The 57,671-nt window shown below is 42.1% G+C and carries 49 protein-coding genes and 2 pseudogenes (1 of these 51 running past the window's edge); 31 read left to right on the top strand and 20 right to left on the bottom strand.

All coding sequences use genetic code 11. The features are described 5' to 3' along the window. The 3 genes in view from hscA to iscX are tightly spaced (at most 30 nt apart) and all read left to right on the top strand, a layout consistent with a single transcriptional unit that may run on beyond the window. Window positions 1–818 carry the 3' end of a Fe-S protein assembly chaperone HscA gene (gene hscA / locus ACTG7Q_RS08845; RefSeq protein ID WP_439242961.1) on the top strand. Its footprint begins 1,030 nt before the window's first position, so the window shows 818 of its 1,848 coding nt (coding positions 1,031–1,848); its start codon lies beyond the left edge, outside the window; it ends in the stop codon at window positions 816–818. A 30-nt stretch (window positions 819–848) separates the two neighbouring features. After that, window positions 849–1,190 carry an ISC system 2Fe-2S type ferredoxin gene (fdx, locus tag ACTG7Q_RS08840; RefSeq protein WP_439242959.1) on the top strand — a complete coding sequence of 114 codons (342 nt, stop codon included), beginning with the start codon at window positions 849–851 and terminating at the stop codon, window positions 1,188–1,190. After that, window positions 1,190–1,384, top strand: a complete 195-nt coding sequence (iscX, locus tag ACTG7Q_RS08835) for a Fe-S cluster assembly protein IscX (protein ID WP_439242957.1) — start codon at window positions 1,190–1,192, stop codon at window positions 1,382–1,384. The genes fdx and iscX overlap by 1 nt, the downstream gene beginning before the upstream one ends. Window positions 1,385–1,428: 44 nt before the next feature. On the opposite strand, the gene ACTG7Q_RS08830 is transcribed toward iscX, so the two are convergent. The 3 genes from ACTG7Q_RS08830 to cysS all read right to left on the bottom strand — a co-directional run bounded on the left by ACTG7Q_RS08830 (window position 1,429) and on the right by cysS (window position 5,245). Next, a complete protein-coding gene (locus ACTG7Q_RS08830; RefSeq protein ID WP_439242955.1) occupies window positions 1,429–2,169 on the bottom strand; it encodes an HAD-IIB family hydrolase in 741 nt (246 codons plus the stop codon). Window positions 2,170–2,223: 54 nt separating this feature from the next. Next, entirely contained in the window at window positions 2,224–3,789 is a 1,566-nt protein-coding gene (locus ACTG7Q_RS08825; RefSeq protein ID WP_439242953.1) for a subtype B tannase, read from the bottom strand. 76 nt (window positions 3,790–3,865) lie between these two features. Next, complete coding sequence (cysS, locus tag ACTG7Q_RS08820) at window positions 3,866–5,245, bottom strand: cysteine--tRNA ligase (protein WP_439242951.1); 1,380 nt, start codon at window positions 5,243–5,245, stop codon at window positions 3,866–3,868. Window positions 5,246–5,365: 120 nt separating this feature from the next. On the opposite strand from cysS, the gene ACTG7Q_RS08815 reads away from it, so the two are divergent. Together ACTG7Q_RS08815 and ACTG7Q_RS08810 are read left to right on the top strand one after the other, a co-directional pair. Next, a complete protein-coding gene (locus ACTG7Q_RS08815; RefSeq protein WP_439242949.1) occupies window positions 5,366–5,875 on the top strand; it encodes a peptidylprolyl isomerase in 510 nt (169 codons plus the stop codon). A gap of 54 nt (window positions 5,876–5,929) precedes the next feature. Beyond that, complete coding sequence (locus ACTG7Q_RS08810) at window positions 5,930–6,721, top strand: TatD family hydrolase (protein ID WP_439242947.1); 792 nt, start codon at window positions 5,930–5,932, stop codon at window positions 6,719–6,721. Window positions 6,722–6,773: 52 nt separating this feature from the next. Here ACTG7Q_RS08810 and ACTG7Q_RS08805 read toward each other — a convergent pair whose 3' ends face one another. The 5 genes from ACTG7Q_RS08805 to rluD all read right to left on the bottom strand — a co-directional run bounded on the left by ACTG7Q_RS08805 (window position 6,774) and on the right by rluD (window position 11,195). Continuing rightward, the gene (locus tag ACTG7Q_RS08805; RefSeq protein WP_439242945.1) at window positions 6,774–7,376 is read right to left on the bottom strand and encodes a hypothetical protein; all 603 of its coding nucleotides are present in this window, start codon (window positions 7,374–7,376) and stop codon (window positions 6,774–6,776) included. A gap of 129 nt (window positions 7,377–7,505) precedes the next feature. Next, entirely contained in the window at window positions 7,506–8,450 is a 945-nt protein-coding gene (gene dusC, locus ACTG7Q_RS08800) for a tRNA dihydrouridine(16) synthase DusC (protein WP_439242943.1), read from the bottom strand. 11 nt (window positions 8,451–8,461) lie between these two features. Continuing rightward, on the bottom strand, window positions 8,462–9,349 hold the full coding sequence (gene djlA / locus ACTG7Q_RS08795; protein WP_439242941.1) for a co-chaperone DjlA: 888 nt from the start codon (window positions 9,347–9,349) through the stop codon (window positions 8,462–8,464). Window positions 9,350–9,447: 98 nt separating this feature from the next. Further along, a complete protein-coding gene (gene pgeF / locus ACTG7Q_RS08790) occupies window positions 9,448–10,206 on the bottom strand; it encodes a peptidoglycan editing factor PgeF (protein ID WP_439242939.1) in 759 nt (252 codons plus the stop codon). Window positions 10,207–10,208: 2 nt separating this feature from the next. After that, window positions 10,209–11,195 carry a 23S rRNA pseudouridine(1911/1915/1917) synthase RluD gene (rluD, locus tag ACTG7Q_RS08785; protein WP_439242937.1) on the bottom strand — a complete coding sequence of 329 codons (987 nt, stop codon included), beginning with the start codon at window positions 11,193–11,195 and terminating at the stop codon, window positions 10,209–10,211. Window positions 11,196–11,304: 109 nt separating this feature from the next. Between rluD and ACTG7Q_RS08780 the strand changes: the two genes are divergently transcribed. From ACTG7Q_RS08780 to ACTG7Q_RS08725, 12 genes are all read left to right on the top strand, one after another. Next, window positions 11,305–12,135, top strand: a complete 831-nt coding sequence (locus ACTG7Q_RS08780) for an outer membrane protein assembly factor BamD (RefSeq protein ID WP_439242935.1) — start codon at window positions 11,305–11,307, stop codon at window positions 12,133–12,135. Window positions 12,136–12,405: 270 nt separating this feature from the next. After that, complete coding sequence (locus ACTG7Q_RS08775; protein ID WP_439242933.1) at window positions 12,406–14,088, top strand: SrfA family protein; 1,683 nt, start codon at window positions 12,406–12,408, stop codon at window positions 14,086–14,088. A gap of 18 nt (window positions 14,089–14,106) precedes the next feature. Beyond that, window positions 14,107–17,172 (top strand): virulence factor SrfB, encoded by a 3,066-nt coding sequence (locus tag ACTG7Q_RS08770; protein ID WP_439242931.1) that lies wholly within the window; start codon window positions 14,107–14,109, stop codon window positions 17,170–17,172. A gap of 12 nt (window positions 17,173–17,184) precedes the next feature. After that, the gene (locus ACTG7Q_RS08765) at window positions 17,185–19,881 is read left to right on the top strand and encodes a putative virulence factor (RefSeq protein WP_439242929.1); all 2,697 of its coding nucleotides are present in this window, start codon (window positions 17,185–17,187) and stop codon (window positions 19,879–19,881) included. 9 nt (window positions 19,882–19,890) lie between these two features. Further along, entirely contained in the window at window positions 19,891–20,847 is a 957-nt protein-coding gene (locus tag ACTG7Q_RS08760) for a hypothetical protein (protein ID WP_439242927.1), read from the top strand. A gap of 81 nt (window positions 20,848–20,928) precedes the next feature. After that, entirely contained in the window at window positions 20,929–22,893 is a 1,965-nt protein-coding gene (locus ACTG7Q_RS08755; RefSeq protein WP_439243069.1) for a vWA domain-containing protein, read from the top strand. Window positions 22,894–22,902: 9 nt separating this feature from the next. Next, window positions 22,903–23,589: an ABC transporter ATP-binding protein gene (locus ACTG7Q_RS08750; RefSeq protein ID WP_439242925.1), complete on the top strand. Its 687-nt coding sequence runs from the start codon at window positions 22,903–22,905 to the stop codon at window positions 23,587–23,589. Continuing rightward, window positions 23,589–24,806, top strand: a complete 1,218-nt coding sequence (locus ACTG7Q_RS08745) for an ABC transporter permease (protein WP_439242923.1) — start codon at window positions 23,589–23,591, stop codon at window positions 24,804–24,806. The genes ACTG7Q_RS08750 and ACTG7Q_RS08745 overlap by 1 nt, the downstream gene beginning before the upstream one ends. Beyond that, window positions 24,796–26,355, top strand: coding sequence for a formylglycine-generating enzyme family protein (locus ACTG7Q_RS08740; RefSeq protein ID WP_439242921.1), 1,560 nt, complete (start codon window positions 24,796–24,798; stop codon window positions 26,353–26,355). Before ACTG7Q_RS08745 ends, ACTG7Q_RS08740 begins: the two co-directional genes overlap by 11 nt. 38 nt (window positions 26,356–26,393) lie before the next feature. Next, complete coding sequence (locus ACTG7Q_RS08735) at window positions 26,394–27,098, top strand: hypothetical protein (RefSeq protein WP_439242919.1); 705 nt, start codon at window positions 26,394–26,396, stop codon at window positions 27,096–27,098. A 9-nt stretch (window positions 27,099–27,107) separates the two neighbouring features. After that, the gene (locus ACTG7Q_RS08730) at window positions 27,108–27,596 is read left to right on the top strand and encodes a hypothetical protein (protein ID WP_439242917.1); all 489 of its coding nucleotides are present in this window, start codon (window positions 27,108–27,110) and stop codon (window positions 27,594–27,596) included. A gap of 60 nt (window positions 27,597–27,656) precedes the next feature. Further along, window positions 27,657–29,138, top strand: coding sequence for a VWA domain-containing protein (locus ACTG7Q_RS08725; RefSeq protein WP_439242915.1), 1,482 nt, complete (start codon window positions 27,657–27,659; stop codon window positions 29,136–29,138). A gap of 156 nt (window positions 29,139–29,294) precedes the next feature. Here ACTG7Q_RS08725 and ACTG7Q_RS08720 read toward each other — a convergent pair whose 3' ends face one another. From ACTG7Q_RS08720 to ACTG7Q_RS08705, 4 genes are read right to left on the bottom strand one after another with little or no spacing between them, the layout of a single operon-like run. Continuing rightward, complete coding sequence (locus ACTG7Q_RS08720) at window positions 29,295–30,674, bottom strand: efflux transporter outer membrane subunit (RefSeq protein WP_439242913.1); 1,380 nt, start codon at window positions 30,672–30,674, stop codon at window positions 29,295–29,297. 15 nt (window positions 30,675–30,689) lie between these two features. Next, window positions 30,690–31,808, bottom strand: coding sequence for an ABC transporter permease (locus tag ACTG7Q_RS08715; RefSeq protein ID WP_439242911.1), 1,119 nt, complete (start codon window positions 31,806–31,808; stop codon window positions 30,690–30,692). Then, window positions 31,808–34,525, bottom strand: a complete 2,718-nt coding sequence (gene rbbA / locus ACTG7Q_RS08710) for a ribosome-associated ATPase/putative transporter RbbA (RefSeq protein WP_439242909.1) — start codon at window positions 34,523–34,525, stop codon at window positions 31,808–31,810. The genes ACTG7Q_RS08715 and rbbA overlap by 1 nt, the downstream gene beginning before the upstream one ends. A gap of 3 nt (window positions 34,526–34,528) precedes the next feature. Further along, complete coding sequence (locus ACTG7Q_RS08705) at window positions 34,529–35,500, bottom strand: HlyD family secretion protein (protein ID WP_439242907.1); 972 nt, start codon at window positions 35,498–35,500, stop codon at window positions 34,529–34,531. Window positions 35,501–35,653: 153 nt separating this feature from the next. Between ACTG7Q_RS08705 and ACTG7Q_RS08700 the strand changes: the two genes are divergently transcribed. Further along, on the top strand, window positions 35,654–36,205 hold the full coding sequence (locus tag ACTG7Q_RS08700) for a TetR/AcrR family transcriptional regulator (RefSeq protein WP_439242905.1): 552 nt from the start codon (window positions 35,654–35,656) through the stop codon (window positions 36,203–36,205). Between the two features lie 70 nt (window positions 36,206–36,275). Here the strand turns inward: ACTG7Q_RS08700 and ACTG7Q_RS08695 are convergent, their stop codons facing one another. After that, a complete protein-coding gene (locus ACTG7Q_RS08695; RefSeq protein WP_439242903.1) occupies window positions 36,276–37,640 on the bottom strand; it encodes a patatin-like phospholipase family protein in 1,365 nt (454 codons plus the stop codon). 339 nt (window positions 37,641–37,979) lie between these two features. On the opposite strand from ACTG7Q_RS08695, the pseudogene ACTG7Q_RS08690 reads away from it, so the two are divergent. Continuing rightward, a pseudogene (locus ACTG7Q_RS08690) lies at window positions 37,980–38,290 on the top strand (sulfite reductase subunit alpha); the annotation flags it as partial. A 5-nt stretch (window positions 38,291–38,295) separates the two neighbouring features. Here ACTG7Q_RS08690 and ACTG7Q_RS08685 read toward each other — a convergent pair. From ACTG7Q_RS08685 to apbC, 7 genes are all read right to left on the bottom strand, one after another. Next, window positions 38,296–39,219 carry a DMT family transporter gene (locus ACTG7Q_RS08685; RefSeq protein ID WP_439242901.1) on the bottom strand — a complete coding sequence of 308 codons (924 nt, stop codon included), beginning with the start codon at window positions 39,217–39,219 and terminating at the stop codon, window positions 38,296–38,298. Window positions 39,220–39,333: 114 nt separating this feature from the next. Further along, complete coding sequence (locus ACTG7Q_RS08680; RefSeq protein WP_439242899.1) at window positions 39,334–40,329, bottom strand: amidohydrolase family protein; 996 nt, start codon at window positions 40,327–40,329, stop codon at window positions 39,334–39,336. Between the two features lie 281 nt (window positions 40,330–40,610). Beyond that, window positions 40,611–41,213 carry a 3-isopropylmalate dehydratase small subunit gene (leuD, locus tag ACTG7Q_RS08675; RefSeq protein WP_439242897.1) on the bottom strand — a complete coding sequence of 201 codons (603 nt, stop codon included), beginning with the start codon at window positions 41,211–41,213 and terminating at the stop codon, window positions 40,611–40,613. An 18-nt stretch (window positions 41,214–41,231) separates the two neighbouring features. After that, on the bottom strand, window positions 41,232–42,641 hold the full coding sequence (gene leuC, locus ACTG7Q_RS08670) for a 3-isopropylmalate dehydratase large subunit (RefSeq protein WP_439242895.1): 1,410 nt from the start codon (window positions 42,639–42,641) through the stop codon (window positions 41,232–41,234). Between the two features lie 45 nt (window positions 42,642–42,686). Then, the gene (gene leuB / locus ACTG7Q_RS08665) at window positions 42,687–43,763 is read right to left on the bottom strand and encodes a 3-isopropylmalate dehydrogenase (RefSeq protein ID WP_439242893.1); all 1,077 of its coding nucleotides are present in this window, start codon (window positions 43,761–43,763) and stop codon (window positions 42,687–42,689) included. Between the two features lie 65 nt (window positions 43,764–43,828). Next, window positions 43,829–45,382 (bottom strand): 2-isopropylmalate synthase, encoded by a 1,554-nt coding sequence (gene leuA / locus ACTG7Q_RS08660; RefSeq protein ID WP_439242891.1) that lies wholly within the window; start codon window positions 45,380–45,382, stop codon window positions 43,829–43,831. A 472-nt stretch (window positions 45,383–45,854) separates the two neighbouring features. Next, window positions 45,855–46,967 (bottom strand): iron-sulfur cluster carrier protein ApbC, encoded by a 1,113-nt coding sequence (gene apbC / locus ACTG7Q_RS08655; protein ID WP_439242889.1) that lies wholly within the window; start codon window positions 46,965–46,967, stop codon window positions 45,855–45,857. A gap of 176 nt (window positions 46,968–47,143) precedes the next feature. Between apbC and metG the strand changes: the two genes are divergently transcribed. From metG to ACTG7Q_RS08595, 12 genes and pseudogenes are all read left to right on the top strand, one after another. Next, a complete protein-coding gene (gene metG, locus ACTG7Q_RS08650; RefSeq protein WP_439242887.1) occupies window positions 47,144–49,204 on the top strand; it encodes a methionine--tRNA ligase in 2,061 nt (686 codons plus the stop codon). A 188-nt stretch (window positions 49,205–49,392) separates the two neighbouring features. After that, window positions 49,393–49,713 (top strand): ribosome-associated translation inhibitor RaiA, encoded by a 321-nt coding sequence (raiA, locus tag ACTG7Q_RS08645; protein WP_439242885.1) that lies wholly within the window; start codon window positions 49,393–49,395, stop codon window positions 49,711–49,713. 176 nt (window positions 49,714–49,889) lie between these two features. Beyond that, entirely contained in the window at window positions 49,890–50,534 is a 645-nt protein-coding gene (ccmA, locus tag ACTG7Q_RS08640; RefSeq protein ID WP_439242883.1) for a cytochrome c biogenesis heme-transporting ATPase CcmA, read from the top strand. Next, window positions 50,531–51,196 carry a heme exporter protein CcmB gene (gene ccmB, locus ACTG7Q_RS08635; RefSeq protein WP_439242881.1) on the top strand — a complete coding sequence of 222 codons (666 nt, stop codon included), beginning with the start codon at window positions 50,531–50,533 and terminating at the stop codon, window positions 51,194–51,196. Before ccmA ends, ccmB begins: the two co-directional genes overlap by 4 nt. Before the next feature lie 14 nt (window positions 51,197–51,210). Continuing rightward, a complete protein-coding gene (locus ACTG7Q_RS08630) occupies window positions 51,211–51,945 on the top strand; it encodes a heme ABC transporter permease (RefSeq protein WP_439242879.1) in 735 nt (244 codons plus the stop codon). 133 nt (window positions 51,946–52,078) lie between these two features. After that, window positions 52,079–52,282 (top strand): heme exporter protein CcmD, encoded by a 204-nt coding sequence (gene ccmD / locus ACTG7Q_RS08625; RefSeq protein WP_439242877.1) that lies wholly within the window; start codon window positions 52,079–52,081, stop codon window positions 52,280–52,282. After that, entirely contained in the window at window positions 52,279–52,809 is a 531-nt protein-coding gene (gene ccmE / locus ACTG7Q_RS08620) for a cytochrome c maturation protein CcmE (RefSeq protein WP_439242875.1), read from the top strand. The genes ccmD and ccmE overlap by 4 nt, the downstream gene beginning before the upstream one ends. Then, window positions 52,806–54,764 carry a heme lyase CcmF/NrfE family subunit gene (locus tag ACTG7Q_RS08615; RefSeq protein WP_439242873.1) on the top strand — a complete coding sequence of 653 codons (1,959 nt, stop codon included), beginning with the start codon at window positions 52,806–52,808 and terminating at the stop codon, window positions 54,762–54,764. Before ccmE ends, ACTG7Q_RS08615 begins: the two co-directional genes overlap by 4 nt. Continuing rightward, a complete protein-coding gene (locus tag ACTG7Q_RS08610) occupies window positions 54,757–55,320 on the top strand; it encodes a DsbE family thiol:disulfide interchange protein (RefSeq protein ID WP_439242871.1) in 564 nt (187 codons plus the stop codon). The genes ACTG7Q_RS08615 and ACTG7Q_RS08610 overlap by 8 nt, the downstream gene beginning before the upstream one ends. Then, window positions 55,317–55,712, top strand: a complete 396-nt coding sequence (locus ACTG7Q_RS08605; protein ID WP_439242869.1) for a cytochrome c-type biogenesis protein — start codon at window positions 55,317–55,319, stop codon at window positions 55,710–55,712. The genes ACTG7Q_RS08610 and ACTG7Q_RS08605 overlap by 4 nt, the downstream gene beginning before the upstream one ends. A gap of 71 nt (window positions 55,713–55,783) precedes the next feature. After that, window positions 55,784–56,389 (top strand): annotated as a pseudogene (locus tag ACTG7Q_RS08600) (tetratricopeptide repeat protein); the annotation flags it as partial. Window positions 56,390–56,832: 443 nt separating this feature from the next. Continuing rightward, window positions 56,833–57,480, top strand: a complete 648-nt coding sequence (locus tag ACTG7Q_RS08595; protein ID WP_439242867.1) for a TfoX/Sxy family DNA transformation protein — start codon at window positions 56,833–56,835, stop codon at window positions 57,478–57,480. Window positions 57,481–57,671: the final 191 nt, after the last annotated feature.

Raw genomic sequence — 57,671 nt, 5'->3', positions numbered from 1 at the left:
GTGAAGAAGTGGGCGTGTTCTTTGGGAAGATGCCGTTAACTTCTATCGATCCTGACAAAGTGGTGGCCTTGGGGGCAGCGATTCAAGCGGATATTTTGGTGGGCAATAAACCGGATGCCGATATGCTGTTGCTTGATGTGATTCCGCTTTCTTTGGGGATTGAAACCATGGGCGGTTTAGTGGAAAAAATTATTCCACGTAACACCACGATTCCTGTGGCTCGCGCTCAGGAATTTACCACGTTCAAAGACGGTCAAACCGCTATGTCAGTGCATATTGTGCAAGGCGAACGTGAAATGGTGGAAGATTGCCGTTCATTAGCTCGCTTTACGTTACGTGGCATTCCCGCCATGGCAGCCGGTGCGGCACATATTCGTGTGACTTATCAAGTGGATGCCGACGGCTTGTTAAGCGTGACCGCCATGGAAAAATCTACTGGCGTGCAGTCGTCTATCCAAGTGAAACCGTCCTATGGTTTAACCGATGATGAGATTACGAATATGCTCAAATCTTCCATGGAAAATGCGAAACAGGATATTGATGCACGCTTATTAGCCGAACAACGTGTCGAGGCACGTCGAGTGATGGAAGCCGTGTTGACCGCTTTAGAAGATGACCAAGATTTACTGAATGCAGAGGAACTCAGTGCGGTGAAAAATGCCTTAGTTTCGTTAGACAATTTACAGCAAGGCACTGACACCTTAGCCATTAAACAAGGGATTAAGGATTTAGATCAGGCGACGCAAGAATTTGCGGCACGCCGAATGGATAAATCCATCCAAAAAGCCTTAAAAGGGCAATCAGTCAATAATTTATAGTATTTACGAATTTACAATAGGAAAGAAAATATGCCAAAAGTTGTGTTTTTACCCCATGAAGAATTTTGCCCAGAGGGTATGGTGATTGACGCCAAAAAAGGGGATAACTTGTTAGATCTTGCACATGATCATGATGTGGAAATTCATCATGCTTGTGACGGTTCTTGTGCTTGTACCACCTGTCACGTGGTGATCCGTGAGGGGTATGACAGTTTAAACGAAAGTTCTGACCAAGAAGAAGATATGTTGGATAAAGCCTGGGGCTTAGAAATTGAAAGCCGTTTATCTTGTCAATGTATTGTGGGGGACGAAGATTTAGTGGTGGAAATTCCAAAATATAACCTGAACCACGCAAATGAGGCGGCGCACTAATGAAATGGACAGATGTACAAGCCATTGCTGAGGCATTATATGACCGTGATCCTGATCTAGATCCTAAGACTGTACGTTTTACCGATATGCACCAATGGATTTGTGAATTGGAAGATTTTGATGACAATCCCGAGGCCAGTAATGAAAAAATCCTAGAGGGGATTTTATTGGCTTGGTTGGATGAATACGAATAATTGGAAAAATAAAAAAGTCGCTTGAGGGCGACTTTTTATATGCTTTAAAGAAAATGTGTACGAATAAATTCAGCCACCAAATCCACATCATCAACATAATAGTCGGCTTGAAATTCGGATTTCTCCCCTAAATAAACAGAGGTTTTGGCGTGTTGTAGTATTAAAAAGTCATTGAAATCATTACCAAAGGCCATATAATCTTGTTCTCCAATTAAATGCTTTAGCGTATGATATTTATTATTACCTTTAGGGGTAATATCAAAGAAACATTCTTTTTTATGAATATGAAAGCTAATATTTTCAGTATTAAATTGATCATAAATTGCTTGTTGAGGGTGATCCAACAGCACCAAGATTTTACTCACACCCTCATTTATTAACGCTTGTTCGCTGACTTGCTCATTGCTTAATGACGCAATATATTGATGAAAATCATGAGGTTGTTCAGATAATGAAAACGCCCATTTGCCATCAAGAACATAGGCTAACTTTAATTGTTTTAATGTGGTTAAACAATTTTCCAAATAATCTTGTGCTAACAATTTGGTTAAAATAAAGGTGCCTTGCTGATACGCCATGCCACCATTGCACCCGACTAAAATCGTGTTTTTATGTGAGGTGAGGTCAGTCGGCAACATGGGCAACATATCCCGAATGGGTCTGGCGGAGGCAAAAATGACCGAGTGATTTTTGAGTAAGTCCGCAATAGCATCAGAGATGGCATCACTGACTTTTAAGCCATTTTTTGAAATGGTGCCGTCAATATCAAAAACAAAAGTTGTCATATTGTTCTCACAAAATAAATTCCCCTCAAAACTGAGTTGAGGGGAGTTTATCATCTATCTCGCAATTCCATCAATCCAATCAAACAATTCCGCTAAATCATAATCGCCCGCATGGCCCACGCCCCAAGGTAAAGCGTAGTCGACATTTTTGCCTGACATGCGCAATTTCACCGCAAGCATGGCGGAAATGGCATGGGAGGTGTCGTAGTCCTCGGAGCCAACACGAATACGCCAATGTGGCGCGGCCTTGCTGTTATCGGTGTAGTTCATGGCGTTGAGTAATTTGATGTTTTCGGCATCCGCCATGCCACCGTTGACGGTGCTGTGTTTTAAACTGTATGGCGTAAAGTGTAAGGCTTGCACGGTGGCAGTGCCAAATTCATCATTTTCGCCAGAACTTAAATCTAATGCGTCAAAGGCTGGCGGGGATTTCATGCGTTTTTTGTTGGTGACAAATTCGGCTAGATTCACTGCACTGACGTTTTCATTGGTATAGCTTAGGCCTTTATATTTGGTCATAAAGGCTTTTTTCTCTTCTTCGGTTAAGCCTGCTAACGCCTGATTAGCGGATTGTACTAAGGCATTTTCGACGTAATGGCGGAATGTGCCGTTGCCCGCTTTATCTAAGGTTAATGCTTGGCCGTCGCTGTCTTTTAGTTGCAAGCTGTTAAGATAATCGGGGAATTGCGCTTTTAATTGATCGGAAATGTTAATTTGATCTGCGGTTAATTCGCCCTCAACCACCGCTTGTTTCATGGAGCGGTCATTAAAACTTTTGGCGTCCAATTTGCTCATGTCCATACGGCTATACTGATGTAATCCGTTGAATTCCCATTCATAAGCGGCATCCGCATGTTCTAAATTGGTGATTGGGCAATAGGCGGATACCGCAAAGATGGCATCACTGGCATTGACGGCGCCCATGTCTTTTAATAAGCGGTTGTAATCTGCACTGTCGCCACTGGCCCCCAGTAATGCAGACATGGCACCACCGGCACTGGTGCCGTTTGAGATGATTTTATTGGCGTCACCCGGCATATTGGCGTCGTTGGCGTGTAAATAACGTACCGCCGATTTCAAATCTACAATCACGGTTGGCGCTTTGCCTGTATAGGTGTCGCCTTGTTTGAGTGTACGTCCACGAGCCCCGACGCTTGCTACCACATAACCACGTTCAAGGGCTTGTAAAATCGTGCTGGTTTTGCCACCGTGACCGGCTTGGCTTGCTACGGCTGCCATGGCCGGCATGTAACCACCAATAGCATTAGGTAAGAATATCGGGGCGGTTTTGGCGTTGTAGCCATTAATGTCTTTGCCTTGATAATATTCTTCTGGCACATAGAAATTTAAGGTTTGGTAGTCTGGTTCCACAGGATTGGCCACATACACAATTTTTTCGTAGGCACGGTAAATAATGTCTTTACCATTCACGGTGGCGGTTGCCGTGGTGTAATGGGTGCCGTCGAATTCAAGGTTGTAACCCTTGTCGGTTTCATTGGCATAAGGTAAATCGGCCAATGGATTTTTTTGTGCCGGTGGCGCCGCAAAAACTTGCGTGGCTAAACTGCCAGCGACTAAACTGCCGGCGAAAAGTGCGGTGCTAATTTTTGATAATTTCATGATGTTCTCCGAGTAGAAAAAAGACGTAAAATGTTGTCGTTTTCGACCGCACTTTACGCCTCGAGTTCAATTTAGTTTAGGCTTTTCGCCAAGTGGTACCATTTGCCCCATCTTCCAACACCACGCCCATGGCGGTTAAAGCATTGCGGGCGGCGTCTGCGGTAGGCCAATCTTTGGCGGCACGGGCATCATTGCGTTGTTTGATTAAGGCTTCAATTTTAGTTACCTCATCATACGCATTATCGCCTTGTAAAAAGAGGGCGGGATCCTGTTGTAATAATCCTAATACGCCGGCCAGTTGTTTTAATCGGCTCGCCAGTTGATTCGCTTGTGCCAGATTTTCGGTTTTTAATTTATTGATTTCACGGGCTAATTCAAATAAGACGGCCAATGCACCTGGGGTATTAAAGTCATCATTCATTGCCTCTTTAAACGCAACAACATACGGATCTTCGATTTCCAAGTTGAGATCGGTTTCACAGCCACGTAAGGCGGTATAAAGCCGCTCTAAGGCTTTGCGTGCCAAGCCAATATTTTCTTCGCTGTAATCTAAAAGACTACGATATTGCGCCGTTAAGAAGAAATAACGCACACTTTCGCTGTCGTATTTGCTTAAAATATCTCGAATGGTGAAGAAATTATTAAGGGATTTTGACATTTTTTCTTCATTAATTGTCAACATACCCGTATGTAGCCAATAATTTACATAGTCACCATCATGGGCGCAGCAAGATTGCGCAATTTCATTTTCATGGTGTGGGAACATTAAATCCGAACCGCCCCCGTGAATATCAAAATGATGACCCAATTCTTTGCTGTTCATGGCGGAGCATTCAATATGCCAACCGGGGCGACCTTTCCCCCATGGACTTTCCCAACTCGGTTCGTTGGGTTTCGACATTTTCCATAACACAAAATCCATGGGATTACGTTTCACCGATTTTATCTCCACTCTGGCACCGGCTTGTAATTGTTCCAAATTTTGGCGAGATAAACGCCCGTATTGCTGAAAACTTTCCACGTCAAACATCACATCACCATCTTCGGCAACATAAGCATGTTGGCGTTCAATCAGGCTTTGCACCATGGCAATAATTTCGCTGATATGTTGCGTGGCTCGAGGCTCAATATCAGGGCGTAAAATGTTTAACGCATCAAAATCTTGGTGCATTTCCTTGATCATCCGTGCGACCAATTCATCACAAGTTTCATTATTTTCTAAGGCACGTTTAATGATTTTGTCGTCGACATCAGTGATGTTGCGCACATAACGGACGTCATAGCCCAAATAGCGTAAATAACGCACAATCACATCAAAGGACACAAAGGTACGACCATGTCCAAAATGGCATAGATCGTAAACCGTCACGCCACATACATACATGCCGATTTTATTCGGATTGATGGGTTTAAATTGTTCTTTTTCTCGAGTGAGAGTGTTGAAAATTTTTAACATATTATTTCCTATATACTCTCCCAAGGGGAGAGGGGACTTATTTTTAGGTTAAGCATAGCACTAGACGGCATTTTATGGAATAATGCTCCAACAAAATATTTACTTAACAAGGAAAACACAATGATTACATTACATACTAATTTCGGCGACATTAAAATTGCGTTAAATTTTGAAAAAGCACCGATCACGGCCAAAAACTTTGAAGATTACTGCAAATCTGGTTTCTATAATAACACAATTTTCCACCGTGTGATTGATGGTTTTATGATTCAAGGCGGTGGCATGGAAAGCGGTTTACGTGAAAAATCCACCAATGCGCCGATTAAAAATGAAGCCAATAACCGTTTAAGCAATAAACGTGGCACCTTGGCCATGGCACGTACTAGCGATCCGCATTCCGCCAGTTCACAATTTTTTATTAACGTGGCGGATAATACGTTCTTAGATTACCGTTCAAAAGAAATGTTTGGCAAAGAAGTGGTGCAAGAATGGGGTTATGCGGTATTTGGTGAAGTGGTTGAGGGCATGGATGTGGTGGATAAAATCAAAGGCGTCAAAACGGGCAATGCGGGTTTTCACCAAGATGTACCAAAAGAAGATGTGGTGATTACGTCGGTGACCGTAGAATAAGGTAGATAGGGCGGAGCAATGTATCCGCCCGTTATTTTGGGGATTTTGTAAACGATGTTTTTTGACACCCACACTCACCTTGATTATTTGCAGCAAGACACAGGCGAAACATTGTCGCAGTTGGTGCAGAATGCGCAACAGGCGGGCGTGCAAAAAATGCTGATGGTGGCGGTATCGCAACAGAACTTCAAAATCCTTGAAAATATCACCGCACTTTTCCCCGATAACCTTTATTATGGTCTCGGACTACATCCCTTATATATTCAACAACATCAGCATGCCGATTTAGATTTACTAAATCAACACCTTAGTCAAGCAGCAAAAAACTTAACGTCCATGGCGGAAATCGGCTTAGAGCGAGCCGTGCCAGAATTAATTGAGGATCCCTTATGGCGTAAGCAATGTGATTTTTTAGAGGTACAATTACAGCTGGCTAAACAATATCAGTTACCGGTGAATTTACACAGTCGCAAAGCGCATGATCAACTTTTCCCTTTTTTGAAACGTATTCAACTGCCAAAGTGCGGGGTGATTCATGGCTTTGCGGGCAGTTATACGCAAGCTAAACGTTTTGTGGATCTCGGTTATAAAATCGGTGTGGGCGGTACGATTACCTATGCCCGAGCCAACAAAACTCGCCAAACGATTGCCAAATTGCCCCTTGATGCGTTGTTGTTAGAAACAGACAGCCCTGATATGCCTGTGTTTGGGTATCAAGGCCAACCGAATCGACCGGAGCGAGTGGTACAAGTGTTTGAGCAGTTATGTCAACTTCGCCCAGAATCGCCAAGGGTGATTCAACAACAGATTTGGCAAAATTCAGTGGCTTTGTTTGGTCAGCCTTAGAAAAACAAAAAGTCAGGCGATTGCCTGACTTTGTCATTGCATAAAACTGCGGTTATTTTTTAGCCGGTTCTTGAGCAGGTTGAGTTTGCGTTTGTTTTGGTGCAATCGCTTTGTAAAGTTGCTCACGAACTTGTTGTAGTTCTTGAGAAGATGCAGCTAAATGTTGATAAATGGTATTTAATTTTTGTTTTTCTTCTTCGCTTGGTTGTTTACCTTGAATTAAATAACTAAAAGATTCATTCACAAAATTGAGTGATAAGACTAGATTCTCTTTCGCTTTATCTTTTAATAAATTGACAGTCGCATCTTTAATATCCAATTTATCTGCATCGACTAACACTTTTTGTGCACGTTCGCTTAATTGTTTTAAGGCATCCTGAATTTTCGCCACATCTTTGGCCTCAGTCGCCACTTTTAACATATCTTGTGGTGCTTTTAAAAATTCCATTTGTTGGGCGTCCCAAGCTAAGAATTTTTTCACATCATCAATATTTTGATCGCTTACCGTTAAGGTCACCTGTTTATTTTGTGGTGCTGATTGTTGTGTCGTTTGTTGTGCTTGAGCAGCTTGTGGGGCTTTTTCTGCCGGTTTGTCACAAGCGGTTAAACATAAAGCAAATAATGATACTGCACTGATTTTGGTCAATTTGTTCATTCAATATAATCCTAATTAAAAAGTAAAAATAACCTCACACACTGAATCAGGGTAAGGCGTGTTATTCAGTCCTCACTAAGACAATGATTTAGATAATTGGTTCACATTGCTAACCTGATTGATTGTTTTTTATTCAATCTTAGCGATATTTTCCAATCGCAAGCGTAAATCTTCTGCGGTTTGACAGGTTTTAATCTGCTCAAATACGACACTTGCCTCGGCATACTCTTTATTTAAATAGCGTAGCCATTGTTTAATGCGGGCAACATGATAAAACCCCGAATCATGTTGATTTTCTATGTTGGCATATTTTTGTAACAGGGACAGAATGAAAGACCAATTTGATTTTGCTTGATTATATTTCAGCACATAGCTGAGATTCGGAAGTGTTAACGCACCACGCCCAATCATGACATCTTGACAACCCGTAATAGCAAGACAACGTTGAGCGTCTTGATAATGCCAAATTTCACCATTGGCAATCACAGGAATACGCAATTTTGCCCGCACTTCACCGATTTTTTGCCAATTAATCCGATCAGCACGATAGCCATCGGCTTTGGTACGGCCATGAATGGTGATTTCCGTGGCGCCCCCTTGTTGTACCGCATCGGCAATTTCTAGGGCTTGTGAAATATCGTCCCAACCTAACCGCACTTTTACGCTGACAGGCAAATGGCATGGTACAGCTTGGCGTAAGGCAAGCGTCGCTTGATAAATCAATTCCGGATTTTTCAGCAAACTGGCGCCACCATGGCTACCATTAACGGTTTTTGACGGGCAACCACAATTTAAATCAATGCCATGGGAGCCTAATTCTATGGCCCGATTGGCATTTTCGGCTAACCATTGCGGATGTTGACCGAGTAATTGTACCCGCACGGGTGTGCCTGATGGGGTATATCCCTGATGAGACAATTCGGGGGCAAGACGATAAAATACTTTGTTAGGTAATAATTGATCAACGACCCGCACAAATTCAGAAATGCACAGATCATACTCATTGATTTCGGTGAGTAATTGGCGTACAAAAGGATCCAGTACGCCTTGCATTGGGGCTAAAATAACACGCAAATGAAAAAGCCTTACTTCCAGCCTTTCGCTTTACAAATCAAATCATAAGCGGCTTGAATTTGTTGTGCTTTTTCTTTGGCCATTTCAAGCATTTCTTTTGGTAACCCTTTTGACACCAATTTATCGGGGTGATTTTCGTTCATCAAACGGCGATAGGCACGTTTAATGGTTTGTTGATCGTCAGAGGCGCTGACCCCGAGCACTTTATAGGCATCTTCCACTGTTGGGCCAGATTGATAGCCGTAATTTCCTCGTTGGTAACTGCCTTGTTGTTGATAGCCACCCTGATATTGTTGTTGCTGTTGTTGATATCGCTGATAGGCTTGTTGATAGAAACCACCGCTCGAAAATTGGCGTCGAGCCAATTCCATCATTATAATTTGCTCAAATTGCATGGAGGATAAGCCCAGTTCTTCCGCTACAATACGCAATACTTCTTTTTCATTTTGGTGTAATTCGTCGTCAGCGAAAGCGGTTTGCACTTGAATGCTGAGGAACATCCGCAGCAGATCCGCCCGTTGGCCACAACCTAAGCGAAATTCACGGATCACCTGACGTAATGGAAAATCAGTTTCTTTACCTCGATTAAAGGCTTGTTGAGCCAGTTTGCGGTTGGACTCATCAAGTTGTAATTGCCCCATCACGTTGGTGGCTAACTGAATATCTTCTTGCGTGACTTGGCCTTTGGATTTGCTTAAATGGCCCATCACTGCAAAGGTGGTTTGCATAAATAAAGCTTGGCGAGTGATTTTCTTACCAAAAAAGGATGAACTCACGGTGCCTAATTCATATAATTTTTTCTCTGCCCAATGGCCTACCACGGCACCGGCAATCCCGCCGAACACGCCAGCTAATCTATAACCAATCAAAAAACCTAACAGTTTACCGATAAAATTCATTGTGATATGTTTTCCTTAATAAAGCGTACCAAAAGTGCGGTGATTTTTTGATTAGATGGTGATTTCTGGCAAAAATTCAACCGCACGTTATGATTTTTTTATTCAAACCAAATCAAACTGGCCATTCGTCCTGTTTGACCGTCACGGCGATAAGAGAAAAAATCCTCCGCTTGCCGATACGTACAATGTTCACCGCCATAAATGTGCGTGATACCTAATTTCTGTAAGCGTTGTGTGGCTAATTGATACAGATTGCCATAATATTTCCCATTATTCACGGGATCAGGAGTAAACGCTGATAAGGCATTAGGATCCTGTGCCACAAATTGCTCCACCACTTCTTGCCCCACCTGAAAGGCGGTTGGGCCAATGGCGGGGGCGAACCAAGCCATCATCTCCGTTGGCGACGCTTGAAAATAGCTGATTGTTTGTTCCAAAATCCCGTCACATAAGCCTCGCCAACCCGCATGGGCGGCGGCCACTTCGTGACCTTGTCGGGTGCAAAATAACACCGGCAAGCAATCAGCGGTCATGACTAAGCATACTTGATTTTTTTCTCGGGTATATACCGCATCCGCCTTGATATCGTCACCCGCATAAGGCAACTGAATCACCCTTGTGCTATGGGTTTGCGTTAAAAACAGCGGAAACTGTGGCAGGCCTAACTGCTCAGTTAATAAAAGTCGATTATTTTGCACCGCAGTTTTATCGTCTCCTACATGATCACCGAGATTAAAGCTGTCATAAGGTGGCAAACTCACACCGCCTTGACGAGTGGTGCTAAAGGCTTTCACGCCATGAGGTGCGTCCCAATCTGGCGAAAGTGCGGTGATTTTGGGTGAGATTTTTTGCGCCATGATTAATAATCCAATTCATCTTTATGTAACTGATAATCCGCTTTCAGGGCGTTGATCAATTCCACAAAATCCTCTGGCAACGGTGCGTGCCATTCCATGGTTTCACGGGTGATCGGATGTTCTAAGCGTAACATCACCGCATGCAAGGCTTGACGCTGAAAATGGCGCAATACCTCACTAAATGCTTCCGTGGCATTTTTCGGTGGACGAGGACGACCGCCATAGGTTTGATCGCCTAATAACGGGTGAGCAATGTGCGCCATATGCACCCGAATTTGATGGGTGCGACCGGTTTCTAAGCGCAAGCGTAAACGGGTGTAATTGCGAAAATGCTCCATAATCCGATAATGGGTTACCGCCGGTTTGCCCATGGGGTGAACGGCCATTAACGTGCGTTTGGTGGCATGGCGAGCCATAGGTTGATCCACCTTTCCTCCTTTGGTCATCACCCCAAAGGCCACCGCCTCATATTCTCGGGTAATTTTACGTTTCTGCAAATCCCGTACCAACTGAGTTTGGGCGGGAATGGTTTTGGCCACCACCATAAGCCCTGTGGTATCTTTATCTAAACGGTGAACAATGCCTGCCCGTGGCACTTCCGCAATAGCTGGATAATGGTAGAGTAGTGCATTTAACACCGTACCATTTGGATTGCCCGCCCCAGGGTGAACCACAAAATCTTTTGGCTTATTGATCACCAAAATATCCTCGTCTTCATACACAATATCTAACGGCAAATTTTCTGGTGTATAATGGGTTTCATCTTCCACTTCCACACAAATTTCAACTTGCTCACCGCCTAACAACTTATGTCGTGGCACATTTAATAACTGGCCATTGACACGCACTAAATCGGCCTCAATCCAAGTTTTTAAGCGTGAACGTGAATAATCGGGGAACAATTCCGCCAAGGTTTGGTCTAAACGTTGTCCCATTTGCTCGGGCTGTACTTCCGCCGAGAGCGTAATTTGTTTGGTATTTTGTGCCATAAAGAATAAAATTCCGTGAATTATTTTGTAATGTCAGATAGAATATGACGGAGATAACAGATATTGTACCTTAAGATGACATTTTTACATAGAAAAGGATTAATAGGCTATGCGTAAATTAAAATCGCTCACACTTATTGCATTAACGGCGTTAGCCATTTCAGCTTGTTCCAGTAACAAAGCGGTGGAACAAGCCTCCGAACAAGAGTTATTTAACATAGCACAAACCCATACTCAAGAGGGGAGCTATACTGATGCTATTCGTTATTTTGACGCTTTAGACACCCGTTTCCCCGGTAGCACTTATAGCGAACAAGCGAAACTCAATATTATTTATGCTGCCTATAAAACCCAAGATTACACCAAAGCCATCACCACCGCCGACAGTTTCTTGCGTACATTCCCAAACAGCCAACATGTGGATTACGCCTTATATATGGTGGGCTTAACCAATACTTCCATGGGCGATAACTTTATGCAAGATTTCTTTGGTATCGACCGTGCTACCCGTGAAAGCACCTCCATGAAAACGGCCTTTAGCAATTTCCAAACCTTGGTCACCCATTTCCCAAACAGCCCATACACACCGGATGCCTTAGCACGTATGGCCTATATTAAAGACCATCTCGCTCGTCACGAATTAGAAATTGCAAAATTCTACACCGAACGCAAGGCTTGGGTGGCCGTGGCCAACCGTGTGACGGGAATGTTGAAAACCTACCCAGATACCCAATCTACCTTAGAGGCCTTGCCATTAATGCAAAATGCCTATCACGAATTGGGATTAACACAGCTTGAACAGCAAGCTGCAACATTGGTGAAAGCCAATGAGGGCAAACAAATTCAACAAGCGAAGAAACCAGATGAACCGTTTTTGAGTATTCCATCTTGGATGAAGTTTTGGGATAAGAAAGAGGACGCTGGCGTAGTCGCACAGTAACCTAGTTATGCTAAATATTAACCCTACATAAGTAAGTAGGGTTAAATCTTTTTATGTGGCTTATTATCCCCGTTGGGATAATGCTTTTCTCTTTTTTTACCGCAGTTTCTTGCTTAGAAAATCCCCATTTATCGACCATGCCAGATGCGTTTTGGCAAAATGCAAACGATTACTTATTAGGCAAGATAGGCTTGTATTTTTTGTTGATAACTTATAAAATTAGGTGGCTATTCTCTTCCCATTCTATATTTTAACAAAAAAGGATTTATTATGAGCCAACTGCTTCGTACGGGCGATCTAAAAGATTATACCCCGTTAGGTCAAGATGGGCGTGCTGTTTATACTATTGCGGGTCAAATTCGTGATGCCATTCGGTTAAAAAGTAGCAGAACCCATGCCGATTATCTTGCTATTCCACAGCGTAATGACACAGGTAACTCCATTGACTGGTATATTCCTTTTGCCTCCGACCGACCTGACCAATCTTATTTTATTATTCCTTGGACATCTGCCACCGATGAAGAACGCGTGGAAAGCCTGATTGCGTTGGATCAGTTTAAAGATGAAATGTTGACGTTAGGTAAAAAGCTCGCCAAAATTCCTAATTTAGCGGGTGATCAGTTGCTTTTTTCTCGTTTATTGTATGCGGAAAATTTATCTGCTGAGGAACAACTGAAAGCGATTCGTTTTCCAAATGAAGAACATGTGTATTTAGTTAATGGACGCCCTGTCATTACCTTTTGGGGGTTTACCGATAAACGTCAAGCACAAATGGCGGATCCTTTTTTATGCTTGCGTCCACTTGAACCCGAAGTGCCTCAAGTCGTGACGCCGCCGCCTCCTGTAGTAGAACCAATCGTGGAAAATACGGTGGTAGAACAGCCACGTAGAAAATGTTTCTTGTTTAATATAGAACATAATTGCCGTTTTGGTTGGTGTCATTGGTGTCTGTGTTTACCGTTATTGGCCTTGTTATTGGGATTCTTGGTATGGTGGTTTAACCCCGCCTTGTTCCCATTTGGTGGCTTGAATATAGCCGGTCAGGTGCCAGTGGCTGAAACAGAGAAAGTGGAAACCGAGAAAACAGAGCCTCGAGTGCATTATATGGTAAATGGTGTGGTGCGTGACAAAAACGGCCGTGTTGTAGATGATCCGAAATCTTGTGATGTGATATTGGGTGAAGATAAATTCCCGTATTATCAAAAAGACGGTCAATGGCTGAGTAAAGATAATAACTTGCCAGTGGACGGTTCCGTGCGTGATAATTTAGCCGCCATGCCGACAAACACTACTCCAGCAACAGAGGCAAAAGATGGTGTCGCACCAACAGATCCTGCCAATAATACGGAAGACAAGGGCGCCGTGTCACCGGTGGACCCAAATTTAAATACTGGGCAGACACCGGAACCAGATCAAGGGCAACAAGCCAACGATGGCAACAATAATGACGGTAACAATAATGGCGCAACACCGCCAGCCCCTGATTTAAATAATGCGTCAGAGGCTAAACCTGATAATGCAGCAAGCCAAAATGATGGTGTGAATAACACCAATGCAACCGATGGTTCAGCGAAAAATCCGCCTTTATCCTTGGATCCAAATGCCATGGCACAAGGTAACACTAAATTCTTAAATGGAAACTGGACGGCAGGGGCCGGGATTCAAGATAAGGCAACGGGTAAGCCATTGAAATTACGTTATGAATTTAAAGATGGTAAAGGCAGTGTGACATTACAACGTGGCGATGGCGTAAGCTGTTCTGCTAATGTGGCAGCCAGTGTGAAAAGTGGCGGTTTGAACATTGATAATGGTGGGGTTGCCAACTGTTCAGATGGTTCAACCTATCAATTACCATCCGTCGTTTGTCGCCCAGGCGCCAAAAATATTGCGGACTGTAACGGTAGTTATGGTAATCAACAATTCCCAATGACGATGAAGTCTCAACAACAATAATAAGGAGCGAACGTTAATATGTATCCTGAATTACATCATTATAATCGTGAGCTAACGCTCATTATGGATAGCGGTATCCAATTTATTGATTTTGGTTTGAAAATTGATTGGAAAGATAAGGCGTGGCGTGAAAAAGGCTCAGGCTATTTTGTGTTCGGTGGCGATAATGCACCGTTGCGCCGCCTAATTTTAGCCAAAAATGGGGAAGGCTATTGCGATACCGCAAAACCAGATTTTTTGGTGAATCCAAAGGACGAAATTAGTGTAGAGCAATCTTTTACACTTTTTGATGGTATTTGGTTACCGATTCCCGTATTACGTAGTATTCCGCCTGATCGTTTTGATGAGGGGCCGTATAACTGGTCAAGAGCCCGTATTGTAAAACTCGAGGAACCTGATGAAGAGGGTAATACGCACCGTGTCACCGTGGCATTTGATACTAAAATTTTCCCGAATAACACCAATACTGCTTATCTGGCGCCGACCACTGAAGATGTGCGTGCAGGGGGCGAATTTGCGCTCGCTCATCAATCCAATCAAATGTCATGGTTTTTAGATTATAAATGGGTGAACGATTGGCTGATTGAGCTTTACCAAGAATTGGCGGCTGAGCCAACCCGTCTTAAATTATACGATGATGACATCGAAGACGATTTGAAAAATAAACGCCATCAAGGGCATTATTTGAATATATTATCTATTTTGGGCACAGAATTGGATTTTCCGAAAATTCGGATTGTTTCTAATCAGGATGATGGTATTACTAAGCCGATTCCGGTGGATATGGTGTTAGATGTGGGGAACTCTCGTACTTGTGGGATTTTAATTGAGAATCATGAACAAGAGCACGATGGCTTAAGTAAACGTTACGAATTGGAAATTCGTGATCTGAGTAAACCAGAACATATTTATAACGAACCCTTTGAGAGCCGTGTCGAATTTTCTCAAGCCTTTTTTGGTAAAGAACACTTTTCTGTACAAAGTGGTCGCCGAGATGCTTTTCAATGGGCAACCATTGGGCGGATTGGGCGTGAGGCCAATCGTTTAGCAAGCTTACGTGAAGGGAATGAGGGCGCAACAGGCTTATCTAGTCCAAAACGTTATTTATGGGATGAGGCACAATATGGGCAAGGTTGGCGTTTTAATACCTCTTATGTCAAAAGTGATTCAGAACCTTATGCCACTGCAGAGCCACTGTCAGGCTTGATTAATGAATGGGGTGAGCCGTTACATACTTTATCCGATGATAATGAAGAAGAATTTGAACGTAAAATGCCCGTGTTTCAACCTAAATATTCACGCAGTTCGTTGATGACCTTTATGTTATCGGAAGTGTTGATGCACGCCTTAATGCAAATGAACAGCCCGACTCAACGTTATAAATTAGAACATGCAAAAGCACCGCGCTATTTACGTTCTATTATTCTGACCGTACCACCCGCCATGCCACGTCCAGAGCGGGCAATTTTTGAGGACACCATGGAAAATGCCATTGGGTTAGTATGGAAATGTCTGGGTTGGGATAGTAGCGATGATAAGATGGACTTTAGCAAAGAAGCCCGAGATCAGAAAAAATATTGGCCACAATTACCTGAAGTGCATATTCAATGGGATGAGGCTACTTGTGGTCAAGTGGTGTATTTGTTTAATGAAACGCAAAACAATTACAGCGGTCGCCCAGAAGAATTTATTGCTGCCATGGTACGTCCAGATAAAGCGGAACAAGATAAATCCAAATTGCGTATTGCTACCATTGATATTGGGGGCGGTACAACGGATTTGGTGATCAACGATTACAGTTTGGATTATGGTGATGGACAGACCCATTCCAGTAACGTGTATATTGTGCCAGAACAAAAATTCAGAGATGGCTTTAAAGTGGCTGGGGATGATATTTTGCTTGAGATTATCCAAAGAGTGGTGTTAAAAGCGCTATCCGATGGTTTAAAAAATCTCGGCTTGAGAGATCCTGAACCAGTACTTTCTCGTTTGTTAGCAGCGGGGGGAACAAGTAAGGTGCAAGACGAAATTTTGCGTCAACAGTTAACTTTGCAGGTCTTTAATCCTATTGGTTTGCGTATTTTAAAAGAATACGAAAATTATGATCCCTATACCTCAAGTGCAGTGTTGCCAAATTGTACCTTTGAAAGTTTATTGTCTGAGGTAGATTTACCAACACAAAATGTATTGAATTATATTAATGTGCCGATTCAACGGGAATTAGGGCAAACTGGTTTTGATATTTTACAGTTGCCGATTAGCGTGGATTGGAGACAAATTCATTATCGTTTTATTTGTGATAAAGAGAAGGGAGCTTATGATATTTGTAATGCTTTTAACTCCATGAGTGAAATTGTCAATCTTTATCAATGTGATGTGTTGTTATTAACTGGTCGCCCATCTCGTTTGCCGGGGGTTCAAGCGTTCTTTAGATCACGAGTGCCATTACCAGTGGGGCGTATTTTACCGCTATATCATTATCATACAGGTACTTGGTATCCATTCCACAAACAAGGACGCATTGAGGATCCAAAAACCACGGCAGCCGTTGGTGCTATGTTATGTATGTTAAGCCATAATCAGCGTTTACCGAACTTCTATTTCCGAGCATCCTATATTAAAGCCTATTCGACGATTCGTTATATTGGTCTGTTAGATAAAAGCAATATGTTAAAACAGGCAAATGTGTACTATAAAGATGTGGATTTAGATAATCCTCAATATTTATTTCCAGAAACGGTGGAATTTGAGGTACGTGGTCCGATACGTCTTGGTTTCCGTCAATTAAATGTTGAACGTTGGCCAGCTGCACCACTTTATACTCTGACCATTGAAAACCCAGATTTACGTCGCCGTATCGCACAAGATGGGATGTATTTGAAAGTGGCGCTAAAAGCGAAAGAAGTCGGTCAATCGAGTAATAAAACACGTACGGAACAATTTGAAGTGAAAAGTTTATCTGCGTCAGATGATCGTAGTGTAAATCGCTTTAAAGATATTAAATTAACCTTAAACACCATGACAGATGCAGGCCTAGGCAGTAAAGAAGAATATTGGCTTGATAGTGGTGTAGTGAAAAGATAAGGAATGAAAACCATGACAATGAATGCAGACAACTTAACAGAATCTTGGCAAACGGTTTTCACGGGAGCCAAACAAGCTATTAATTGGGTGGAGGAAACACGTCCACAGAGCCAAAGTTTAAATAATGAGGCGGATCGCTTGACGTTAGAATTGCGTCGTTTACGCAATATGGCGAAACGTTTGGGTGGTGTCTCTAATCGTCCGATGACAACAGGTTTCTTCGGCTTATCACAAGCCGGTAAATCAAATTTGATTTCTGCGCTAGCGGCAGGGGAAAATGGTAATCTCGAAACGATTTTTGATGGTCATCAGCTAGACTTTATTCAGCACATTAACCCACCGGGTGAAGGGAGTGAGGCGACTGGCTTGGTGACACGCTTTAGTCGTACCGCCAAAGGGGGAATTGCAGGTTTTCCTATTGAGCTACGTCTTTTTGATGAAATTGAAGTGGTCAAAATTTTAATGAACTCCTATTTCAATGACTTTGATAAAGAAAAAGTGGAATATGAGTATGATCACGGCAAAATTAGTGGTATTTTGCAAAAAGTCGCCAACAAACGCAGCAATGACTATGTCGCTGGCATCAATGAAGATGATGTAGTGGATTTACAAGATTATGCGATGGATAATTTTGGTAAATCTGTATCACCTTTACAAGCCAGTTATTGGGCCAAAGCTACGCAATATGCGCCCTATTTAACCATTGAAGATAGAGCAATTTTATTTTCGATTTTATGGGGCGAAATTCCAGAATTAACCCAAGTCTATATTCAGTTTGCGCAAACCTTAGCCAAATTAGGCTACCCTCACCGTGTGTATGCTCCCTTGTCTTGCTTGGTGGAAAAAAATGACAACGGCACTTTTAGTCAACGCAATAATATTATGAGTGTGAGCATTTTGAAACGGTTAAATACTGATCAAGATAGCCAAATCATGATTAAACCGGTGGATCCAGAAAGTGAGGAAGTGAAACCTGAGGTGTCAATTTCCTTGGCGCAACTGGCTTCATTGACCACAGAATTGGTGTTCCCGTTGATTAATAATACTCGAGTGAGCGCCTTTGAAAAAGTGGATTTGATTGACTTCCCTGGTTATCGAGGTCGTTTAAATGTGGTGGTTCTGAAAAAAGAAGAGCCAGAAAAGAATATTATTTCGCAACTGATCTTGCGTGGTAAAGTGGCCTATTTATTTGAACGCTATACCGATAATCAAGAAATGAATATCTTGATCTTTTGTACGCCATCTAATGCTCAATCGGAAATCAATGAAGTAGGGCCCGTGCTTGAACGTTGGATCCATAAAACACAAGGACGTACAGCAGAAGAACGTCAATTACGTAAGCCAGGTTTATTATGGGCGATCACTAAATTTGATATTCGGGTAAATAACGGTTTGCCGAAAAAACCAGAGGAGCTAGAATTATTTTGGGGTGAGTTGATGAAACAAACCTTGACAGAACGCTTTGGTGCCTATGATTGGTTACAAAACTGGTCCAATGGTAACTCGTTTAATAATGTTTTCTTAGTGCGTAAACCAGGTTTCCCCGTGGCTTTCCTTGATATGGATGAAGATTATCAAGAGTTAAGTTTGGCCGAAAAAAGTGTGCCACAATTGAATCTGATGAAAAAAACCTTTATGGATACGGCACCGATTCAAAAATATATTGATAAACCTGATGAAAAATGGGAGCAAATGCTAAGTCTTAACGATGGAGGGATGGAATACGTCAGTAACTACATCGAAACCATTGCGATGCCAGAAGTAAAATTACAACGTATTGGCGAGCAACTGAATAGTGCGATCCAAATGGTAGAATCTCGTTTTGAACGCTGGTACCAAAGTGGTGGCGCAGAGGAACTGGGCAAAAAACGAGAAATGGCGGAACATATTTCTCGTACATTGTTTAAAAAATTCGGATATTTGGGAGAATTATTGTACAACTTACAATTGCCTACGGAGACCATTCGTTCACTTTATTTAGATGATGATGTTTCATTAGTCAATGATGTCAGCAAGGAAGAGGAGACGTCAGATATCTCTAGTTTTGGCGATATGGATCTTGGTTTTGGAGGCATGGATTTAGATAGCTTTGATTTATTCGGTGAAACAACCTCTGTTGAGGAAACCTCTGATGTGACTGTTTCTGCTCCACCACAATCACAATTCGCACAGAACGTCTTTAAAGCTTGGATAGAGCATTTACGTAGCCTCTCTACCAGAAAGGATTTTTGTAATTTCTTTAAGTTTGAGCCACAGATTATTGATGATTTAGTGGGGGAATTGATTACTGGTGCAGATCGCTTAAAATTACCAGAGCAGCTTGCGATAGCAGTCACGGAGAATGAACGAGCAGGTTTTAAACGTGATCAAATCGTTGGACGCCAAGTTTTCTCTATGAATATGTTGATTGCTGATTTTGTGGCATGGTTGGGGACTTCATTGGATAAAGCCAAACGACCATCTAGTCGTGTTAGAGCTGGTACCATGGTATTTGAGCCTGCACCATTAGAATTGTTACTTAATGGTGTACCTAAATTAAGTGAAGGAGACTCCAAGTATACGCAATTTTATCTTATGGACTGGCTTGTGGCCTTTGGCTCTTTATGTGAGCAAAATGCAGGGCACAGTGCAGGACGAGAAATTGATGTGACACAAAATGCGAAATTGGGTGATGTGTTAGCAAAATTTAAGCAAGCAAAATTATCTTAAGGAAGATTTATGAGGATTGAATTAAAAGAAAAGAAACCTGGATATGCAGAGTTCTCAGCTACGGGTTGGAAAGGTGGTGACAAGATTGAATTAGCCATTTTACGTAATCAAGATAATTGTTATTTTTCTCATAACAATCAATGGAATAAGGAACCTGTTTGGCATGTCGTTACAGATTTCAGTGTGAATGATGGTAAGTTATCTGGCGAATTAGGCCCCAATATTATTGATGCCTTAGTACAACAATCGAGCAATGTACGCTATATGATTCAGGTTAAAGATGGGAGTGTGGAAGATAACGGTTCGGTGAAATTTGTGGGCAATATTTTAGCCTCCAGTGCCAGTGGCGATACATCTCGAGAAGCCGATATTCGTCAAGCACCTCCCGTTGTTGAACCAATACCTGAACCAGAGCCAGAACTGGTGCCAGAACCCGAACCAGAGCCAGAGATTGAACCGATTCCCGATCCTGTGGTAGAAAGTGCGGTGGAAAATACCGCAGTTCCTGAGGTACCACCAGCGAAAAAAAGCAAATTAGGCCTGATTATTGGTTTGCTGATTTTGTTGTTAGCCATTGCTGGTGGCGTCGCTTATTTCTTATTGGGGCAAGATTCACCAAAAGCATTAGCGGCCTGTGAATTAGATTCAGCACCGAAAGATGACCTTGCCTTTATTCAAACTTGTTTAAAAACTAACCCAGATAGTCAAGCGTTATTGAAGTTAATTGAACAAGCAAAACAAAATAAAGCCTGTGGTCTGGCGCAACGTCTTTATGCAAATAAAGCGCAAAGTGGTGATAGCGTGATTGCCTTGGCCTATGCCAAAGAATATGACGACGCCTTTTCGAAAGGGGATGGCTGTTTCAAATTGGATAAAGAAACGGCTGTGTATTGGTATGAAATCGCATTAGAGAAAGATCCGAATAATGCGGAAGCCAAGACGCGTTTAGACGCACTCAAAAAATAGTACAGAATAAGAGGCCATCTCATGAAAAAATTGACCCAATTAAGCCTAGCGTTGGCATTAGCCTTGTCTTCGGTCGCCAGCATGGCGAATGACAAGCCGTTATTACAAGAAGGGAAAAAAAGTCTTCCTCAACGGGTATTGAGTACCCCGAGTTGTAAATTAGCTGACAAGGCTGGTGGCTCAGGTAAAGCGGTGCCAGCGTTCTCTCGTTATTATGTGTATGAACGCCAACAAGTTGCAGGTAGCGAATGGATTAAAGTCGGTGCCGATGAATCGGGCAAAATTGTAGGCTGGTTAGATAATCATTGTGCGGTACCTTGGAATACGCAAATGGCATTAGTTTTTACGAACCCAGTTAATCGTGATTTAACTCTGTTTTTTGGTAAAGATCACAAAGCAGATTTAAATGCCTTAATTGATGCTGATAATAATAGCGAACAAGTAGCCAAATTACGAGAAACCTTAAAATCCAAAGGATCAGCGCCCGGAATTGTGGCGCAAGAGCCTGCTGAATATATCGATTTCACCAAAAACTTCTATTTATTACCTATTTTAGAGGGTGAAGAAGTGATGGATGGTAAAGGGTTTTATGAGCGTGTGTTACGTGTGGCTTCGGTCACCAAAGATGATAAGAAAAATCCTGTCTCAGCGAATGACGAGAAAAGCAAACAAAATGCCAAGGCGAACAATAAAGCCGATGATGGATCCAATAATGAAATCACAGGCTTTAATGCGGCGGTCGTGTTTGTGATTGACTCCACCATTTCCATGGATCCTTACATTAACCGAACCCGTGAGGCGGTGAAACAGCTTTATAAAAAAATTGAAGCTAATGGGTTGAAAGATCAAGTGAAATTTGGTTTAGTGGCATTCCGTTCGAGTACTCAGGCGGTACCAGGGTTGGAGTTTGTATCTAAAAAATATGTGGATCCGAATGACGTCAAAGATGGCGATGACTTTATGAAAAAAGTGGCCGACTTAAAACAGGCCAAAGTGTCTAGTAAAGAATTTAGCGAAGACGCTTATGCAGGGGTATCTCAAGCCATTGATGACATTAATTGGAATGGTTTTGGTGGCCGTTATATCGTATTGATTACCGATGCCGGTGCGATTGAAAGCGATAACCCCATTTCCACGACCAAAATGAATGCGGAACAATTAAGACTTGAAGCACAACGTAAAGGGATTGCCCTGTATACGCTCCACTTAAAAACACCAAGTGGTGCCAAAAACCATGAAAAAGCGACGGAACAATATAACTCACTATCGTTTAACAATTACCTGAATAAACCTTTGTACTATCCAGTGAATGCAGGGGATGTGAATGAGTTCGGTAAAAAAGTCTCTTTGTTAGCAGATTCCTTGACGAAACAAGTGAAACTCGCCTATAAAGGTGAGCAATCTGCGGGTAGCGCACTCAATGCAGAAGAAACCAAACCGGCTAAATCGACCCAGACTGCGAAAGATGAACAAACTGACATTGAACAAGATGCAGCCTTGTTAGGTAAAGCCATGCGTTTAGCCTATTTAGGACGTGAACAAGGCAAATCAGCGCCACCCGTATTTGAGGCTTGGATCAGTGATCGTGATTTAGTTAAGTCTGATGTACCGACTGCAGAGGTTCGTGTGTTGTTGACTAAGGCACAACTGAGTGACCTCAGTGAAGTGGTTTCCAAAATTATGGACGCTGCGACACAAGGTATGATTCAACCCAATGAAATGTTTAATCAATTACGTTCTTTAGCTGCGACCATGGGACAAGATGCCAGTAAAATTAAACAAGGCGATGCCGTTAAGTTAAGTGAATTAGGCTTATTTGATGAATATTTGGCTGGTATTCCTTATCGTAGCCAAGTGACGGGCTTAGATGAAGAATCTTGGAAAGCGATGAGTGGTTTACAACAAGAAAAATTCATCCGTGACTTAAACGCAAAACTGAAACTTTATCAGAAATATAATGCGAATGTTGACAACTGGATTTCTCTATCTGAGGGCGCTGATCCAAAAGATAATGTGTATCCTGTTGAATTAGAAGCCTTACCATAGAGGAATCCCATGTTATCCATCACTGATCTTTGTATTTCTCGAGGCGGCACTAACGGTTTTAACGTGAGTGTGCCAGAATTAACCCTCAAGGCTGGCGATATGTTGGCCTTGAAAGGGCAAAGTGGGTGTGGTAAAAGCACGGTATTAGAAATGGTCGGGTTAATTTTAAAACCCGATCATATTGGGCAATTCATCTTGAATGGACACAATATTAAGGACATTATCTTATCGCAGCAATTAACTCGAATTGCCCAATTACGTGCGCAGTATTTTGGTTTTATGCCGCAAACAGGGGGATTGTTGCCTTATTTGACGGTACGCCAAAATATTGAATTATCCAGTCAAATTTTGGGTAAAGGCGTAGATTATGCTTGGTTAGATGGTATTATTGATCAACTCAATGTGCGCCAGTTGTTAAATCATATGCCTAAACAGTTGTCTATTGGTGAACGCCAACGGGTGTCATTTATTCGTGCTATCGCTCATCAACCGACGATTTTATTGGCCGATGAACCAACCGCCTCTTTGGATCCTCGCACCTCAGAAAGTCTATTTAATATTATCTTTGATTGTGTGAAACAATTACAGGTTACCACTATTTTGGTTAGCCATGATTGGCATTTAATTGCAGAGCGTCAGATTCCTTATTTAGAAACACAACAAAGTGGTCGATTTGTATGCGGAGGGCAAGCCTAATGCGATTGCGGTTATTAACTAAATTAGTGTGGCATGATTTATATTTCGATCGCAAAATTTCGCTGTTTATCATTGCATCGATTTCCGCAGTGCTTGCTCCCTTATTGCTTTTATTCAGCTTAAAATTTGGTATTGTTTCTCAACTACAAGCGAAATTAATCAATAATCCCAATAACTTGGAAGTAAAAATTACGGAATCTGCCTACGACACTTTTGGGCTAGATTGGTTCGATAAGATGAAAAAGGATCCGACAGTTAACTATATTATTCCGTTGACCAGAGCCTTGAACTTACAGGTAGATTTGCGTACAACGCAGAATAAATCACAGCCGAATGTTGAACTGCTACCGACTTCAGCAGGAGATCCTTTAATACCCGATGACATGCCACTTTATCATCCAAATGGCATTATTTTAGCCAATAAAACGGCAGACGTATTGCAGGTTAAAGTGGGCGAGGTCATTAGCCTCCGAGCAGAACGCATTTTAAATCAGAAGAAAGAACCGATTTTGGTTGATCTTGTCATTGATGGCATTGTACCTACTCACTTATTTAATCGTCATGGTGGTTTTGTACAGTTGCCGTTACTTGAAGAATTAGAAGATTTTTATGATGGTTTTAAATTGGATAAGTTGATTAAAATCGATACGGGCAAAGAAAAAACGACCACGCACCAACATTATGCAAAAGCCAGATTATTTGCCAAAACCTTGGATGATGTGGCGCCATTAAGCCAACAATTAACCGTGCAAGGTATTGAAAATAAAACCCATGCAGCGGAAATTGAAGATGTGAAAGCCATTGAGCATGTGCTGAATATTTTATTTTTAATTATTGCCATCACATCCGTGATTGGCTGTGCTACCTCGTTAGTCGGCTCCTTTTTAGCCAATATTGAACGAAAACGCAAAGAGATTTCCTTATTGTCTTTGTTTGGCCTAAACCCACGTGAAATCACGGTTTATCTGATTTTACAAGTCACCAGTTTAACCACGATGGCTTTTGTTGCATCAGCAATCTTATATTTGTTGGCTAGCTTTGCAGTGAATCAATTATTGGGTTCAAACCTTAACAATGATAATTTTATCAGCCATTTATTGCCATCTCATTTTGTGATAACCTTTATCATCACCTTTGTATTAGCCATTTTGATTGCTATTATTGGTAGCCGTCGTGCAAATCAAATTCAACCAGCGGAGAGTTTACGTGAAATCTAAATTACCCCTTATTAGCGCCAGTATTTTGTTATTTTCCACCGCACTTTCTAGTCAAGCAGCGTGGGAAACGAAGTTTTTTGATCCAAAAGAATTGCCTGATACCGTGATTTTACCTATGCCTTGTGAGGGCGCTATGGCATTTCGTGTGGTGAAAACAGGCACGCAAAAACCGTTAGATGATAAAGCCGTAGTGCTGGGTTCAGATAAACAAGAAGATGCTTATGCAGAGCATGCCACACCAAACTATATTGCGGGGAGTTTTGGGGATGAAGATGGCAAAGCGGAACGTTATTTTTTAATGGGCAAATATGAAGTTACTCAGCTACAATATGACGCTGTAATGAAAGATACTTGTCCAACGCCATCTATGAAGCTGCGTATGCCTGTAACCGAGGTGAGTTGGTTTGATGCGGTACAGTTTAGCCATAAATACACTCAATGGCTACTACAAAATGCACCGGATAAATTACCTAAAGAAGGTGAAACAGCAACGACCAAAAGATCAGGCTTTATTCGTTTACCTACTAATGCAGAGTGGGAATTTGCTGCACGTGGTGGGGTAGCCGTATCAGAATCACAATTCCGTGAAAGTCGTTTCCCGATGCCTGACGGCGGTATAAGCAACTATGCTTGGTTTGCCTCAAGTTCTTCTGCGAATGGAAAATTAAATTTGGCGGGGCAAAAATCGCCAAATCCATTGGGGTTATATGATGTCTTGGGGAATGCCAGTGAAATGGTATTTGATTCATTTAAAATGAATAAACTGGATCGTTATCATGGTCAAGCGGGTGGGCTAACCATTCGGGGGGCCAGTTATTTGCAATCGGAAGGGCAACTTTCCAGTGCATATCGTGTAGAAAATAGCTATTACAAAGAAGATGGCAAACCTTATTCTGCAAAAGATGTGGGTTTCCGTGTTGCCGTGGTGGCGCCAGTGATCACAGCACAAGATCGCAGTAAAAAATTGGATCAGGCTTGGCAGTCGCTTGGCAAAGGGGACGATAAAGATCAAGCGATTGCAAACACATTCCAAAACCTAACATCGCAAGTACAAGACGATGAGTTGAAAAAGCAAATTAAGACCCTTGAAGATCAGGTTCGTGCATCTAATCAAGCCAAAGAAGAACAGCGTGATTATGCCATTCGTTCCACCCTTGAGCTAGGGGCGTTTTTATGTGCGGATATTTTTGAGTTAAATCAAGTGAATGAAAAGAATAAACTCAAAATCTCAGGGTTTTGCGCTGAAGACGATTTAAAAGAAAATGCGGATCGCAAAGACAGTTGTGAAAAATTTGCACAGCAACAAGAATCTTCACAAAAAGCCTTGGATTTTGTGGTACGTTATTATGCTGATACTATTGTAGGGACAGCATCTAGCTATAATGAAAAAGATATGCTAAATCAAAAAGATCCTACTATTACCAAGTTAGGTAATCAAGGTAATACAAAAATTGGTAAATATATCGATGCCTTTTGGTCCAATCTTATGGAGCATTATAAAACGGGTAAAGTAGAGCGAACCAAATGGCTAGAAAAATGTAGTCAATAATCATGTATTTTTATTAACTTTAACTAAGGATGGAAGCGATGAACTTCAAAACAATTAAAAAATTTGCACTTGCAGTTTCTATTTCACTTGCCTTGGCGGGCTGTCAGGCGGGAGGCGCAAGCTCAGAGAGTGAATTAGAGCAGGCTTATGGAAAAAATGGTGGAGATACCAGTTTCTTTAGTAACAGTACTGTACAGGCTTGTGCTGTTGGGGCATTGGGTGGTGCAGTTGTTGGGGCGCTTGCTTGTCTCAATAAGAATCCTGCAGTTTGTGCTGCCATTGGTGCAGTTGCCGGTTGTGGTGTGGGCGCAGGTGCGGATAAGTACTTTGAAGTGCAAAAAGAACAATACAAAAATAAAGAAGATCGTATTAATGCCGATATTGCTGATGTGAGAAAAGACACTCAACAAGTGCAAAAATTAACGGCCGCAACAAAATCTGTGTTAAGCCGTAATAACCAAGAATTAGCTCAGCTGAAAAAAGATCTCAAAAATAATAAAATCAAACAAGCGGATGCACAACAACAATTGGCGAAAATTGATGCAAATATTGCTTATGCGAAAAAACAATTGTCTGGTATGCAAAATAAACAGCAACAATGGGAAGAACTGGCTAAAAAAGAAAAAATGGAGGGAGCCAAGACAGCTAAGTTAGATGCTGAAATCAAAAAACTCCAAAAAGACATTAAATCATACGAAACATTAATTGCATCAACCAGTACACAACGTAGTGCATTAGGTTAAGGAGAACTTATGAAATTACTTAAATTACCCGCATTGGCAGCCTTGATTGCCGTAGGCTTGACAGGTTGTTCCGCCACGCCAGAAGAATGTGATCCTCATCAACAACAAAGTTTGTTTACCAAAATGGCCTGTGCAAATGGTGGGGGCTATGATCAACGCATTAACAATAAAGAGGCGGAGTTAGCCAATGCCGAGTCTGAAAATAGTGCTTCTCGCCAAACCTATTCTAAGGTGAAAGCACAACAACAGGCAGCCAGTGCGAAAGTGAGCAGCACTAAGGCGCAAGTGGCAAAATCCAAAGCGACCACTGCATCACTAAAATCTCAGGTGAGTAAGAAACAACAAACCAAACAACAGGTTGATCAACAAATTAGTCAGTTACAAAAACAAATCGGCACGGTGCAAAACAGCGGTAAATCGGATGCTGAAAAACAAGCTGAAATTCAACGTTTACAACAAAAAGTTAACGCCTTGAAACAAACTGCAACTGATTTATAATCTTCGCTTAACGTACGGTGAGACTATTCACCGTACGTTTTTACAATCAAAGGGATCCTTATGCAACGACTTGCCCGAACCGTACTCAATGAGCCGCAAAAAAGTGCGGTGGAAATTTTAAAACATTTTTCCGTCACCCGTCAGCTATTGAATCGCCATTTACCTCCTAGCACCCTGACTATTTTTGCAGAACCGCTTGTCAAGGAACAAAAAAACGCAGCCGTAGAAAATGGCGCCACCGCAGAAAATACACAAACCGTCGTAGAGTGGTATTCGACATTACAAGGTCAGCCTATCAAAGTCGTACCACCTTTGCCTGCGGATTTACAACATAAGATTGATAGTCGCCTCAAATCCATTGAGCAACTGTTTGTCCAAATTAAGGGAACATTATCTCCCGAACAACAAGCGCAAGTTCAAGGCTTATTGGATGGTGCGGGTTATGATGGCATCGAAGTCTATCAAATTAATGATGAACCCGTGGTGACTGGATGGGGGATTGGTAAACCGAAACCTAAACCTGCACCCATAGCCGCTACGCCTGTTGCTGCCCCAGTAGCCACAACCTATGTCATGACGCCACATCGTTGCTGTTGTTGGTTACTGCCATTATTTTTGCTTTTATTGGGATTCCTCGCATGGTGGTTCTATTTCAGAACGCCAGAATTGCCCGTACAAGAACCCGTGACACCGCCTGAAGTGGTGCAACCGAAAGAAGAACCAAAAGCCGAGGAACCAAAGGTAGAGGAGCCGAAAGTTGAGGAACCAAAAGTCGAAGAACCGAAAGTCGAGGAGCCTGTAGTGGAAGAACCGCCAGTCGTGCCAGCTCCAGAACCAGAGCCACCTCCGGCAGTTGAGCCAGAATGTGAAGATTCAACTGATACAACTGAACCGAATAAAATGGTGATTGTGTTTGATAACTCGCCGTCGATGTTACTTTCCTTAAAAGAAGCTAAGTTTATTAAGCAGTTAGAAAAACGTATCAAACAGGGTGGACAGATTACACGAGCAGAAGAACGTCGTGCTTATCGTCATCCAAATCGCTTAGATCAAGCCAAGCCTGCAGCAGCCTCGATTATTGATAAATTAGGCGATAATATGGATATTGGTTTAGTGGCATTACAATCTTGTCCGAAAGCAACTAACTACGGATTTTATCGTCCAAATAAACGTGCTGCGTTAAAACAAAAAATTAATAAATTACATCCAGTTCAAACGGGGATGACACCGTTGGTGGATGGATTACGTACCGCTAGCAATATGTTGGCAGGGCGTGATCGAGATGATTTCATTTTATTAATTAGTGACGGAGAAGAATCTTGTAATCCATCCGTTAATGTATGTACATTAGCTGCACAAATTCATAAAAAACAGCCAAGATTAAAAATTAATGTGGTGGATATTGGTGGAGCTAAAGCGGCAGACTGTGTGGCAAGGATCACGAATGGGTCGGTCTTTACCGCAAATAATCCAAATGAAGTATCAGAAATGATTAATCAAGCCACACAATCGGTTATTCAAAAAAGCCATTGTAAAAAGTAGCCATGCTATTTGAAAATACCCACCCTAATTTAGGTGGGTATTTTTTATGCGGGTGATCTGTATTCTCGACACAGTAGAGAGGGGAATAGTAGACAAAGTGCGGTGAAAAAACAAAAACATTTTTCACCGCACTATTGTTTTGACAGGAATGGCGTATTACCAACCGCCCCCAAGTGCCTTATACAAACTCACCAAACTCAATGCTTGTTGGCGTTGTGATTGAATTAGCTGATTTTGTACATTGATCGCATTAATACGTGCATTAATCGTACTATCTAAGGTTTTATTACCATTTTGGAACAATTTCACCGCATCATTAGCTTGTTTGTTTGCTTGGGTTAAAGATTGGGCAAATAATTGGCTTTGACGAGCTTGGGTATATTGTTGATGATAGGCATTATCCACTTCGGCTAAACCATTTAATAAGGTTCTGTCGTATTCTAATAAAGCAGATTGCAGTGCCGCATCCGCTTTATCAATATTGGCTTGAATGCGTCCATTGGTGAAAAGTGGTACATTAATGCCCACACTGACCATGGACATCCAGCCTTTCAGTACCGTGTCACCATCCGCTTGCATTTTTCCGCCGTCCGCCATAAAGCTGAGAGAAAAACGTGGGTAGAGATCCGCTTTGGCACTGGCGACTTTGGCCGCTGCAGCATGCACCGAATAACGTTGTGCTTGTAAATCAGGGCGACGTTCTAACCAACCTTCTGGCGTGCTACCTACTGGTGCTTTGGGTAAATTGGCTAAAATATTACGGCTATCTGGTAGCGTAAAACCTTGTGGCACTTCGCCTAATAACACGGCAATAGCTCGCACTTCCGTGGTATATTGCGAGTTGAGCGTAGTTTGTTGTGCTTTAGCTTGTGTGATTTGGGTTTCAATTTCGCTCACTTCGTAAGCGGTTGCTTGCCCCGCATTAAAACGGCCTTTCACATAGCGAGCCAGTTTGTTTAATTCTGCAATTTGTTGATTGCTCGTCACTTGTTGCTGTTGAATCGCACGTGCATTGATATAATGTTGAGCAATATTGCTAGAAATTAACATCTTAGCTGAATAGGCTTGTTGTTGTACTGCGTCACGTTGAAAACGAGCTGCGTCGCTGTCACTGGATTTTTTACCAAAGAAATCAGCTTCCCAACTTGCACTTAAGCCACCGTAACCATTAAGGCCTTTACTTTCACGGTCGGTGCCATACATATTCATATCGCTATAAGAACCGCCACCACTGACACTCCCAGATACATTAATGCCTTTATCGGCTTCTGAATAGTCAGCTCCTGCTTGGGCTTCATTTAAACGGCTTAAAGCTAATTTATAGTCTAGGTTTTGGGCTAATCCTTTATTAATTAAATTGCTTAATACCGGATCATTCCAACTGTTCCACCATTGACTTAAGTCTATTTGAGCGGTGCCTTGTTGGCTAAAATTTACCGGTAAATTCACCGCACTTTCAGTGGATACTTGGGTTTGTTGGCAAGCGGTTAAGCCTAATAACACGGCTGCAACGAGAGTAATTTTAAATTTATTCATTGTGTTTCCTTTTTGTTAGCCTTGTCTTTCTAACATTTTCTTAAAGCGTAATAGGGCGAAGATTAAACAAATTAATGCGACCACTGAAACAGTGAGTAACTTCGTCCATAAAATATCAATACCTGCCCCACGGAAGAGGACATCTTGTGAGAAGTCAGCGAATACGGTGGTTGGCCAGTATTTACTGATTTCTTGTGCGACCACTGGCATGTTGATTCTTGGTGCTGCCGAGCCAGAGAAGAGTAATAACACCATATAAGTTGGCACCACGAGCAAGCTAAATTGCGCCATGGTGGGTGCAATCGTGGCTAACATCACGCCTAAGGAGGAAATCGCAAAGAGAAAGAGTGCTAACCCCACGCCATATAACCACAATTCACCGTTGATCGGCACGTCTAAATACCAGTTCACCACTAATCGCATAGAGATCATGGCCGCTACCCAGTTAACTAATCCGTTGGCGAGAATTTTCGCTAACAGAATTTCTGACGCATTAACCGGCATCACTAACAGATGTTCCATGGTGCCACGCTCACGCTCACGGATCACCGCCGAGCCAACTAACACCATCACCATTAACGCCAACATATCGCCAATTTTCATGGTCGGAACAAATCGCACACTTTCTGCATTGGGGTTATACAATGAGTTAACCACCGCAACCGCCGGTGCGTTACTTGATTTCGCTCCCAGAAATTCGCTGATTTCTTGCGTAATGTAACCTGTTAACATGGTTGAGCCAGCTCCGGCTTGCGTCATCATGGTGGCATCCACTTGCAGATAAAGCTCAGGATGACGTCCCATTAACAGATCTTTTTCAAAGTTCTCTGGAATTTCTAAGGCAAAAATAATTTTATTTTTATCCATTAAGTGATGGGCCTCATCACGTGTCATTTCTACCGGTTTGGTGAAATAAGGTTCTTTAATGGCATCTTGTAAACGATAGCTTAACGCCGATTTATCATGATCAATAATCGCAATGGGTGCAGATTTTACATCATAGGTAATCGCATTGGCTAACATCCCAATCATCACGGTAAACACCATTAAAATGGCAATTAATAACGCCGGTTCGCTAAATAAACTTTTCAGTTCTTTGACGGTGAGCGTAAAGAGAGATTTTAATGCACGCATTACGCCTCCTGTTTTTTCAATTTAATACTGGCAACCATCAGATAAACCAAAGGGAAAATAAGCAACACTAAAAAGTTGTTATGCAAATCTTCAAATGGAATACCTTTGGTAAAGGTGCCTGCACTGATACTTTGGAACCATGACGCAGGGAAGAAATTACTCAGAATTTGAGCCCACCAAGCCATACTGGAAACAGGGTACATCATCCCCGAGAAGTTCATGGTTGGAATCATGGTCGCAATGGCCACAATAAACAATGCGGCGGCTTGTGATTTCATTAAACTGGAAATTAATAAACCAAAGCTAGTGGATGCCCAAATGAAGATCATGGCACCTAAACTTAATACCGCTAAGGAACCTTTTACTGGGACACCAAACCAGAAAATGGCCATGCCCACTAGGATAATATAGTTCACGCCACCCATTAAAATATAGGGGAGCTGTTTACCCAGTAGGAACTGAATCACTTTGGCTGGTGATGAATACAGGTTCATAATGGAGCCGATTTCACGCTCACGCACCACACCGAGTGCGGTCATCATGGCAGGGATCATCATCATGATCATCATCATCAAACTTGGCACCATGGCGTTAACACTTTTTGATTCAGGGTTGTACATCATGCGTGGCACGATATTGATCCCGCCACTGTTGGTGGATGTAGCATATTGTGCATTAAATTGCGACATAATACTGGTGACATAGCCTTGCACCGTAGAAGTATTAGCAGGCAATGAGCCATCAATAAAGAATCCTACTTCTGGCGAACGACCATTTAATAAATCACGCCCAAAGCCAGATGGAATTTCAACCACGACTTCCACGCCAGCACGTTTTAACACTAAGTTTAAATCATCACGTGAATGAATGGTGGCTTGTAAATCAAAATAGCCAGATCCTGTAAAGGTTTGAATTAACGCTCGGCTTTCTGGGCTTTGATCTTGATCGTAAACCCCAAAACGCATTTCACCCACGTCGAAAGAAATCGCCCAACCCGTGGCCATAAGTAAAACAATCGGGCCAAAAATGGCGAACATTAAACGGATTTTATCTCGGGCTAATTCTTTTGCCTCACGCACCGCAAAGGCCCAAGTCATCAGGAAGAAATACATTAACGCATTTTGTTTTTTCACTGGCTTGGTTTCCGTTACGACATTATTTGTCTTACCGTCCGCTTTTTCAATGGTATTTTCCGGTTCGGCAATGAGCAAATATTGAATAAAAGCCTCTTCTAAACTGTTAGAATGATGTTCATCAATCAGTTCTTGTGGCGTACCGAGAGCCAGTACGTTGCCTTTGTGCATCAGCGACAAACGGTCACAATACATGGCCTCATTCATAAAGTGCGTGGTCACGAAAATGGTGATTTTATCTTCACGAGAAAGTTTAATCAGCATTTCCCAGAACATATCCCGAGCAGCAGGATCCACTCCTGAGGTCGGTTCATCCAAAATTAACACTTCTGGACTATGCAAACAGGCACAGGCTAATTGTAAACGTTGACGAATCCCCAAAGGTAATGCAGAAGGCAGCGTGTCCGCCATTTCCGTTAATTGGAAATATTCGAGTGTTTGTTTAATCGCACTTTCGCTTTTACGGCCAAGTTCGTATAATTTTGCGTGTAATTCGAGATTATCTCTGACGGTTAATTCTTCGTACAGTGAAAAAGCCTGCGACATGTAGCCGACTCGTTTTTTAATCGCATTTGAGCCAGCCTCAATGGATTCGCCTAATAATTGTGCGGTACCGCTAGTGGGTTCAATCAGACCAGTGAGCATTTTCATGGTGGTGGATTTGCCACAGCCATTGGAACCTAAAAAACCAAAGATTTCGCCTTTTTCGATTTCAAAAGACACCTTGTTCACCGACGTGAAATCCCCAAATTTTTTGGTTAAATCCGAGGCTTGCATGGCTAACGGTGAATTAGGATCGGATTCAAATGGCGGCAAGACCAAACCATTTTCGCTACCTCGTTTATCTTCTGGCAACATTTTCACATAGGCCACTTCAAGGGAATCTGTGTTGTAGCGATCCAGTACGGCGTTGGTTTTATCGTTTTCCAGAATTTTGCCGTCGTCCATAGCAATCAGATACTCAAAACCTTGTGCCTCGTCAATATAAGCGGTGGCGACGATCACGGTCATTTCGCTCATTTCGGCACGTAGATTATCCACTAACGCCCAGAATTGACGGCGAGATAATGGGTCAACGCCGGTGGTGGGTTCATCTAAAATAAGCAAATCAGGACTATGCACTAACGCACAGCAAAGACTGAGTTTTTGTTTCATACCGCCAGAAAGTTTACCCGCTGCACGGTCGCCAAAGGGAGCTAATCCCGTAGCCTGCAATAAACGTTGGGTGCGATCACCCAGTTCTTTTTTGCTTAAACCAAACAGATCCGCATGAAACTCAATATTTTCTTTAATGGTGAGCGTTGGATAGAGGTTTTTCCCCAACCCTTGTGGCATAAACGCAATGCGAGGTAACGCACTTTCTCGTGGCGCCGTTTTTGCCATATCGCAGTCCAGCACTTGCACCGAACCTTGTTGAATAATTTTCACCCCTGCAATAATCGAAAGCAAGGTAGATTTTCCCACCCCGTCAGGCCCGACAAGCCCAACGGTTGACCCCTTGGTGATTTCTAAGGAAACGTCTTTTAACGCTTCATTATCACCATAGCAGTGCGTGAGATGTTGAATAGAAACAGCGACGGTCATGAATTACTCCTGTGGTAATTTAACCGCTAAATGACTTGCCCAATCACTGTTATCTAAACGTACATAACCATTACCGGCCATACCCCCTTTCAGTAAGCCTTGATATTTGGTGGCCACATCGGCAGGGACTTTAAGTTTAATTTTAAACATAAATTTGGTCCGTTCCGCTAAGGTTTCCACGGATTTCGGGGTAAATTGTGATTGTGTCGCAATTTGGCTCACCACCGCAGGGAATACCGCCTCCACGCCGTCTAACACAATACGAGCCTCATCACCGACTTTGATTTTCGCCATATCCGTCGCAGGAACAAAAATATACATTGAGACATCCGTCGGATCGAGCAAACTCGCCACTCGGCTACCCGCAGCAACCACGTTACCTTCATCCACAAAACGGTACTCAATGACACCCGCATAAGGCGTACGAATAATCATATCATCAGTCACCGAGGTTGCTTGGGCGATTTGGGTTTCCGCCACTTCAACGTTACGTTGAATTTCGGCTAAACTGGCAGTGGCAGATTTCACTTTTGCCACCGCTGCATCACGATCCGCTTGACGGCGAGCTACTTCTGAGGCAGACACTAAGCCATCTTTACGCAATTTCAACGCATTGTCTAATTCTAATTGCGCCACTTTTTGTTGCTGTTGCGCTGCTTGAATATCCGCTTGCGCACGGGCAATGGTTTCTTGTGCTTTTTGTTTGTTTGCTTTCGCTTGATCCACTTGGCTCGTTGAGGTTTCAGAGGCAAGTTCGGCGATCAAGTCATTGACATGCACATATTGCCCTTCTTCCACCGCCACGGTTTTCACCCGACCCGCATATAAACTTTGCAAGTCGATACGTTTCAATTCCAAACGCCCATTACTGGCCGCCAGATTTGACACTTCGACTTTGGATTGTTGAGATTGATAATAGTAATAACCACCGCCAGCAAGGGCAAGTAAGATAATTAATATAAGGATTTTTTTCATTCGTGTTACCTATCATTTATGGCCTAAAAAATTGCGGAAATTATAACCTATCCTCTTTTTTATACAATCAACAATATTTTAACAAAAGTTATGTTATGATAACAAAATTGATAATATGTGTGCATAACGCAGAAAAAGACAAAGGTAATTGGCATGACAGAACAAGCAGATTTACGTGTACAGCGTTCTCAATATTATATTCAACAAGCCCTTGTGACTTTATTAAAAGACAAATCCTTTACCGATATTTCCGTTCAAGATATTTTAGACAAAGCCATGGTTAACCGGAGTACGTTTTATCGTCATTATTCCGGTAAAACGGATTTAGCCGCTAAAATGATCGCCGAATTTAAACAACTCTTAGCCGAAAGAATGGAGCAACGTTTAGAGAGTAAAAATCTCAATTTATTTTACTTACAGCTGATCCCGCAAATTTGGGACAAACGCGAATTAATTTTAGCCCTCTGGAAAATCGACACACCGAAACTACATCTTTATGCAGATATGCAACAAATGATGAAAGGCTTTTTGCTCGTCCTATTGGAACAAAAACAAGTGGATCCAGAATTCATGGATTATCAAAGCACCATTTTTGCCAAAATGATGTTAGCCAGTGTTCGTTATCACTTTGAACGCAATATTAAACCCGATTTGAAAATGGTATTAATGAAAATACGAGAAGTGATTGATATTATGGATTTTTAGTATGAAAGAGTGCGGTGAAAAAAACATGATTTTTTCACCGCACTTTAATTAGCGGGCGTTCATTGAACCATTATTGGTTTTCTCTACGCAAACGCTGATATTCCTTGGATTGATTAAGTAAAATCCGAGCCGCCTTTTTCAAATCATTAATGTCATCATTCGGTAAATAAAACGTGGTCGGCAAATTCAGCATACGTTGACGAAATTCTGCTTGATCATCAGGCAAATCTCGTAAATTCAGGCTAATAAAATAGATGCCCGCTTTATTACCTTTGACTTTAGCTAATTCCTCATTTCGTGCATCCACCACAGCTCGAAAACGGTTTAAACTGGCTTGTGAAGTTTGTTCAATCGGCACATCAATCACCGCTGTGGCTTGATCGGAAAAGCTCGGTATTTCTGCTTTTTTATCAATTTCTGTGCTAATCTGATTTTGCGCATTCACGCTAATTACAATAATGCGTTTAATGTTGCTGCTTTTTAACCGTTCACGAATGGCACTTTCAGGCGACACTTCTTGGGTTTCTAGCAAACTTTTTATCCCTAAATTATCGGTTAATCCGCCGTCTAATAAATGAATATATGGTCGATCTTCGCTGTTACCGTATTGTTGTAATTGACGAATATATTGCTGACGGGATTCATTTTGCAAACTGTCAGGCTCGGCATTTAAGGTCGCTTGTAATTCTTTTGGTAATTGATAATGACAGTTTCCGCCATTATTATTCAAGGTCAATGGTGAAAATACCAGTGGCACTGCACTAGAGGCGGCTACTGCTCGAGCAAGCGGTAATTTCGCTAAATCCAGACACATGGTATCAAATTGTTCTTGGGTAAAATCTAAGCGTCGACCAATCGACATATCTGTTGCACTGATCACGGCAAACGGGCCTTTGCGTGCGGTGGCTAAATCCCCAAAGGTTTTATTTCCAAAGAGCGTATTTTCAAATTGTTCTTGCAATAAATCACCCCGTCCGAATTCGGGCGAAAATAAACGTGGCATATTGGCAAAAGACAGGGTTTGGTTCACCATTAATTTTTGGAAATTTTGCTTTAAGAATTTTTTCTCAAAATTCGGAATGGTTTCTTTGCCGTAAAGCGAATAATAAATCGCTAAGACGGAACCGCCAGACACGCCGTATACCATATCCACATGCTCAATTAAGTTTGTGTTTTTACCGTCTAAGGTGATGGGGTGACTATTTAATTCTTCTAGCACGCCATAACCAAAAGCCGCCGCTCTTGTGCCGCCACCAGAAAACATAATCGCTACAATGGTTTGATCATTGAATTTATCTTGCATCACTTTTTGAATGCGATAGCCTTTGCTCATATCCACTTGGTCAATGGTGGCTAACGGTTGATATTGCACGGCATTACAGGCAGTGAGAAAAAGGAGTGCGCTGATAAAAGCCAGTTTATGGGGTAATGTCATTGAGCATGTTCCTAAAATATTTTGAGGGTAGTATAGCAGAAAGCAAACCCACTGATAATAGACTTTTCATATTCACCTTGAAAACCCTTATTCCATTCATAGGCAGTGATTATGTACATTTTTATAAATTTTTTAACTAACAGCAACAGATTATTTCTGTTGTTATATGGCTTTCTTATATGATTTAAGCTGATTTCTATTTTTCCAATATCATGGTGTGCTGAAAACGAATATCAAGTCTATACACCAGTGGTTACATCAATTAGGCTTAGATTCTATTGCCACCGCAACGGACGCAAACCGTAATGTACTTTGTACTTCCAATTCAGTGGAAGGCAAATACGTTATCAAGATGAAGATCACGAGCGGCAAGGTTGTGCTTCCCATTATCTTGCGGAACGTGCGGAAGAAGATGGTGCGGTAGGGGTTTTCGTGGAGCAGAATAATAATTTTAGATTGCCAGAAAATAGTGGCACCCCGATTATTATGATTGGTGCGGGTACGGGCATTGCACCGTTCCGAGCCTTTTTACAAAAGCGTGCAGCCGATGAAGCCACGAGAAAATTTATGTACAAGATAAAATTCGTGAAAATGCTGCGGATATTTGGCAATGGTTGCAAAATGGCTCACATATTTATGTGTGCGGTGATTTTTTTTAATATAATCGAATAATGGCAATGCCAGTGAGTAACAGAGCTAATCCAATAAATTGTATAAGCTGTAATGGTTTTTTCACTGCACCTAATATACCGAAGTGGTCAATACATTGGCTACCAATAATCATACCGGCTAAGGCAAAGATCACCGTTTGACCGGTGCCCAATTCTGGCACTAGCAACACGTTGCCAAACACAAACAATGCCCCTAGCGAACCGCCAAACCATACCCAAATAGGAAGTTTTGCTTTTGCCGCTTGATGTAAGGCAGGCAAAATAGGTTGACGTTGTGCGTTAATAAACAGGAATAAACAGAGGGTTCCCACCGCAAAAGAGATCAGGGCAGAGAGTAATGGTGAATGTAATTCATGGCCTAAGGCACCATTGATAGCGGTTTGCATAGCGCCCATGCCACCTGCCACAATCCCGATAATTCGCCATAACCAAAGGGAAGATGTTGTTTGCGGTGTGTGAGACATTTTAGGGCGACGCACGACCAGAAAAATACCGCTTAACAATAAAATTGCCCCCAGTAAACGGCTTAAACTAAAGGCATATTGTGGGGTATGAAATAAACCAAAGTGATCGATAATCAGGCCCATGGACACTTGCCCGAGAATCACCATAATCACCGTTTGCACACCACCTAAATGCGGAAATAGCAAAATATTGGTGGTCAACGCAATGGTGCCTAAAAAACCACCAAGCCACATCCAAAGGGGGGTATTGGCGATGGTTTGCGTATCAGCGAGAAAAGATTGAGTACTCACTAAGCCAAAGCAAAACAAGCAGAGGGTACCCACTAAAAAAGAAATATTGGAGGCAATAAAAGGCGATCCCACCGCAAGGCGTAATTTTGCATTGATCGCCGTTTGTAATGCAATGCCTGCCCCAATGAATAAGGCAAAACTAATCCACAACATGATGTCATCCTGATCTCGGTTAAATGAAATGATGAGATTATTTTACTGCGAAAAAGAAAAAAATTCAGGGGATTTTATGAAAAAGATCCCCTGAATAAAAAGGATAAACGGCGATTATTTAATCGGATCTAAACCTAATACTTTACGCCCATTAATACTGGCAATATTGACCATTTCTTCTAAATTTGGGAAACGGCAACCGGCGGCTAACAAGCTAAGTTCCTGCCACATATCCCCCTCGCATAACGGCACCATGTAGTCACAAATATTATCCGTACCAATGGCAACCGTGATCCCCTCTGGAATCATTTCATCAGCGGGCGTTAAGGCATTATGGAATGGCATCAATTCTTCTTTGCGGTTACTATCAATCCATGCCATCGGACAAGCGATCATCATCATTTGTGCCTCACGCATTTTTTGATACAAATTGTAGCGGTAAGTTTTTGAATGGGCACCAATCGAAATTCCATGAATGGCGACGACACGTCCTTGCATACCATGCTCAATGGTTTTATCACAAAGTTGCTCGGTTTCTTTTTCTTTTGGGGTATTAAATTGATCCACGTGAACATGGCACATAATCCCTAGCGATTTGGCTTTATCCAGTAAAATATCCATGGCCTCTAAACCACGACCATAATCTAATTCATCACGATAAGGCAAGCCACCGATCATATCCACCATGTCTGAACCAATATCAAACCATTTTCTTGCGGTTGGCTCAATCACCCCTTTTAAGGTTTGGTTGGCAAATTTCAACACAATGTCGCTTTTATACACTTCTCGAGCTTTATGTGCCGCAATAATCGCCCGATCTTCACAGACGGGATCAATATCCACGAATGTTCCAAACGCCGTAACCCCTTGCGAAATCATCAGCTCAATAGCTTGACTAAAACGTGCATAATAATGCTCCACCGTGGAGGTGCGTTTAACTTCATCCACCAGATCCCATTTTTGTTGCAGATTACAGTTATGATAAATACTGATTTTTTCCGGTGTCATGGTAAAAGCACGGTCGGCATGAGCATGGGCGTTGACCCAACCGCCTTTTTTGATAATTTCATCTCTTATATAGGTTTTAAAGCTACGAACATGATTTTTCATAAGGATTCCATAATGATAGATGTGAAGTGAGCGGATAGGAAATGCGTATTAATAGAAAATAAACCGCTTATCAATGAGCATGTATTGATAAATAGGGTGGGAATGTTATAAAAAATTCGCTGATTTTTCATTAATAACATACTGTTCTAGTCCGAGTTGATACTAGAAAAGTAGTATAAAACTTTATGGGGAAAAAGGCTAGTATTAATCAGAAAATTACCTGAAAAAACACCGCAGTTTTTGGATTTTTCCATTAAACTGCGGTGTTTTTTTATTGATTTTTAACGCAAAAATGCGGGAATTTTACTTTCGTATTCCGCAATTTTGTCTTCGTGTTGCAAGGTTAACCCGATATTATCTAAGCCATTTAATAAGCAATGACGGCGAAATTCGTCTAGTTCAAAATGATAGACTTTATCGCCAGTGGTTACGGTCATAGCCTCCAGATCAATTTGAATTTCTTTGCCTGTATTCGCCCAGACCCATTGAAAAATTTCTTCGACTTCTTGTTCGCTTAAACGTACTGGTAGCATGTGATTGTTTAAGCTGTTGTTATAGAAAATATCCGCAAAGCTCGGGGCGATCATCGCTTTGAAACCATAATCTGCTAATGCCCATGGGGCGTGTTCACGTGAAGATCCACAACCTAAATTTTTGCGAGCCAATAAAATGGTGGCTCCTTGATATTGTGGATAGTTCAACACAAATTCAGGGTTGGCTTGAGTGCCGTCGGCGTCCAAATAACGCCATTCGTGAAATAAATGTTTGCCAAACCCAACACGAGTAATGGCTTGTAAAAATTGTTTTGGAATAATTGCATCCGTATCTACGTTCGCCGCATCAAGTGGCACAACCAGACCAGAAAGTTGTTTAAATCCTGCCATGTTTTGCTCCTTATTGGCTTAGTTTAATGCGATATTACGAATATCAACGAATTTACCAAACACCGCCGCCGCCGCCGCCATCGCAGGGCTAACTAAGTGGGTACGACCGTTTCGACCTTGACGACCCTCAAAGTTACGGTTAGATGTAGATGCACAACGTTCCCATTCACCTAAACGGTCATCATTCATACCTAAACACATGGAGCAACCAGGGTTACGCCATTCTGCACCAGCGGCAATAAAGATTTTGTCTAATCCTTCTTTTTCCGCTTGTTCTTTGACTAATCCCGAACCTGGTACCACAAGTACACGTTTGACATTATCCGCTTTTTTGCGTCCTTTCATTACCGCTGCTGCCGCACGTAAATCTTCAATACGTGAGTTCGTGCAAGATCCAATAAAGACTTGATCCACTTCCACTTTAGTTAAATCGGTATTAGCGTCTAATCCAATGTAGTTTAAGGCTTTTTCTGCTGACGCTCGAGCCACTGGATCCGCCATTTCTTCAGGATTTGGCACCCGTTGATCAATACCAATCACTTGCCCTGGGTTGGTTCCCCAAGTCACTTGTGGTGCAATATCTTTCGCCTCTAAGGTGACTACTGCATCAAATTCGGCATCATCATCGGTTTTTAAGGTTTTCCAATAGGCAATTGCGTCGTCCCAATCTTTGCCTTTCGGTGCGTGTTGGCGATCTTTTAAATAAGCAAAGGTGGTTTCATCGGGTGCAACAAGTCCTGCTTTGGCACCTAATTCAATCGCCATGTTGCAGACGGTCATACGCCCTTCCATGGAAAGATCACGAATGGCTTCACCACAGAACTCGACCACATAACCTGTTCCGCCTGCCATGGTGGTTTTGCCAATAATGGCTAACACAATATCTTTTGCCGTAATCCCTAGGTTGACTTTGCCACGGACTTCAATTTTCATACTTTTGGCACGTGCTTGTTTTAGGGTTTGGGTGGCAAGTACATGTTCGACTTCAGATGTCCCGATCCCAAATGCTAAAGCACCAAATGCACCGTGAGTAGCAGTATGCGAATCACCGCAAACAATGGTCATACCGGGTAAAGTTAAGCCTTGTTCAGGCCCCATAACATGCACGATCCCTTGTTGTTTGGTATTCATATCAAATAATTGAATACCGGTATTTTTGCAGTTTTTGTCTAGCTCAAGCACTTGAATTTTTGCTTGACCTTCAAGTTTATTCACATCACGTACTTGGGTAGAAATACTGTGATCCATGGTGCCAAAGGTTTTATTAACTTGGCGAACTTGACGATTTGCTACACGTAAGCCGTCAAAGGCTTGCGGACTGGTGACTTCATGGATCAAATGGCGGTTAATATACAGAATCGGCGTTTCGCCGTCTGCTTCATACACCACATGGCTGTCGAATAATTTTTGGTAGAGTGTTTTTCCCATTTTTATTTCTCGTTAGGTTTTGTTAATTCGTTGGGTTGTATTTTTTTAAATGGCGTTAGCAATCAACGTTCCCATTTCACTAGTGGAAACTGGTTGGCTATTATCGGCTAAATCAGCCGTTCTATGTCCAGATGCTAACACTTTTTTCACCGCACTTTCAATGGCTGTGGCGGCTTCGTTTTGGTTAAAACTATGACGTAACATCATCGCTGCCGATAAAATCTGAGCAATCGGGTTGGCGATGCCTTTGCCAGCAATATCAGGGGCAGAACCGCCAGCAGGTTCGTATAAGCCAAAGCCTTGTTCATTTAGACTGGCGGACGGCAACATGCCCATTGAACCTGTGATCATGGCACATTCATCAGAAATAATATCGCCAAAAATATTGGAGCAGAGTAGCACATCAAAGAAAGACGGCTGTTTAATCAACTGCATGGTGGCGTTATCAATATAAATATGATCTAATTTGACTTCTGGATATTGTTTTGCCACTTCATTCACCGTTTCACGCCATAAAATTGAGCTGATTAACACATTGGCTTTATCCACTGAAGTTACGTGTTTGCTACGCTTCATTGCAGTTTCAAAGGCGACTTTGGCAATACGTTCAATTTCATATTTATAATACACTTCGGTATCAAAGGCTCTAGTTTGTGAACCCTCGCCCTCACGCCCTTTGGGTTGACCGAAATAAATCCCGCCCGTTAATTCACGCACTGTTACCATATCAAAACCTGTTTCGGCAATATCCGCACGCAATGGACAGAATTTTTCTAAACCTTTGTACAGCGTGGCAGGGCGTAAGTTACTGAATAATTTAAAATGTTTACGTAACGGCAATAAGGCACCACGTTCAGGCTGTTGATCTGGTGGTAAGTTTTCCCATTTTGGACCACCCACCGAACCAAATAAAATCGCATCGGCTGATTCACAGCCTTGTAAGGTATTTTCAGGCAATGGACAACCTTGTTTATCAATGGCAATACCGCCTACGTTGAAATGGTTGTAATTTAATGTAAAACCGTATTTTTGTTGTACCACATCTAACACTTTAATGGCTTCTGCCATAATTTCAGGACCGATGCCGTCGCCTGATAAAACTGCTACGTTGTATGTTGACATTGTTTATTTCCTATTTTTTATCAATATGTTGAGTTTTTGGGCGTATGCAATACGCCCCTACAAGATTAATGTTTTAAATTTCTGGTCAAATTCGCCACTTTTTGCGAACGATAAATAGCATTAATCGCATGAATTAACGCCAGTGCGGAAGATTCCACAATATCCGTGGCAAGGCCGACCCCATGGAAACGGCGACCCTCATATTCCACTACAATATCCACTTGACCAAGTGCTTCCGCTCCCTCACCTTTGGCGGTTAAATTATAATGGGACATTTTCAAATCCATACCCACAATTTGCATAATCGCATTATACACTGCATCCACAGGACCATTACCGCCATTAGAAACTTGATTAATACGATGACCGTCTAACGCCACTTGTACAAAGGCTGAAGCAGGTAAACCACTTAACGTTTGTGAAGTGATCACGTCTAAAGTTAAACGATCTTCATCGCCTTGTTGCATATCAATAAATGCCAACGCCTCTAAATCGTAGTCAAACACTTGACCTTTTTTATCTGCCAATTTCAAGAAAGCCTCGTATAATTTATCCAAATCGTAATCTGCTTCGGTATAACCCATATCCGCCATGTGACCTTTCACCGCCGCACGACCAGAACGAGCAGTCAAATTTAATTTTTCTTTTTTCAAACCGATACTTTCAGGCGACATAATTTCGTAAGTATTTTTATTTTTCAACATACCGTCTTGGTGAATACCTGAAGAATGAGCAAAAGCATTATCGCCCACAATGGCTTTATTCGGCTGAATTGGCATATTACAAAGTTGGCTCACCATTTGGCTGACACGGTGAATTTCTTGGGTATTAATACGGGTATCTAAGCCGTTAAACATATCTTGACGAGTTTTAATCGCCATTACCACTTCTTCCAACGCCGTATTGCCTGCTCGTTCACCAATACCATTAATGGTACATTCAATTTGTCTTGCCCCATTTAACACCGCAGTTAACGAGTTGGCGGTAGCCATACCTAAATCGTTATGGCAATGCACGGAGATAATCGCTTTATCAATGTTTGGCACACGGTTTAACACATCTGCCATAATGCCACCATATTGGGTTGGTAAGCAAAAACCTACTGTATCAGGAATATTGACTGTGGTTGCACCAGCGGAAATGGCAGCTTCCACGATGCGACAGATGTTGTCAATCCCTGTACGCCCTGCATCTTCACAAGAAAATTCTACATCATCGGTATAATTTCTCGCACGTTTTACTGCTGCCACAGCCATACCCACCACATCATCAAAAGAACGTTTTAATTTGGCTTCTACGTGTAACGCTGAACTGGCAATAAAGGTATGAATCCGATAAGCATCAGCCACTTTCAAGGCTTCATAAGCGGCATCAATATCTTTATCTACGGCACGAGATAAGGCACAAACACGGCTGTTTTTAATATTTTCCGCAATCGTACGTACTGACAGAAAATCGCCCTCTGATGAAACAGGAAATCCGACTTCCATGACATCCACCCCTAATCGTTCTAAAGCAAGGGCAATTTGTAATTTTTCTTTTACGGTAAGACTTGCTTTTAATGCCTGTTCACCATCACGTAGAGTCGTATCAAAAATAATAATGTTGTTTGCTGCCATAATGTCATCCTTTTCTTTTCGTTAGGGTTTTACTTTGAAAGTGCGGTGTATTTTTTATGTTTTTTTAATAAAAAACCCCGAACTTTTTATCAAAGTGCGGGGTTGTAAATTCGTGTTTTATGCTATTTTTCTATCGTCCACAACTTAACCGCACAAAGAATGTGATAATCGTAAGTTGAGTAGCAGAGCGTGAAAGATAAACATAAAATTCCTAAAATTTGCTAAATTAGCGTCTATATTACTGATTTAGCGCATTCTGTCAAAGGTTTTTTAGTAAAAAATATCAAAAAATGTAATGGTATAAAAATATTTTTTATATAAAAATCTATGAATTGGAAAATATTTGGTATTTTATCTTGATTTTATTTTCTTTTAAGGTGGGTTTGTGTTGAAAATATTTAACCTTTAGATAAGGATTTTTTCTAAACATCAGTCTGTTGAGCTTTTATTTGATCAACAGACTGATTAGCGTCTATTTTACTTCTTTAAACATAATTTCACCCGGAATGACCGAGCCTTGCCAATATAATTCACTAGCAACTTTCTCAGCAAGTTGTAAATAGGCTTGTTTAATGTCAGGGTTAGATTCAGCAATCACAGTTGGGGTGCCTTTATCTAAATCTTCCCGCAAGCAAATATGTAACGGTAATTGCCCTAGCACATTGACTTGATATTTTTCCGCAATTTTTTCTGCGCCGCCCGTACCAAAGATGGCCTCATGATGACCGCAGTTTGCGCAAATGTGCATAGACATATTTTCTACAATGCCTAACACGGGTACCGATACTTTATTAAACATGGCAATGCCTTTGATTGCGTCAAGTAACGCAATATCCTGTGGTGTCGTGACCACAACGGCGCCTGTGACGGGAATTTGTTGTGATAGGGTAAGTTGAATATCCCCCGTGCCTGGTGGCATATCAATTACCAAATAATCTAGCTCATTCCATAGGGTTTCATTTAACAGTTGGTTTAACGCACTGCTTGCCATGGGGCCACGCCAAATGGTGGCATTGTCCTCCGCCATTAAATAACCGATAGAGTTAGTCTGCAAATCATAAGCCTGAATCGGTTGCATATGTTTGTTATCGGGTGAAGTCGGGCGTTGGTGTGGCACGCCAAGCATGTGCGGAATGGAGGGGCCGTAAATATCCGCATCTAAAATCCCCACCTTTGCGCCTTGCGCTTGTAACGCTAACGCTAAATTGACCGTCGTGGTAGATTTCCCTACCCCGCCTTTGCCAGAACTAATGGCAATAATGTTTTTAACCCCTTTGACTGCGGGGTGATTATTGGCACGTTTTAAGGTGGCAATTTGATAATGTAATTGCCATTTCATTTGTTGGGCTTCTGCTATGCCTAACAAATTTTGGCTAAGCGTGGTTTTTAACTGCTCAAATGCTGTGTTCCAAGCAAAAGGTATTTGAATTTCGATCCGCAACACATCTTGCATTTTTTCGATTTTTTTCACCGCACTTAGGGCAATTAAATCTTTTTGCAAGGTTGGGTGAGTAAACTGTTTAAACAGTTGAATGAACTCTGTTTGTTGTTTTTCAGTAAAATGAGGGGAAAATTGGATATTCATTATCTTTCCTAAAATGAAGTCGCTTAAATACCCGACTATTTAACCACGATATTCAGGTGATGTTAAGCAAAGAATGGTTTTATTGCGGATGAACTGGATAAAATACCCCAAATCAGGTAAAATCACCGCAATTTTCACAGTGTTCTGTGCCAGTCAATTTTCTAAAAGGTATTTTTATGTCTACTCAACCAAAACGTCAAATTCTTGTTACCTGTGCGTTGCCTTACGCCAACGGCCCGATTCATTTAGGGCATATGTTAGAACACATCCAGGCGGATATTTGGGTGCGTTTCCAACGGATGCGGGGCAATGACATTCATTTTGTCTGTGCCGATGATGCGCACGGCACGCCGATTATGTTAAAAGCGGATCAAATGGGGATTACGCCTGAACAGCTGATTAATGACGTGCATACCGCCCATTATGCGGATTTTTCGGGCTTTAATATCAGTTTCGATAATTATCATTCCACGCATAGCGAAGAAAATCGGGTCTTGTCGGAAATGATCTACACCAAATTGAAAGAAAACGGTTTTATTAAAAACCGCACGATTTCTCAATTATTCGATCCTGAAAAAGCCATGTTCTTGCCCGACCGTTTTGTGAAAGGCACCTGCCCAAAATGTAAAGCACCGGATCAATATGGTGATAATTGCGAAGTTTGTTCTGCTACTTATAGCCCAACGGAATTGATTGACGCCCGTTCCACCGTATCAGGGGCAACGCCTGTGTTAAAAGAAAGTGAGCATTATTTCTTTGATTTGCCAAGTTTCGAAAAAATGTTGCAAGAGTGGAACCGCTCAGGGGCATTGCAATCGGAAGTGGCAAATAAAATGCAAGAATGGTTTGATGCGGGCTTGCAACAATGGGATATTTCCCGTGATGCCCCGTATTTTGGCTTTAAAATTCCGAACACCGAAAACAAATATTTCTATGTGTGGTTGGATGCCCCGATTGGCTATATGGCGTCGTTCAAAAATCTCTGTGATCGTGAACAGATTGATTTTGATACCTTTTGGAAGAAAGAAAGCACCGCAGAACTGTATCATTTTATCGGCAAAGACATTATGTATTTCCACAGTCTTTTCTGGCCAGCAATGCTAGAAGGGGCAAACTTACGCAAGCCAAGCAATATTTTTGTGCATGGTTATGTGACGGTGAATGGCGAAAAAATGTCAAAATCCCGTGGTACTTTTATTCAAGCTGCCACCTATTTAAAACATCTCGATCCTGAATGTTTGCGTTATTACTATGCGGCAAAACTCAGTAGCCGTATTGATGATTTAGACTTAAATTTAGAAGACTTTGTACAACGGGTGAACGCCGATTTAGTCAATAAATTAGTGAATTTGGCGTCTCGTAATGCGGGCTTTATCCAAAAACGCTTTGATGGCAAATTAGCAGCACAATTGGAAGATCAAAGCCTATTTGACGAATTTACCGCACAATCCGAGCAAATTGCCGAATTTTACGAAAGTCGTGAATATGGCAAGGCGATTCGTGCCATTATGGCATTAGCGGATAAAGCCAATAAATATGTGGACGACAAAGCCCCGTGGGTGATCGCCAAACAAGAGGGCAAAGATCGGGAGTTGCACGAAGTCTGTTCCATGGGGATTCAATTATTCCGTGTGCTAATGGGCTATTTAAAACCCGTACTACCAAAATTAGCCGAACGGGTGGAGCAATTCTTGCAAGCGGAATTAACATGGGACAATTTGAGTCAACCGTTATTGGCACATCAAATCGCCCCATTCAAAGCCTTATTTAACCGTTTGGATATGAAACAAATTGATGAAATGATTGAGGCCTCCAAAGCAGAAAATGCGGCGGTGAATAATTCTGCAAATAGTGCAAAAAGTGCGGAGAAAAACACCGCAGTTTCGAGCGAATTTGAACCCGTAGAACCTGAAATCAGTATTGATGATTTTGCTAAAATTGACTTACGTGTCGCCACTGTTTTACATTGCGAAGCCGTACCAGAAAGCAATAAATTATTGAAATTCCAATTGGATTTAGGCTTTGAACAACGCCAAGTGTTGTCGGGTATTAAAGGGGCGTATAGTCAACCTGAAGACTTAATCGGTCGCCAAGTGATTATGATCGCCAACCTTGCTCCACGCAAAATGAAATTCGGCGTGTCACAAGGGATGATTTTATCGGCTGGTACTGGCGGAGCGGATTTGTTCTTGTTGGATGTGGATAACGGGGCGAAAGCGGGCAGTAGGGTGAAATAATTGTAGATTAAATGTTCGTTCTAAATTAACGGGGACGCTGTTTTTCTGCATTTTTGAGACTAAGATCACATTTTTAATAATTTCTTGTAAAAATTGAGAGAAAGCACTTGAAAAATGTTGTTAAACAACCTACCTTGTAGATAAGCGGAAAGATTTTCATTCATCAAGAAGTAAAAGAGGTGATTATTATGACACTTAATATTGCAAGTAAACAAATGGACATCACACCAGCCATTCGAGCTCATATTGAAGACCGATTAACCAAATTGGAAAAATGGCAAACCCAGTTGATTAATCCGCATTTTGTATTAAGCAAAGTGCCGCAAGGTTTTTCAGTGGAGGCAACCATTGGTACTGCACATGGTAATCTATTTGCCAGTGCAACTTCGGATGATATGTATAAAGCCATTAATGAAGTAGAAGAAAAATTGGAAAGACAATTAAATAAACTGCAACACAAAGGCGAAGCTCGCCGAGCTGATGAACGGTTGAAAGATTCTTTTCAATAATTAATTCAGTTTTGATTTAAGGCGGATTTCAGTAAAACAGTGAAATCCGTCTTTTTATTGGCGATAAATTGATCTATCTCAGCAATATCCCCCAAAAGAGTTACCCCTTTAGACAAGACCTTGTGATAAAATTCGCAGGCAAAAATAAACGGCTAATATCACGAACGGACTATACAATGCCCAACACCCTTGAACTTGAACACCTTGCTTGCCAACGGGGCGATAATCTGCTGTTTGCGGATCTGAACTTGCGTTTTCAATCGGGTGATTTTGTGCAGATTGAGGGGAAAAATGGGATAGGTAAAACCAGTCTGTTGCGGATTTTAACGGGGTTGGCTCGTCCATTGCACGGTAAAGTGCGGTGGAATTTCACAGAGATTTCTGAATGCCGAGAAGATTACCAATATGATTTGTTGTATTTGGGGCATTTATCGGGAATTAAGCCTGAATTAACCGCATGGGAAAATTTAAAATTTTATCAACAGGTCAGCCATTGTTGGCAAGGCGATGAAATTTTATGGCAAGCCTTGGAAAAAGTCGGGCTGTTGGGGCGTGAGGATATTATGGCGAGTCAACTTTCCGCAGGGCAACAAAAACGTATTGGCTTGGCGAGATTGTGGCTGTCAAAAGCCCCCTTGTGGATTTTAGATGAACCCTTTAATGCCATTGATAAACACGGTGTGAAAATGTTGATTACCCATTTAGAACAGCATTGCCAGCAAGGGGGAATCGTGATTCTGACCAGCCATCAGGATGTGGAAAGCACAATGTTGCAAAAAGTGCGGTTGGATTGCTACCGCACTTCGGGAGAAATACAATGATATTCACCCAAATTATCCAACGGGAAATCAAAATGGCGTGGCGAAAACAGGCGGAAATTCTCAATCCGTTGTGGTTTTTCCTGATGGTGATCACCCTGTTTCCCTTGGCAATGGGGGCGGATCCGAAATTATTAGCCAACGTCGCTCCTGCCGTGGCGTGGGTGGCGGCGTTGTTATCGGCGTTATTGTCTTTTGAACGGCTGTTTCGAGATGATTTTGTGGACGGTTCCTTGGAACAATTACTGTTAATTGCTCAACCCTTGCCGTTGACCGCCTTAGCGAAAGTGATCGCCCATTGGCTATTAACAGGATTACCGTTGATTTTATTATCGCCAATCGCCGCGTTGTTATTGTCCCTTGAGCCAGAAATCTGGTGGGCGTTGGTATTGACCTTGTTGATTGGTACGCCCGTATTAAGCTGTTTGGGGGCAATTGGCGTGGCGTTGACAGTGGGTTTACGCAAGGGTGGCGTGCTGTTAAGTTTAATTGTATTGCCGTTGTTTATCCCCGTGTTGATTTTTTCAACGGCGGTGTTGGATGCCGCGCGTTTAGGCTTGCCTTATGGCGGACTTTTGGCAATTTTAGGGGCGATTTTGGCTATTACTTTAACCCTGTCGCCCTTTGCTATTGCGGCGGCGTTACGTATCAGTTTAGCACAATAAGAAAGGACAGTTTTATGTGGAAGTGGTTACATCCTTATGCCAAACCTGAAACGCAATATGCGTTGTGTGGGAAATGCTTGCCGTGGTTGGCGGTGCTTACCTTGCTGTTGTTAGGCGTGGGATTGGTGTGGGGCTTGGCGTTTGCACCAGCGGATTATCAACAGGGCAATGGTTTTCGGATTATTTATGTCCACGTGCCAACAGCGATTTGGTCAATGGCAATTTATGTGTCAATGGCAGTAGCAGGCTTGATTGGTTTAGTGTGGCAAATTAAACAAGCCCATTTATCCATTTTAGCCCTTGCCCCGATTGGGGCAGTGTTGACCTTTTTGTCGTTGGTGACAGGTGCTATTTGGGGCAAGCCAATGTGGGGAACCTGGTGGGTGTGGGATGCTCGCCTAACGTCATCGCTGATTTTGTTCTTTTTGTATTTGGGCGTGCTGGCGTTGTATTCGGCATTTCAAGATCGCCATACAGGAATGAAAGCGGCAGCGGTTTTGTGTGTGGTGGGCGTGATTAACATTCCGATCATTCATTTTTCGGTGGAATGGTGGAACACCTTACATCAAGGGGCAACCATCACCAAATTGGATAAGCCATCAATGGCGACGTCAATGTTAATTCCGTTAATTTTGAGTATTTTTGGTTTTATGAGTTTAACCCTTTGGCTAGGGCTAGTGCGGTATCGCAATGCGTTGTTGCGAGAAGAACATAAGCGTCCTTGGGTGAAAGCGTTGGCAAGCAAATAAGTTGTTCCCTCTCCCTTTGGGAGAGGGGGAATATTGTAAATGAGAGAATTAAACCCTCACCCTAACCCTCTCCCAGAGGGAGAGGGGATGTTAATTTATTTTTTGATTTTTTATATTGTGGGAGAAGAACGTTATGTTTTTCCAATCGTGGCGTGATTTTTTGGATATGGGCGGCTATGGCTTTTATGTGTGGCTGTCTTATGGCATTTCTTTTTTAGCGATTTTGCTGTTAGCGGTGCAAAGTTGGCGTGAAAAACACCGCATTTTCGCCGCTATTCTCCGTGAACAGGCCAGAGAACAGCGGATACAAGCTGCTCAAAACGGGAGTGAAAAATGAATCCTAGACGCCAATCTCGTTTAATCTTAGTGCTATTGGTTTTGCTCGGCATTGCGGTAGCAACGGGGCTGATTACCTATGCCCTGCGTGCCAATATTGATTTATTTTATACCCCGTCTGAAATCGTTTACGGCAAAAATAACGATCCAGCGTTAAAACCCGAAGTGGGACAACGGCTGCGAGTGGGTGGAATGGTGGTAGAAGGTTCGGTACATCGGGACGACAAAAGCCTGCAAGTGCGGTTTGATTTGAATGATATCGGGCCTGCCATCACCGTGCAATACGATGGCATTTTGCCTGATTTATTCCGTGAAGGACAAGGCATCGTGGCACAAGGCAAATTGATTGCACCGACCGTGCTAGACGCCACGGAAGTGTTGGCAAAACACGATGAAAATTATGTGCCACCTGATTTAAGTGAGCAAATGAAAAAAGTCCATCAACCTATGGGCGTATCGGCACAGGATCTGAAAGGCGAAAGTGAACGGGATCGTTTACAAGATAAACCACAAGGAACCGCCCAATGATCCCTGAACTTGGACATTATGCCTTAGCCTTGAGTTTAGCCGTATCGGTGTTGTTGGCAATTTTCCCGTTATGGGGGGCGGAAAAAAATCACGCCACCATGATGGCATTAGCTCGTCCGCTGACCTATGCGTTATTTTTGAGTTTAACCCTGTCATTCGGGGCGTTATTTTATGCCTTTGCGGTGAACGATTTTAGCGTGCAATATGTGGTCAACAATTCCAATAGCCAGTTGCCATTGCAATATCGTTTATCCGCAGTGTGGGGATCGCACGAAGGTTCGCTGTTATTATGGATTTGGCTGTTGACCTTGTGGGCAGCAGCAGTCGCCACCTTTAGTCGTGCTTTACCACAACAGGCGGTGGCTCGGGTATTAGGCGTGATGGGCATTATCAGTATCGGTTTTCTGCTGTTTGTCCTGTTTACATCCAACCCGTTTAACCGCACTTTTCCCGATTTTCCTGTAGATGGGCGTGAACTCAATCCGTTGTTGCAAGATGTGGGGCTAATTTTTCATCCGCCGTTGTTGTATATGGGCTATGTGGGCTTTTCCGTGGCGTTTGCTTTTGCCATTGCGTCCTTGATAACGGGTAAACTAGACACCGCTTGGGCGAGATGGTCTAAAACTTGGACCTTAGCCGCTTGGGTATTTTTAACCTTAGGCATTGTGCTAGGATCTTGGTGGGCGTATTACGAACTGGGCTGGGGCGGCTGGTGGTTTTGGGATCCCGTAGAAAATGCGTCTTTAATGCCTTGGTTGGTCGGTACGGCGTTGTTACACAGTTTAAGCGTCACAGAAAAACGGGGAGCCTTTAAATCTTGGACGTTATTACTTGCGATTTTAGCCTTTTCTCTGTGTTTACTTGGTACTTTTTTAGTGCGTTCGGGCATTTTGGTTTCCGTGCACGCCTTTGCGTCCGATCCCACTCGTGGCTTGTATATTCTGGCGTATTTGGTGGTCGTGATTGGCGGTTCGCTGACGCTGTATGCGGTGAAAGGCGGACAAATTCGCTCCACCGATAACGCAGAACGTTACAGTCGAGAAAGCCTGTTATTGCTCAATAATATCCTGTTAATGACTGCCCTTTCCGTGGTGTTGTTAGGCACATTATTGCCGTTAATTCATAAACAACTCGGTTTGGGTTCCATTTCGGTCGGTGCGCCTTTCTTTAATCAGATGTTTTTGATTATCGCCACACCTTTTTCACTATTATTAGGCATTGGTCCACTGGTCAAATGGCGACGAGATCAGTTTTCAGCCATTCGTAAGCCTGTCATTAGTGCGGTGATTTTAATGGCAATTTTAGGCTTTGCCTTGCCGCTGTGGTTACACAATCAATTGACTATCAGTGCCGTGTTGGGCGTGATGATGTCAGCGATTATTGTGTTACTCACGCTTTATGAACTCTACCAACGAACCACTCATCGCACGGGGTTTTGGCACGGCTTACGTCAATTTAGCCGCTCTTATTGGGGAATGTTGTTCGCTCATCTTGGGGTCGCAATGACTATTTGGGGCATTGCCTTTAGCCAAAATTTCAGCATTGAACGTGATGTACGAATGAAGGTAGGCGACAGCGTGCAAATTGAAGATTACCGTTTCCAATTTAATGGGATCAGCGAAGCCAACGGTGCCAATTACACGGGCGGCAAGGCAGAAGTGGCGATTTATCAAGGGGATAAATTAGAAACGACCTTATATGCCGAAAAACGTTTTTACACCGTGAGCAAAATGACTATGACCGAAGCCGCCATTGATTGGGGCTTGAGCTGTGATCTGTATGTGGCATTAGGCGAAAGTTTAGGCGATGGATCTTGGGCGTTGCGTTTATATTACAAGCCGTTTATCCGTTGGATTTGGCTCGGTGGCGTGTTGATGGCATTGGGCGGCGTGCTTTGCCTGTTTGATCGCCGTTATCGCAATAAACAATTCAGTCAAAGAGTGAACGATGAATAGAAAATTATTTTTACCGTTAATTTTGTTTGTGGCATTAATCGTCGCTTTTTTCGTGCAGCTACAACGCAACGGCCAAGGGGACGATCCCAAAGCCTTAGAAAGTGCTTTAGTGGGACAAGCGGTACCCACGATGCAGCTAACGGATTTATTCAGTAATCAACCCGTTAAGCAAGCGATTTTCCAACAAGGCAAACCGATTTTGCTTAACGTCTGGGCAACGTGGTGTCCCACTTGCTATGCGGAACACCAATATTTAAATCAGCTTGCTGAACAAGGCGTGGTGATTATTGGCGTGGACTACAAAGATCAACGTGAAAAAGCCGTGAGTTGGTTGCAGCGGTTGAACAACCCCTATCAACAGGTTTTGTTTGATGAAAAAGGATCCTTTGGTTTGGATTTGGGCGTTTATGGGGCACCCGAAACCTTTGTGATCGACGGCAACGGCATTATTCAATATCGTCACGCAGGCGATTTGAATGAAAAGGTGTGGCAAGAAAAAATTCAGCCGATTTATCAACGTTTAATAAGCCAACATTCAGCGGAGCAAAAACAATGAGAAAAATCACCGCACTTTTTCTGCTATTTTTTAGCTTATCTGCATTTTCTGCCATTGATGCCTTGAATTTTCAATCTGCACAACAGGAGACGGATTATCACCAACTCACCCAACAGCTCCGCTGTCCGCAATGTCAAAATAACAGTATTGCCGACAGCAACGCCACTATTGCAGTAGATATGCGAGCGAAAGTGTTTGAACTATTGCAAGCGGGCAAAGGCAAGCAAGAAATTGTAGATTATATGGTACAACGCTATGGTAATTTCGTTACCTATGATCCCCCTTTAACGGCCGCAACGTTACTGCTTTGGTTAGCACCTGCGTTATGCTTTTTAATCGGATTAGGCGTGCTGTTCCGCCCGAAAAAACAACAGAAGGAAACGAAAAAATGATTTGGTTAATCATTGGGTTATTGACCTTATTGGTCGCCGTCATCGGGCTGTATCCTCTGTTAAAAAAACACAAACTGTATTTTGTCAGTGGTTTATTGGCTATGAGTATTGTGGCCGGCGTAAGCTATGTGCATTTGGGGGCGTGGCAAGCACAAACTATGCTAGACCATACTGCCGAAAAGCTCCCGTATTTTTACGAACGGCTTAAAGAAGAAGATAGCAAACCGCTGACTGAGCAAGAAATGCAACAATTTGCCACCGCACTTCGTTTAAAAATGCAGAAAACTCCGCAGGATGTACAAAGCTGGTTTTTATTAGGGCAATTAGGCATGGCAATGAATAACGGAAAATTAGCCTTAGAAAGCTACGCCAAAGCTCACCAACTTGCCCCCGAAAATACGGATTATACCTTGGCTTATGCTCGGATTTTAATGTTCTCGGATGACAGCATCGATAAACAGCAAGGCGAAACCCTGTTAAAACAAGTGATTCGGCAAGATCACAGTAATTTGGATGCTCTGAGCTTGTTGGCATTTCATTATTTTGAACAGGAAGATTACAAAATGGCCATTGTGAGTTGGTCAATGATGTTGCAATTAATGCCTGAAGATGATCCGAAACGGGATTTATTGGAACGGTCAATTCGCTCGGCGAGAGATGCGTTGTCGACGCAATAATATTTATGTCCTCCTACCGCTTCACAAAAAGAAAGGTGAGTAGGAGGACTGTTTCATCCTACGATCTTCCTTTTTCCTTTTTCCTTTTCTTTTCCTAAAATTTCATTATATTTTCGCCGTCATCGTAGAGTACTGAATTATTTCTCAGTGATATGTGCTGTTCGAGAGTTATTTATGGGCGTAAGCAATTAAAAATCTTGGATAGCGAGAGTATTAGCATGGAATTTAGCCCAATTAATCGAAATAAAATCCTTAAATATAACAAAAGATTGCGAAAACTACTGTGATCAAACATGGGTTTTTGAAAAATAAATTTTATTTTTCAAATGGTTATATTAATGTGATGAGTTCTGTGGTATTAATAAGACGTGAATTCACATTCGTGATCTCATAAGGATTTATGAGGTTTTAAATTTAATTGAGTTAACATAAGGATGGGATATATGTTAAATATACCTACTATTAACTTACATGAAAAACTCGTTGCTTTACTTGGTGATGTTAAGTCTAAGCAATTATTTTCTGGTATTGGTATTTTTTATGAGAACCACATGTTTGGTATTTATAAGAAAGGTGGTTTTTATTTGAGAGCAAAAGATGATTTGGCGATAAAAGTGCAAGCGATAGGTGCTATTCCATGGGATAGAGAGGCAATATCGAGCAATCTAAAGATTCGAGATTATTATTTGATCCCGAGCATCTATTTTATTGATGAAGATAAGAGCGCTATATTGGTTAAGATGATTCACATCTCTTTGCAACAAATTGAAAAGGAAAAATTAGCGGAATCGTTAGAAAAAGCAAGGAGAATTCGGCATTTACCGAATATGTCATTAAAGTATGAACGTCTGTTGGGGAAAGTTGGAATTGACACAATTTCTAAATTACGAGAAATTGGCGCAGCAGACGCTTATATATTGATCAAATCCAATCGGCTTTTTGTGACTTCGCATATGTTTTGGAAAACTTTTGCCGCATTAAAGAATAAATATGTGCAATTATTAACTGAAACAGAGAAAGAATTGGCATTGAAAGAAGTGAATAAAAAACTTCTTCGTGCGGATTTTAGAGCGATGAAATATAAGCCATAACATAAAGAGTGGCGTAGATTGTTGATTTTATGTTCGAACAAGCGTTTTTTCAAAGAAATTGATAAAAAACACTTGCAAAGGATTTTCAAATCTCTATAATACGCCACACACAACGACGCACTGTTGTGAAAATCGAACTTTCTAGCGTGCGTCGTTGTTTTTTGTTCTTTAACAATTTATCAGACAATCTG

Origin of the sequence: Lonepinella sp. BR2474, from assembly GCF_051851555.1 — a bacterium.
Lineage (GTDB): Bacteria > Pseudomonadota > Gammaproteobacteria > Enterobacterales > Pasteurellaceae > Lonepinella.
This window is presented reverse-complemented; position numbering and strand designations above follow the sequence as displayed.

What these genes read in the sequence shown, in the direction of transcription:
- fdx (WP_439242959.1), top strand. Translation starts at nt 849, where the DNA reads ATGCCAAAAGTTGTGTTTTTACCCCATGAAGAATTTTGCCCAGAGGGT.
- iscX (WP_439242957.1), top strand. Translation starts at nt 1,190, where the DNA reads ATGAAATGGACAGATGTACAAGCCATTGCTGAGGCATTATATGACCGT.
- ACTG7Q_RS08830 (WP_439242955.1), bottom strand. Translation starts at nt 2,169, where the DNA reads ATGACAACTTTTGTTTTTGATATTGACGGCACCATTTCAAAAAATGGC.
- ACTG7Q_RS08825 (WP_439242953.1), bottom strand. Translation starts at nt 3,789, where the DNA reads ATGAAATTATCAAAAATTAGCACCGCACTTTTCGCCGGCAGTTTAGTC.
- cysS (WP_439242951.1), bottom strand. Translation starts at nt 5,245, where the DNA reads ATGTTAAAAATTTTCAACACTCTCACTCGAGAAAAAGAACAATTTAAA.
- ACTG7Q_RS08815 (WP_439242949.1), top strand. Translation starts at nt 5,366, where the DNA reads ATGATTACATTACATACTAATTTCGGCGACATTAAAATTGCGTTAAAT.
- ACTG7Q_RS08810 (WP_439242947.1), top strand. Translation starts at nt 5,930, where the DNA reads ATGTTTTTTGACACCCACACTCACCTTGATTATTTGCAGCAAGACACA.
- ACTG7Q_RS08805 (WP_439242945.1), bottom strand. Translation starts at nt 7,376, where the DNA reads ATGAACAAATTGACCAAAATCAGTGCAGTATCATTATTTGCTTTATGT.
- djlA (WP_439242941.1), bottom strand. Translation starts at nt 9,349, where the DNA reads ATGAATTTTATCGGTAAACTGTTAGGTTTTTTGATTGGTTATAGATTA.
- pgeF (WP_439242939.1), bottom strand. Translation starts at nt 10,206, where the DNA reads ATGGCGCAAAAAATCTCACCCAAAATCACCGCACTTTCGCCAGATTGG.
- rluD (WP_439242937.1), bottom strand. Translation starts at nt 11,195, where the DNA reads ATGGCACAAAATACCAAACAAATTACGCTCTCGGCGGAAGTACAGCCC.
- ACTG7Q_RS08780 (WP_439242935.1), top strand. Translation starts at nt 11,305, where the DNA reads ATGCGTAAATTAAAATCGCTCACACTTATTGCATTAACGGCGTTAGCC.
- ACTG7Q_RS08775 (WP_439242933.1), top strand. Translation starts at nt 12,406, where the DNA reads ATGAGCCAACTGCTTCGTACGGGCGATCTAAAAGATTATACCCCGTTA.
- ACTG7Q_RS08770 (WP_439242931.1), top strand. Translation starts at nt 14,107, where the DNA reads ATGTATCCTGAATTACATCATTATAATCGTGAGCTAACGCTCATTATG.
- ACTG7Q_RS08765 (WP_439242929.1), top strand. Translation starts at nt 17,185, where the DNA reads ATGACAATGAATGCAGACAACTTAACAGAATCTTGGCAAACGGTTTTC.
- ACTG7Q_RS08760 (WP_439242927.1), top strand. Translation starts at nt 19,891, where the DNA reads ATGAGGATTGAATTAAAAGAAAAGAAACCTGGATATGCAGAGTTCTCA.
- ACTG7Q_RS08755 (WP_439243069.1), top strand. Translation starts at nt 20,929, where the DNA reads ATGGCGAATGACAAGCCGTTATTACAAGAAGGGAAAAAAAGTCTTCCT.
- ACTG7Q_RS08750 (WP_439242925.1), top strand. Translation starts at nt 22,903, where the DNA reads ATGTTATCCATCACTGATCTTTGTATTTCTCGAGGCGGCACTAACGGT.
- ACTG7Q_RS08745 (WP_439242923.1), top strand. Translation starts at nt 23,589, where the DNA reads ATGCGATTGCGGTTATTAACTAAATTAGTGTGGCATGATTTATATTTC.
- ACTG7Q_RS08735 (WP_439242919.1), top strand. Translation starts at nt 26,394, where the DNA reads ATGAACTTCAAAACAATTAAAAAATTTGCACTTGCAGTTTCTATTTCA.
- ACTG7Q_RS08730 (WP_439242917.1), top strand. Translation starts at nt 27,108, where the DNA reads ATGAAATTACTTAAATTACCCGCATTGGCAGCCTTGATTGCCGTAGGC.
- ACTG7Q_RS08725 (WP_439242915.1), top strand. Translation starts at nt 27,657, where the DNA reads ATGCAACGACTTGCCCGAACCGTACTCAATGAGCCGCAAAAAAGTGCG.
- ACTG7Q_RS08720 (WP_439242913.1), bottom strand. Translation starts at nt 30,674, where the DNA reads ATGAATAAATTTAAAATTACTCTCGTTGCAGCCGTGTTATTAGGCTTA.
- ACTG7Q_RS08715 (WP_439242911.1), bottom strand. Translation starts at nt 31,808, where the DNA reads ATGCGTGCATTAAAATCTCTCTTTACGCTCACCGTCAAAGAACTGAAA.
- rbbA (WP_439242909.1), bottom strand. Translation starts at nt 34,525, where the DNA reads ATGACCGTCGCTGTTTCTATTCAACATCTCACGCACTGCTATGGTGAT.
- ACTG7Q_RS08705 (WP_439242907.1), bottom strand. Translation starts at nt 35,500, where the DNA reads ATGAAAAAAATCCTTATATTAATTATCTTACTTGCCCTTGCTGGCGGT.
- ACTG7Q_RS08700 (WP_439242905.1), top strand. Translation starts at nt 35,654, where the DNA reads ATGACAGAACAAGCAGATTTACGTGTACAGCGTTCTCAATATTATATT.
- ACTG7Q_RS08695 (WP_439242903.1), bottom strand. Translation starts at nt 37,640, where the DNA reads ATGACATTACCCCATAAACTGGCTTTTATCAGCGCACTCCTTTTTCTC.
- ACTG7Q_RS08685 (WP_439242901.1), bottom strand. Translation starts at nt 39,219, where the DNA reads ATGTTGTGGATTAGTTTTGCCTTATTCATTGGGGCAGGCATTGCATTA.
- ACTG7Q_RS08680 (WP_439242899.1), bottom strand. Translation starts at nt 40,329, where the DNA reads ATGAAAAATCATGTTCGTAGCTTTAAAACCTATATAAGAGATGAAATT.
- leuD (WP_439242897.1), bottom strand. Translation starts at nt 41,213, where the DNA reads ATGGCAGGATTTAAACAACTTTCTGGTCTGGTTGTGCCACTTGATGCG.
- leuC (WP_439242895.1), bottom strand. Translation starts at nt 42,641, where the DNA reads ATGGGAAAAACACTCTACCAAAAATTATTCGACAGCCATGTGGTGTAT.
- leuB (WP_439242893.1), bottom strand. Translation starts at nt 43,763, where the DNA reads ATGTCAACATACAACGTAGCAGTTTTATCAGGCGACGGCATCGGTCCT.
- leuA (WP_439242891.1), bottom strand. Translation starts at nt 45,382, where the DNA reads ATGGCAGCAAACAACATTATTATTTTTGATACGACTCTACGTGATGGT.
- apbC (WP_439242889.1), bottom strand. Translation starts at nt 46,967, where the DNA reads ATGAATATCCAATTTTCCCCTCATTTTACTGAAAAACAACAAACAGAG.
- metG (WP_439242887.1), top strand. Translation starts at nt 47,144, where the DNA reads ATGTCTACTCAACCAAAACGTCAAATTCTTGTTACCTGTGCGTTGCCT.
- raiA (WP_439242885.1), top strand. Translation starts at nt 49,393, where the DNA reads ATGACACTTAATATTGCAAGTAAACAAATGGACATCACACCAGCCATT.
- ccmA (WP_439242883.1), top strand. Translation starts at nt 49,890, where the DNA reads ATGCCCAACACCCTTGAACTTGAACACCTTGCTTGCCAACGGGGCGAT.
- ccmB (WP_439242881.1), top strand. Translation starts at nt 50,531, where the DNA reads ATGATATTCACCCAAATTATCCAACGGGAAATCAAAATGGCGTGGCGA.
- ACTG7Q_RS08630 (WP_439242879.1), top strand. Translation starts at nt 51,211, where the DNA reads ATGTGGAAGTGGTTACATCCTTATGCCAAACCTGAAACGCAATATGCG.
- ccmD (WP_439242877.1), top strand. Translation starts at nt 52,079, where the DNA reads ATGTTTTTCCAATCGTGGCGTGATTTTTTGGATATGGGCGGCTATGGC.
- ccmE (WP_439242875.1), top strand. Translation starts at nt 52,279, where the DNA reads ATGAATCCTAGACGCCAATCTCGTTTAATCTTAGTGCTATTGGTTTTG.
- ACTG7Q_RS08615 (WP_439242873.1), top strand. Translation starts at nt 52,806, where the DNA reads ATGATCCCTGAACTTGGACATTATGCCTTAGCCTTGAGTTTAGCCGTA.
- ACTG7Q_RS08610 (WP_439242871.1), top strand. Translation starts at nt 54,757, where the DNA reads ATGAATAGAAAATTATTTTTACCGTTAATTTTGTTTGTGGCATTAATC.
- ACTG7Q_RS08605 (WP_439242869.1), top strand. Translation starts at nt 55,317, where the DNA reads ATGAGAAAAATCACCGCACTTTTTCTGCTATTTTTTAGCTTATCTGCA.
- ACTG7Q_RS08595 (WP_439242867.1), top strand. Translation starts at nt 56,833, where the DNA reads ATGTTAAATATACCTACTATTAACTTACATGAAAAACTCGTTGCTTTA.